The sequence below is a fragment of the Shewanella sp. BC20 genome, from assembly GCF_003129585.1.
Lineage (GTDB): Bacteria > Pseudomonadota > Gammaproteobacteria > Enterobacterales > Shewanellaceae > Shewanella > Shewanella seohaensis.
The window spans coordinates 57,672-115,342 of the sequence record NZ_NHRI01000002.1 but is presented as its reverse complement, the minus strand read 5'-3'; the positions used below and the strand labels follow the sequence as shown (position 1 = coordinate 115,342).

52 protein-coding genes and 1 other RNA gene (2 of these 53 cut by a window edge) are annotated in these 57,671 nt (G+C 46.3%); 21 read left to right on the top strand and 32 right to left on the bottom strand.

Going from position 1 to position 57,671, the window contains the following annotated elements:
• The 4 genes from CBX96_RS02980 to CBX96_RS02965 form a co-directional block, all read left to right on the top strand.
• A protein-coding gene (locus CBX96_RS02980) for a phosphate-starvation-inducible protein PsiE (RefSeq protein WP_011623180.1) crosses the window boundary here: on the top strand, positions 1-265 show its 3' portion. The gene continues 140 nt to the left of window position 1, outside the view; 265 of the gene's 405 nt are visible here — the last part of the coding sequence; the start codon falls outside the window, past its left edge; it ends in the stop codon at positions 263-265.
• 151 nt (positions 266-416) lie between these two features.
• Positions 417-719, top strand: a complete 303-nt coding sequence (locus CBX96_RS02975) for a PilZ domain-containing protein (protein ID WP_109285647.1) — start codon at positions 417-419, stop codon at positions 717-719.
• Positions 720-796: 77 nt separating this feature from the next.
• Complete coding sequence (locus CBX96_RS02970; RefSeq protein ID WP_086902600.1) at positions 797-1,465, top strand: AAA family ATPase; 669 nt, start codon at positions 797-799, stop codon at positions 1,463-1,465.
• The gene (locus CBX96_RS02965; RefSeq protein ID WP_109285646.1) at positions 1,452-1,793 is read left to right on the top strand and encodes a replication protein RepA; all 342 of its coding nucleotides are present in this window, start codon (positions 1,452-1,454) and stop codon (positions 1,791-1,793) included. Before CBX96_RS02970 ends, CBX96_RS02965 begins: the two co-directional genes overlap by 14 nt.
• Before the next feature lie 269 nt (positions 1,794-2,062).
• Here CBX96_RS02965 and CBX96_RS02960 read toward each other — a convergent pair whose 3' ends face one another.
• Entirely contained in the window at positions 2,063-2,314 is a 252-nt protein-coding gene (locus CBX96_RS02960) for a YecH family metal-binding protein (protein WP_109285645.1), read from the bottom strand.
• 128 nt (positions 2,315-2,442) lie between these two features.
• Between CBX96_RS02960 and CBX96_RS02955 the strand changes: the two genes are divergently transcribed.
• The 4 genes from CBX96_RS02955 (at position 2,443) to CBX96_RS02940 (ending at position 6,977) form a co-directional block, all read left to right on the top strand.
• The gene (locus tag CBX96_RS02955) at positions 2,443-4,125 is read left to right on the top strand and encodes a sensor histidine kinase (RefSeq protein ID WP_109285644.1); all 1,683 of its coding nucleotides are present in this window, start codon (positions 2,443-2,445) and stop codon (positions 4,123-4,125) included.
• A complete protein-coding gene (gene btsR / locus CBX96_RS02950) occupies positions 4,122-4,832 on the top strand; it encodes a two-component system response regulator BtsR (RefSeq protein WP_089067525.1) in 711 nt (236 codons plus the stop codon). The genes CBX96_RS02955 and btsR overlap by 4 nt, the downstream gene beginning before the upstream one ends.
• Before the next feature lie 195 nt (positions 4,833-5,027).
• Positions 5,028-6,476: a carbon starvation protein A gene (locus CBX96_RS02945; RefSeq protein ID WP_089067524.1), complete on the top strand. Its 1,449-nt coding sequence runs from the start codon at positions 5,028-5,030 to the stop codon at positions 6,474-6,476.
• Between the two features lie 138 nt (positions 6,477-6,614).
• Positions 6,615-6,977: a VF530 family DNA-binding protein gene (locus CBX96_RS02940; protein WP_109285643.1), complete on the top strand. Its 363-nt coding sequence runs from the start codon at positions 6,615-6,617 to the stop codon at positions 6,975-6,977.
• A 410-nt stretch (positions 6,978-7,387) separates the two neighbouring features.
• On the opposite strand, the gene CBX96_RS02935 is transcribed toward CBX96_RS02940, so the two are convergent.
• On the bottom strand, positions 7,388-8,431 hold the full coding sequence (locus tag CBX96_RS02935) for a sorbosone dehydrogenase family protein (protein WP_109285817.1): 1,044 nt from the start codon (positions 8,429-8,431) through the stop codon (positions 7,388-7,390).
• Between the two features lie 430 nt (positions 8,432-8,861).
• On the opposite strand from CBX96_RS02935, the gene CBX96_RS02930 reads away from it, so the two are divergent.
• The gene (locus CBX96_RS02930; protein ID WP_109285642.1) at positions 8,862-9,323 is read left to right on the top strand and encodes a hypothetical protein; all 462 of its coding nucleotides are present in this window, start codon (positions 8,862-8,864) and stop codon (positions 9,321-9,323) included.
• 65 nt (positions 9,324-9,388) lie between these two features.
• On the opposite strand, the gene CBX96_RS02925 is transcribed toward CBX96_RS02930, so the two are convergent.
• The 7 genes from CBX96_RS02925 to rssA form a co-directional block, all read right to left on the bottom strand.
• Positions 9,389-10,258, bottom strand: coding sequence for a hypothetical protein (locus CBX96_RS02925; protein WP_258293973.1), 870 nt, complete (start codon positions 10,256-10,258; stop codon positions 9,389-9,391).
• 114 nt (positions 10,259-10,372) lie between these two features.
• Positions 10,373-10,984 (bottom strand): GTP cyclohydrolase II, encoded by a 612-nt coding sequence (ribA, locus tag CBX96_RS02920; RefSeq protein ID WP_109285640.1) that lies wholly within the window; start codon positions 10,982-10,984, stop codon positions 10,373-10,375.
• Between the two features lie 263 nt (positions 10,985-11,247).
• Positions 11,248-11,604: a YibL family ribosome-associated protein gene (locus CBX96_RS02915; protein ID WP_109285639.1), complete on the bottom strand. Its 357-nt coding sequence runs from the start codon at positions 11,602-11,604 to the stop codon at positions 11,248-11,250.
• Positions 11,605-11,729: 125 nt separating this feature from the next.
• The gene (gene nrdG, locus CBX96_RS02910) at positions 11,730-12,191 is read right to left on the bottom strand and encodes an anaerobic ribonucleoside-triphosphate reductase-activating protein (protein ID WP_086902593.1); all 462 of its coding nucleotides are present in this window, start codon (positions 12,189-12,191) and stop codon (positions 11,730-11,732) included.
• 105 nt (positions 12,192-12,296) lie between these two features.
• Positions 12,297-14,414, bottom strand: a complete 2,118-nt coding sequence (gene nrdD, locus CBX96_RS02905; RefSeq protein ID WP_109285638.1) for an anaerobic ribonucleoside-triphosphate reductase — start codon at positions 14,412-14,414, stop codon at positions 12,297-12,299.
• Between the two features lie 352 nt (positions 14,415-14,766).
• Positions 14,767-15,462: a hypothetical protein gene (locus CBX96_RS02900; protein WP_109285816.1), complete on the bottom strand. Its 696-nt coding sequence runs from the start codon at positions 15,460-15,462 to the stop codon at positions 14,767-14,769.
• Positions 15,463-15,571: 109 nt separating this feature from the next.
• Entirely contained in the window at positions 15,572-16,519 is a 948-nt protein-coding gene (gene rssA, locus CBX96_RS02895) for a patatin-like phospholipase RssA (protein ID WP_011623197.1), read from the bottom strand.
• A 327-nt stretch (positions 16,520-16,846) separates the two neighbouring features.
• Here rssA and CBX96_RS02890 point away from each other — a divergent pair, with 327 nt between their 5' ends.
• The 4 genes from CBX96_RS02890 to CBX96_RS02875 all read left to right on the top strand — a co-directional run bounded on the left by CBX96_RS02890 (position 16,847) and on the right by CBX96_RS02875 (position 19,882).
• The gene (locus CBX96_RS02890; protein ID WP_011623198.1) at positions 16,847-18,196 is read left to right on the top strand and encodes a DEAD/DEAH box helicase; all 1,350 of its coding nucleotides are present in this window, start codon (positions 16,847-16,849) and stop codon (positions 18,194-18,196) included.
• A gap of 98 nt (positions 18,197-18,294) precedes the next feature.
• Positions 18,295-18,732 carry a DUF3010 family protein gene (locus tag CBX96_RS02885; RefSeq protein WP_011623199.1) on the top strand — a complete coding sequence of 146 codons (438 nt, stop codon included), beginning with the start codon at positions 18,295-18,297 and terminating at the stop codon, positions 18,730-18,732.
• Positions 18,733-18,788: 56 nt separating this feature from the next.
• Positions 18,789-19,298 carry a M48 family metallopeptidase gene (locus tag CBX96_RS02880; RefSeq protein ID WP_011623200.1) on the top strand — a complete coding sequence of 170 codons (510 nt, stop codon included), beginning with the start codon at positions 18,789-18,791 and terminating at the stop codon, positions 19,296-19,298.
• 125 nt (positions 19,299-19,423) lie between these two features.
• Positions 19,424-19,882 (top strand): hypothetical protein, encoded by a 459-nt coding sequence (locus CBX96_RS02875; RefSeq protein WP_109285637.1) that lies wholly within the window; start codon positions 19,424-19,426, stop codon positions 19,880-19,882.
• 330 nt (positions 19,883-20,212) lie between these two features.
• Here CBX96_RS02875 and CBX96_RS02870 read toward each other — a convergent pair whose 3' ends face one another.
• From CBX96_RS02870 to CBX96_RS02855, 4 genes are all read right to left on the bottom strand, one after another.
• The gene (locus tag CBX96_RS02870; protein WP_011623202.1) at positions 20,213-21,508 is read right to left on the bottom strand and encodes a peptidoglycan DD-metalloendopeptidase family protein; all 1,296 of its coding nucleotides are present in this window, start codon (positions 21,506-21,508) and stop codon (positions 20,213-20,215) included.
• A 266-nt stretch (positions 21,509-21,774) separates the two neighbouring features.
• The gene (locus CBX96_RS02865) at positions 21,775-24,831 is read right to left on the bottom strand and encodes an AAA family ATPase (protein ID WP_109285636.1); all 3,057 of its coding nucleotides are present in this window, start codon (positions 24,829-24,831) and stop codon (positions 21,775-21,777) included.
• Positions 24,828-26,030: an exonuclease SbcCD subunit D gene (locus tag CBX96_RS02860; RefSeq protein WP_109285635.1), complete on the bottom strand. Its 1,203-nt coding sequence runs from the start codon at positions 26,028-26,030 to the stop codon at positions 24,828-24,830. Before CBX96_RS02860 ends, CBX96_RS02865 begins: the two co-directional genes overlap by 4 nt.
• Before the next feature lie 281 nt (positions 26,031-26,311).
• On the bottom strand, positions 26,312-27,082 hold the full coding sequence (locus tag CBX96_RS02855) for a TSUP family transporter (RefSeq protein ID WP_023267800.1): 771 nt from the start codon (positions 27,080-27,082) through the stop codon (positions 26,312-26,314).
• A 141-nt stretch (positions 27,083-27,223) separates the two neighbouring features.
• On the opposite strand from CBX96_RS02855, the gene CBX96_RS02850 reads away from it, so the two are divergent.
• The gene (locus tag CBX96_RS02850; RefSeq protein WP_109285815.1) at positions 27,224-28,132 is read left to right on the top strand and encodes a LysR substrate-binding domain-containing protein; all 909 of its coding nucleotides are present in this window, start codon (positions 27,224-27,226) and stop codon (positions 28,130-28,132) included.
• 53 nt (positions 28,133-28,185) lie between these two features.
• On the opposite strand, the gene CBX96_RS02845 is transcribed toward CBX96_RS02850, so the two are convergent.
• The 5 genes from CBX96_RS02845 to CBX96_RS02825 all read right to left on the bottom strand — a co-directional run bounded on the left by CBX96_RS02845 (position 28,186) and on the right by CBX96_RS02825 (position 31,794).
• The gene (locus CBX96_RS02845; RefSeq protein WP_011623207.1) at positions 28,186-28,572 is read right to left on the bottom strand and encodes a ribonuclease E inhibitor RraB; all 387 of its coding nucleotides are present in this window, start codon (positions 28,570-28,572) and stop codon (positions 28,186-28,188) included.
• Between the two features lie 22 nt (positions 28,573-28,594).
• Positions 28,595-28,825, bottom strand: coding sequence for an RNA-binding S4 domain-containing protein (locus tag CBX96_RS02840; RefSeq protein ID WP_011623208.1), 231 nt, complete (start codon positions 28,823-28,825; stop codon positions 28,595-28,597).
• Positions 28,826-28,895: 70 nt separating this feature from the next.
• Positions 28,896-29,432, bottom strand: coding sequence for a GNAT family N-acetyltransferase (locus tag CBX96_RS02835; RefSeq protein WP_109285634.1), 537 nt, complete (start codon positions 29,430-29,432; stop codon positions 28,896-28,898).
• Between the two features lie 74 nt (positions 29,433-29,506).
• Positions 29,507-29,785 (bottom strand): peptidylprolyl isomerase, encoded by a 279-nt coding sequence (locus CBX96_RS02830; RefSeq protein ID WP_011623210.1) that lies wholly within the window; start codon positions 29,783-29,785, stop codon positions 29,507-29,509.
• A 179-nt stretch (positions 29,786-29,964) separates the two neighbouring features.
• Positions 29,965-31,794 (bottom strand): DUF885 family protein, encoded by a 1,830-nt coding sequence (locus tag CBX96_RS02825; protein WP_086902582.1) that lies wholly within the window; start codon positions 31,792-31,794, stop codon positions 29,965-29,967.
• Positions 31,795-31,874: 80 nt separating this feature from the next.
• On the opposite strand from CBX96_RS02825, the gene CBX96_RS02820 reads away from it, so the two are divergent.
• The gene (locus tag CBX96_RS02820) at positions 31,875-32,384 is read left to right on the top strand and encodes a diguanylate cyclase domain-containing protein (RefSeq protein WP_086902581.1); all 510 of its coding nucleotides are present in this window, start codon (positions 31,875-31,877) and stop codon (positions 32,382-32,384) included.
• Between the two features lie 51 nt (positions 32,385-32,435).
• Here CBX96_RS02820 and CBX96_RS02815 read toward each other — a convergent pair whose 3' ends face one another.
• From CBX96_RS02815 to CBX96_RS02770, 10 genes are all read right to left on the bottom strand, one after another.
• A complete protein-coding gene (locus tag CBX96_RS02815) occupies positions 32,436-33,683 on the bottom strand; it encodes a tetratricopeptide repeat protein (protein ID WP_086902580.1) in 1,248 nt (415 codons plus the stop codon).
• 2 nt (positions 33,684-33,685) lie between these two features.
• Positions 33,686-34,309, bottom strand: coding sequence for an energy transducer TonB (locus CBX96_RS02810; RefSeq protein WP_109285633.1), 624 nt, complete (start codon positions 34,307-34,309; stop codon positions 33,686-33,688).
• 1 nt (position 34,310) lies between these two features.
• Positions 34,311-34,715 carry a biopolymer transporter ExbD gene (locus CBX96_RS02805; protein ID WP_011623215.1) on the bottom strand — a complete coding sequence of 135 codons (405 nt, stop codon included), beginning with the start codon at positions 34,713-34,715 and terminating at the stop codon, positions 34,311-34,313.
• A gap of 13 nt (positions 34,716-34,728) precedes the next feature.
• The gene (locus CBX96_RS02800) at positions 34,729-35,256 is read right to left on the bottom strand and encodes a MotA/TolQ/ExbB proton channel family protein (protein ID WP_011626575.1); all 528 of its coding nucleotides are present in this window, start codon (positions 35,254-35,256) and stop codon (positions 34,729-34,731) included.
• Complete coding sequence (locus tag CBX96_RS02795; RefSeq protein ID WP_109285632.1) at positions 35,256-36,611, bottom strand: MotA/TolQ/ExbB proton channel family protein; 1,356 nt, start codon at positions 36,609-36,611, stop codon at positions 35,256-35,258. The genes CBX96_RS02800 and CBX96_RS02795 overlap by 1 nt, the downstream gene beginning before the upstream one ends.
• Positions 36,611-37,393, bottom strand: coding sequence for a DUF3450 domain-containing protein (locus CBX96_RS02790; protein WP_011717519.1), 783 nt, complete (start codon positions 37,391-37,393; stop codon positions 36,611-36,613). Before CBX96_RS02790 ends, CBX96_RS02795 begins: the two co-directional genes overlap by 1 nt.
• Before the next feature lie 808 nt (positions 37,394-38,201).
• Complete coding sequence (locus tag CBX96_RS02785) at positions 38,202-41,183, bottom strand: TonB-dependent siderophore receptor (RefSeq protein ID WP_109285631.1); 2,982 nt, start codon at positions 41,181-41,183, stop codon at positions 38,202-38,204.
• A 399-nt stretch (positions 41,184-41,582) separates the two neighbouring features.
• The gene (locus CBX96_RS02780; RefSeq protein ID WP_109285630.1) at positions 41,583-44,345 is read right to left on the bottom strand and encodes a TonB-dependent receptor; all 2,763 of its coding nucleotides are present in this window, start codon (positions 44,343-44,345) and stop codon (positions 41,583-41,585) included.
• Between the two features lie 339 nt (positions 44,346-44,684).
• Positions 44,685-45,893, bottom strand: a complete 1,209-nt coding sequence (locus tag CBX96_RS02775) for a porin (RefSeq protein WP_109285629.1) — start codon at positions 45,891-45,893, stop codon at positions 44,685-44,687.
• A gap of 220 nt (positions 45,894-46,113) precedes the next feature.
• Positions 46,114-48,546: a DNA polymerase II gene (locus CBX96_RS02770; protein ID WP_109285814.1), complete on the bottom strand. Its 2,433-nt coding sequence runs from the start codon at positions 48,544-48,546 to the stop codon at positions 46,114-46,116.
• Between the two features lie 140 nt (positions 48,547-48,686).
• On the opposite strand from CBX96_RS02770, the gene dinG reads away from it, so the two are divergent.
• Genes dinG through CBX96_RS02740 form a run of 6 tightly spaced genes read left to right on the top strand, consistent with a single transcriptional unit; the run spans position 48,687 to position 54,132 of the window.
• Complete coding sequence (gene dinG / locus CBX96_RS02765) at positions 48,687-50,759, top strand: ATP-dependent DNA helicase DinG (protein ID WP_109285628.1); 2,073 nt, start codon at positions 48,687-48,689, stop codon at positions 50,757-50,759.
• A gap of 9 nt (positions 50,760-50,768) precedes the next feature.
• Positions 50,769-51,542: a TSUP family transporter gene (locus CBX96_RS02760; protein WP_086902575.1), complete on the top strand. Its 774-nt coding sequence runs from the start codon at positions 50,769-50,771 to the stop codon at positions 51,540-51,542.
• The gene (locus CBX96_RS02755) at positions 51,533-52,201 is read left to right on the top strand and encodes a primosomal replication protein (RefSeq protein WP_176370290.1); all 669 of its coding nucleotides are present in this window, start codon (positions 51,533-51,535) and stop codon (positions 52,199-52,201) included. The genes CBX96_RS02760 and CBX96_RS02755 overlap by 10 nt, the downstream gene beginning before the upstream one ends.
• A 9-nt stretch (positions 52,202-52,210) precedes the next feature.
• Positions 52,211-52,903 carry a DUF2057 domain-containing protein gene (locus CBX96_RS02750; RefSeq protein ID WP_089067509.1) on the top strand — a complete coding sequence of 231 codons (693 nt, stop codon included), beginning with the start codon at positions 52,211-52,213 and terminating at the stop codon, positions 52,901-52,903.
• A 5-nt stretch (positions 52,904-52,908) separates the two neighbouring features.
• Positions 52,909-53,811, top strand: a complete 903-nt coding sequence (locus CBX96_RS02745; protein WP_109285627.1) for a histone deacetylase — start codon at positions 52,909-52,911, stop codon at positions 53,809-53,811.
• A 33-nt stretch (positions 53,812-53,844) separates the two neighbouring features.
• Positions 53,845-54,132: a late competence development ComFB family protein gene (locus tag CBX96_RS02740; RefSeq protein ID WP_011623229.1), complete on the top strand. Its 288-nt coding sequence runs from the start codon at positions 53,845-53,847 to the stop codon at positions 54,130-54,132.
• Positions 54,133-54,272: 140 nt separating this feature from the next.
• Here CBX96_RS02740 and ffs read toward each other — a convergent pair.
• The 4 genes from ffs to CBX96_RS02720 all read right to left on the bottom strand — a co-directional run.
• An RNA gene (gene ffs / locus CBX96_RS02735) (signal recognition particle sRNA small type) lies at positions 54,273-54,370 on the bottom strand.
• A 225-nt stretch (positions 54,371-54,595) separates the two neighbouring features.
• Complete coding sequence (locus CBX96_RS02730) at positions 54,596-54,961, bottom strand: ComEA family DNA-binding protein (RefSeq protein WP_109285626.1); 366 nt, start codon at positions 54,959-54,961, stop codon at positions 54,596-54,598.
• 237 nt (positions 54,962-55,198) lie between these two features.
• A complete protein-coding gene (gene megL, locus CBX96_RS02725) occupies positions 55,199-56,392 on the bottom strand; it encodes a methionine gamma-lyase (protein WP_109285625.1) in 1,194 nt (397 codons plus the stop codon).
• Positions 56,393-56,710: 318 nt separating this feature from the next.
• A protein-coding gene (locus CBX96_RS02720; protein WP_109285624.1) for a TIGR01620 family protein crosses the window boundary here: on the bottom strand, positions 56,711-57,671 show its 3' portion. 242 nt of this gene lie beyond the right edge of the window; only the last 961 of its 1,203 coding nucleotides appear in the window; its start codon lies beyond the right edge, outside the window — the gene reads right to left on this strand; the stop codon is at positions 56,711-56,713.

The following is a 57,671-nucleotide window of genomic DNA, read 5'->3' as shown; positions in this document are numbered from 1 at the left end:
CGATCTGCTGTTATTGTTTATTTACCTTGAAGTGCTCGCCATGGTGGCCAACTACGCCGAATCGGGCAAATTACCCGTGCGTATGCCGCTGTACATTGCGATTGTCGCCCTAGCGCGGTATTTAATTTTAGATATGAAGAGCATGGATGACTGGCGAATTGCCGCCATTTCACTCTCAACTTTGATCTTAGCGGCTACGGTTATCGTTATCCGCTGGGGCCAATTAAAAATGCCTTACCCTAAAAATCAAGAATACGATAATTAACTCTCCCGCGCGCCATTGCCAGCCAAACGCAATGGCGCGATGTTTCTGCCAGTAAAATCCCCGTCAAAGACCTCGCTTTCACATTGGTATTCTGCCAAAAAGCAATTATGCTAGTTTTACTGAGATCAATTATTTACGGGGCAATTGAGTTATGGGTGACCATCCAACAGGATTTGATGAAAAACGTGGGTCGCTTCGCGTTGATATGGAAGCCGAGCGTGTACTTTTACATTGGACTGATAATGACGGTATAGAGCATACCGACCAAGGTGTATGCATCGATTTAGCCCGCCGAGGCATACTGTTTGATTACAAAAAACCCTTCATATTGGGTGATTTAGTTACCGTGACCTTTAATCCAGACACAGATCATGAGAATAGTGTTAAAGGTCAGGTCTGCCGCTGCTCTAAACGTCATGATCAAAGTTATCATGTCGCCATGCAATTGCTTTAATTTCAATCCAGCTACGCAGGGTCGATTGAGCTGTTCTACACTGAATTAGTTGAACTATTCGTACAGGGGACATAGCTATGATATTGCTGGTGGGTGGTGAAAAAGGTGGCAGTGGCAAGAGTTGCCTCGCGCAAAATCTGGCGGTTTATATAAAACAGAAATTTGACGCCAATGTGCTGATGGTCGACTGTGACCCACAACGTACCACATCCGATTGGATCCAAGCCCGAAACAACGACCCTAGCCTCCCTGCCATTAACTGTATTCAACTCTACGGTAAAATTCGTAACGATTTGCTCAGTCTCAATGAGCGTTTTGACTATGTGATTGTCGACTGTGGTGGCCAAGATAACCTTGCGATGCGCGCCGCGATGTCGGTGGCCACTTACGTAGTGATCCCCTTAAGGCCTAAGCGTCGCGATCTAAAAACCTTGCCCCATATGGAAGACATGCTCAGCACCTGTAAGATGGTTAACCCCAAAATGGTGGCCACCATAGTACTCACCCAATGTCCCGCACTGCCCACACAGGTCAAACGTATCCTTGAGGCGAAAGAAGTGGTCCAATCCTTTGGGCTACGCGTGCTCAACTCGGTCACGTTCTGCCGCAATATTTACGATGACAGTGAGGAAAAAGGATCGTCCGTGATGGAAATTGAGCCCGATGGAAAAGCGGCCGACGAAATCCGCGCAATTGTGGATGAGCTGTTCACCTTACCTCCAGAAAATAGTTATGAGCTTAACTGATCTTAAACGTAAGAAACCCAAACAAGTCATCAAGTCGGTTTCTGTTGATGATTTTATTGAAGATGCCAATAACTATGCTCTTGGTAAGGCGAGTCTTCTTAGTATCCCCACTGCCGAGCCAAAGGGATTAGATAAAAAGTCCGCCAAGATTTACCGTCACGCGACTTTTACCTTAACCGAAACCAGTATTTCCCAGCTCGATGGCCTAGCAAAAGAAACCAAGATCGCCAAATCGCGTCTGCTGCGTATTTTGATTGATGAATTCAGCCGAAAGACCGCCGATGAACAGCTTAAAGTAGTCAATAAAGGTAAGAAAGATGAAGGCTAACCCTGCTCTTTATCCATTGATATTAATCATTTATCCATAACCGATTAAATTATTCCACAATAGCAACTGCCACGATGCAACCTTCTCCTTCTATAAAATTGCGCTTTCGGGAGATTTCATTGGCCGCAACCTAATGCGGCCAATGGCGCTAAACTGGACTGGCGCTATATAGACTAAGGTCAGTTCGCCGAGGCTCATATGAAGCCTGACTGCAATTAGGCTAGGCTTAGATTAGCAAGGCTTCAATTAACAAGAGTACTTCAATCATCTTAGTGGTGTGAATGATTACACTGCCGCCCCGCGACCAGTGTGAGCCCTTGCACAGACTCCAGCATTTTCCCCTTGCGGATCAATAAACTGATTAGCTCTTCTGCCTTTAGATTATCGGCGCTGCAGGTATGATAACGCGCATTGTCACCAAAGGTTTGTGCCATCAAGGCGATAAACTCAAGCTTTAAAAGCGGTTTTTCTTGCGCTACCATCAGCGCCATAACGTCATGACCGTGAACAGAATCGGACATAGTCTCTCCAAAAGATGTAAAAAAGATTAAGCTTTATATCCGAACTGTTGAATTTTAACCCTGATCTTGCGCACATACTGCCGATTTCTATGCCTGTGCCGATTGCATTGACGATAAAGTGAGCCACTATGTCCTTGATCTTGCTCCTGACTCAACAGATGTCACTCTACTTAGTGATAGTGTATTTGGTCAGTAAAACACCACTCTTTAAACTGTTCGCCGAAACCGCACCTCGCCTACCGCACAAGGTATTTATTTACCTCATTTTTTCAAGCTTTTGCATCATGGCAACCTATTTTGGCGAGCAAACCTCGGGTGCCATTGCCAATACTCGCGCGATGGGCGCAGTATTAGGTGGCTTACTCGGCGGTCCTGTCACGGGATTTTTCGTCGGTATCACGGGTGGTTTGCACCGCTACAGCATGGGTGGTTTTACCGATTTAGCCTGCGCCATCTCCACGACCCTCGAAGGTCTGTCGGCGGGCATGATCAGTTTTTACCTGCGCCGCGCGGGCAAGAGCGAGCTTATCTACAATCCATTGTTAGTTTGCCTAGTCACCTTTTACGCAGAAATGATGCAGATGAGCATTATTCTACTGATCGCCCGTCCATTTGATGATGCCTGGGAATTAGTTCGACAGATTGCGCCGCCGATGCTCTTGGTTAACTCCATCGGTGCGGCGCTGTTTATGAGCATGATCCGTGACCAAAAAACTATGTTCGATAAACTATCCTCCAGCTTCTCGACCAAGGCGCTAAAGATTGCCGAGCGCAGCGTTGGTCTACTTTCAAAAGGCTTTAACGAAGAAAGTAGCGGTAAGGTCGCGCAAATTGTGATCCAAGAGACCAACGTCGGTGCTGTGGCCATTACCGACCGCGAAAAACTCTTGGCTTTTATTGGCATAGGCGCCGACCATCATATTCCCGGCACACCGATTTCCTCAAAAATCACCCTTGAGGCCATAAATCAAAACAAGGTGATGTTCGCCGATGGGGTGGAGATGCCCTATTCCTGCTCGATTTCAAGCCAGTGTAAACTCGGATCGAGCCTTGTGATCCCACTTCGCAGCGACACCGAAGTCATTGGCACCATCAAGTTATACGAGCCCAAAAATAAACTGTTCTTAAACATTAACCGCACCTTAGGGGAAGGGATCGCTCGGTTATTGTCGAACCAGATCCTCTATGGCCGTTTTGAGCAGCAGCAAAATCTACTGACCCAAGCCGAACTCAAATTGCTGCAAGCTCAAGTGAATCCCCATTTTTTATTCAACGCACTCAATACCATCAGTGCGATTATTAAGCGCGATCCCGATATGTCGAAGCAACTGTTACAGCAGTTGTCGCAGTTTTTGCGGATTAATTTAAAACGTACCACGGGTTTAGTGACACTCGGGGATGAGCTCGATCACATCGCCTCCTATCTCACCATTGAGAAAGCCAGATTTATTGATAAATTACAGGTCAATATCGCTATCCCTGAGTCACTCTATCACTGCAAAGTGCCTGCATTTACCCTGCAGCCCATCATTGAGAATGCCGTCAAACACGGCACCTCCCATATGATTGAACAAGGGCAAATCAAGGTGACAGGCCGGATGGATGAACAGGTATTGGTCTTAGAAGTCACTGATAACGCTGGGCTTTACCAACCCATTATTGGTTCTGAAGGGCTAGGCATGAATTTAGTCCATAAACGGATCCAAAACCTCTTTGGCGAGCAGTATGGCATTCAGGTGGAATGCGAGCCGGATGAGTACACTAAAGTCACCATCCGCTTACCCATAGAACAGACGGAAACTAACACGTGATCACTTGTTTAATTGTCGACGATGAATTGTTTGCCCGCGAGGAACTGGCCGATCTGCTCGGCCAAGAAGCCGATATTGACATTATCGGCCAATGCTCCAATGCGATTGAAGCGCTGCAAACCATTGCCAAAGAAAAACCTCAATTGATTTTTCTCGACATCCAAATGCCGCGGATTTCCGGCATGGAGTTGATTGCCATGCTCGACCCCGACACTTTGCCGAAAATCGTGTTTGTGACAGCATTCGATGAATTTGCAGTAAAAGCCTTTGATAATCATGCCTTTGATTATCTACTCAAACCCATAGATGCCGAGCGTCTAAGCCAAACCTTGAAACGAGTGCGTAAGGATCTTACGCCACAAGCCGTGAATCTGATCGCGCCATCGACTCTGGAACATTTGCCCTGTTACAGCGGCAGTAAGTTAAAAGTCATCCCCATTCAAGATGTCGAATATGTCTTTAGCGATTTAAGCGGTATCCATGTCGCCTGCACCAAAGGCAAGGTCCACACCCAGCTCACGTTGAAGGTGTTAGAGGAAAAAACGCCACTGGTGCGTTGTCATCGCCAATATCTGATTTCGCCCAAAGCCATTGCCGAGATAGAACTGCTCGATACAGGCGCCGAAGTCACCACCCTGCTTGGCGACAAAGTGCCCGTATCCCGCCGCTATCTCAAAAGCCTTAAGCAATTGTTTGGCTTCCAATAGTCCGATAATTCACCGCTTATGCTCATATCCTAACCGCTCGGGGTGTTTAATACTTATGAATGACATACGTATGCAACCGCTCGCCCCATTCTATTACCGCTGAGTCAGCGTTATCGACCTCTCACCCAGTTAGCCCTGTTTTGTGTAAACAACTTGTTTACACTCTGCACAACTCAAAATGGGGAGATAACTAAAATGATGTGGTTCCTACTCTGCGTCGGTCTATTGATCGGCGGTTACTTTATCTACGGTACCTTTGTTGAAAAGGTATTTGGTATCAACGAAAAACGTCAAACACCGGCTTTTAGCCAAACCGACGGCGTAGACTATGTGCCTATGTCCAAAGGCAAAGTGTACTTAATCCAATTATTAAATATCGCGGGAGTGGGTCCAATCTTCGGCCCAATCCTAGGTGCGCTTTACGGTCCAGCGGCCATGCTGTGGATTGTGATCGGTTGTATTTTTGCCGGTGCGGTGCACGATTACTTCTCGGGGATGCTGTCTGTCCGTAACGGCGGCCAATCTGTGCCAAACCTTGCGGGTAAATACTTAGGTAAGAGCGCCAAACACTTTATGAACGTGTTTGCCATCATCCTGCTGTTACTTGTGGGTGTAGTGTTTATCTCTGCTCCAGCGGGTCTGTTAGGCAAGCTGACTGGTTGGGATGTCAGTATTTTCGTTGCGATTATCTTCGTTTACTACCTGATTGCCACTGTGGTACCTGTCGATAAAATTATCGGCCGTCTGTATCCCTTCTTTGGCGCGCTGCTGTTCTTCATGTCCTTTGGTTTAGCCTTTGCGATCATATTATCGAGCGAACACACCCTGCTGCCCAATGTGCAAGCGGGTGACTTCTTCCAAAACTTAAACCCTAAAGACATGCCACTGTGGCCTGCACTGTTTATCACCATTGCTTGTGGTGCGATTTCAGGCTTCCACGCGACACAATCACCTCTGATGGCTCGTTGTGTTGAAAACGAAAAGAACGGCCGTTTCGTGTTCTTTGGCGCCATGATCGGTGAAGGTATCATCGCCCTACTCTGGTGTGCAATTGCACTGTCTTACTTCCACGGTGTTGAAGGTTTAAGCACTGGCATGGCGGGCAACCCTGCAAACGTAGTATACGAAGCCTCTACTGGTCTATTAGGTGCTGTCGGTGGCTTTATGGCAATCCTTGGGGTAATTATTCTGCCAATTACTTCAGGCGACACCGCTTTCCGCTCTGCCCGTTTGATCTTGGCTGAGTTCTTTAAAATGCCACAGGTAGCGTTACCAAAACGTTTAGCCCTAGCTATTCCATTATTTGTGATTGGTGGTTTACTGACTCAAGTCGACTTCGGGGTGATCTGGCGCTACTTCGGTGTGGCTAACCAAGCGACTGCCGTGTTGATGCTCTGGACAGCCTCAGCTTACCTACTGCGTCACAATAAACTGCACTGGATCACCACTATTCCAGCGATGTTTATGACTACTGTGGTTATTACCTTCCTGCTCAACTCGGCAACCTTAGGCGCGGGCTTACCTATGACCCTGTCGACCATTGCAGGTACCATTTCAACCTTAGTGATCACAGGCTTACTGATTGTGAAAACCAAAGGTAAAGGCGAAGTCGATAGCGACAGCGAATTACCCGATGAAGCTTAATTTCTAGCAAAACCACTAGAAATATCGCGACTCAAATTGAACGGGCACTCAATAGTGCCCGTTTTTTTATCCATCACCTTAAGCCTAGGCACATATTACTGGTATAATCCTGCCATTGTTCACGGCTGTTTATTCAAGATGACTCAAACAAATAACCCACTACACGGCATCACACTCGAAGCCATAGTCACCCAACTGGTGGAACACTATGGCTGGGAAGAGCTCGGCGCTCGTATCAAAATCCGTTGTTTTACCGAAGATCCGAGTATCAAATCGAGCCTGCGCTTTTTAAGAAAAACCGACTGGGCGCGTGAAAAGGTGGAATATTTGTATTTAAAAACTAATAAACTGCCGCTGCCAGCCGCAAAATCATCTAATGCCCCGGCGAAAACAGCGGTCAAAAAAACTGCAAAACAAGCGCAGAAATCAGCTCAGGCGAATGCTGCGGCATCGACAACGGATGGCCAGATCAATAGCCATATCTGGGGCAAGCGCGACTAATTTCGCGAGCACATTCAAAGCGTACTAGGGCGTGTTGACGTTTCAGGGTTATTTTTGCAGCAATTTGGCTGGAGTTTATGCAAGGCAGAGTCCGTGCGGTGTAGTTATTCTACATAAACGGACGATAACGCCGCAGAAAAGCCAGCCAAATGCTGCCCGAAGGGTTCGTCTGGCAAGCCCTTGCTCTTACTTTCTGTCATAAGAGCCGCTCGTCATTTGAGTAGAATAACTACACATCATTCCTCCTTTCGCGAGCACGAGCTTGCCAGAACGAACAAAATTTAATCTCGAAACGTCAACACGCCCTAATAAGAACAGACAACAATGCGCGGGATAATTCACTCGATTATCCCGCGCATTATTTTTAAGGGGGTTATCAGCAGGGTTAGCGTTTAGACTTTACCTTTAGGCTACTTTGTCTGCGGATAAGTCACACGGTAAATTGCTCCCGCATAATCATCCGACACCAGTAAACTGCCATCGGCCAATTCAGCAAAGGCCACAGGGCGACCAAAGGTTTGTTCATCCTGCATAAAGCCAGTTAAAAATGGGGTGTATTTGACCACCTTACCTTGCTCTATTGTCGCCACGGCCACTTTATAACCCGCTTTCTTAGTGCGATTCCACGAACCATGCTCGGCCACAAACAACTGCTGTTGATAATCGCTAGGGAACTGTTTACCAAGATAAAAATGAATACCCAGCGGCGCCACATGCGCGCCTAAGGAAAACGCCGGAGCAGTGTATTTGGCAGGATCTTTACCATTGCCAAACTCAGGGTCAAGAATCGTACCTGCATGCACATAAGGGAAGCCAAAATGTTCACCCAAGTAACTGACCTTATTGATTTCGCAGGGAGGAATATCATCGCCCATCATGTCGCGGCCATTATCGCTAAACCAAAGAGTTTGAGTGCCAGGCTGAAAATCAAATCCGACGGAATTACGAACGCCTTGGGCGATAGTCGTTAATTTTTTGGTCTCAAGATTCAGCGAGAAAATACGCCCATAGCGTTCATTCTCCGCGCACACATTACAAGGTACGCCCACTGGAATGATTAACTCACCTGTCGGTGAAACCCCTAACACTTTCCAGCCATGGTGGGTTTCACTTGGAAATCCATCGAAGACCACCTCAAATTTGGCTGAGTTTAAGTTATTGTCGATATCCTTGAATCGAATGATGCGCTCGACTTCAGAGACATACAAATCGCCATCTTTGATGACCACCCCCGAAGGTAGCTTAAGTCCTGAGGCAACCAGGATTTTCTCATCAGCCACGCCGTCTTGGTTGCGGTCGATTAGGGCATAAACATTCCCCGCCTTCATTGAGCCCGCATAGACGATGCCTTTATCGGATACGGCAATTTCGCGTGCATTTTCAACGTCATCAGCGAATAAACTTACGTTAAAACCTTCGGCAACCGTCAGTTTATCTAAGATATTCTTGGCCATTGCCGGAGCAGAAATGCCACTCAAGACACTGAGGGATAGGAGAGAAACCGCCTTAAAAGTGGCTGTATTGAATAGTGCGGCGCGTTTTTTACGATCCATTGACTCGCATCCTAGTAGGGTAAAATTATTGTCGTACAATTAACTTAGCTTCGTTTAATTTAGCTACGTTACCTTACCTTAGATATACCGTATTACCAAATCCTCTGATTTAGCTGGTCAATCCGACTATGCGCCCCCTTAAGCGATAACTCACTGTCAGTTTGCCCGGTTCTTAATCCCACATATCGCGCACTTTGCAAAATAAGGATGAAAATCTGCTTGAGTTTTTTATCCATCTGCCGATAACTCGATAAAGCACACTCGGGGCTCACATTTGTTACTCTATTGAACATAGCTGAGCGACCACATTGAAGTATTAAAGGAATCTATCGTGAACATTAATGGATTAAATACTGCGGCAAGCAGCGGCGCCTTTAAGTCCTTATCTACGGCATATGTTTCTGTTCTACCCGTAGCCTCCTCAGCCGATACTGCGGCGAGCACAGGATCTGAGTCAGACACACAATCCAGCGTGAATATTTCAAATGCGGGTAGGCAAGCACTTGCCAACGATCTTAGCGCGACCTTAAGGAGCGCGTTCGCCGACAAACTGCAACAGTCACAAAGTAAGGAAACGGAAGAGAAGCCCACATCGATTATTGATGAGCAAATTAAGCGTATCAAAGAGCAAATCAAAGATTTGCAAGAAAAACTCACTAAACTGAAGGGCGATAATTCTGAAGCTGCGGCTCAACAACGCAAGCTATTACAGGATCAAATTATGCAACTTAGCGGTCAAATCACTACCTTGATGGAGCAAAAAGTGCGTGAAGCCAAAAAATCAGCTGGTTAATTACGTCATGAACCACAAATAACGACCAATCGATGTCGCGTCTAACACTTGATTTGAATAGTAAATTAAATGGGAAAACTAAATAATAAACGCCAGATATTTAATCCATCACCGGTACGATAACTGATCCCGATTCTATCTATGCCGAGGAGATCTCCGCCCAAGGGCTTAGAAAACGCTAGCGTGGCACCAATCTCATAGCTGCCGGAGACTATGGTTTCATTTTCAGCATCTTGACTAAAATCCAGCTCGTTGAAATACCAATAACCAACCGCAAAGACTCTCGGCTGCATCTGAATATTCAACCATTGCCAGCGCGGCGAAAGACCAATATCCACCCCAGTTTGCAGCACTGCAAATTGGTCGGTTAATTTCCCTACCCGCTCACTGTAACCAGCAAACCTGAGCCTCGACACCCAAACGCTGTCTTCGCCCGCAAGGCTGAAATCATACAAGCTACTCACGCCCGAAGCCAAAATTGCCACGTTCGCATCGGTATCGAAATTTGTCCCAAAGCCCACATCCAGATAGGCTTCCATTCGCGTATTTGCCGTTGCCTGCCAATGATGCTCGATACCTGGAGTCATCGTCATAGTGCCGACCGAGGAAGGCAATTCACCATCGGTAATATCTTTGGCTAAGTAGTCAAAAAAACCGAAGGATAAGGGTAATCGCAGCCAGGTTTGGCTGCTCTCATCCTTTAAGAAATCAAAGCTTAAAGGAATACTCACCACTGTGGCATTTTGATCGGCGGCACGATATACCCCCGTGCCAAGATAACTGCCAAAGGCATAAACGGAATTAGGATTATTTTGACCATCAATCGGCGATTCGGGGCTCATTTGAGCAAACGACTGAGATTGCTGTGCGATCTGCACTGGGGTGTGGCTTGCAATGGCAGCGGTCGACGCCAACAGTGGGAAGGCACACCCCATTGATAGCGCCGAACAGGAAAAGCATTTAACGAGTAACCGGCTAAAGATGGTCTTCAATTTATGCAAACAGATCCTGATTTGCTAAGCCTAATCGGTTATCGCTTGGGTTAAAGATTACTCTTCATCCGTAAAATGATACTCAGACATCATATGGCCAAGCTCGGTGGATTTGGTCTTTAAGTAAGCTTCATTGTAGCGATTTTTACCGACTTGCAGGGGAACACGCTCAACCACTTCGATGCCGATTTCTTTCATCGCTTTGACTTTGCGAGGGTTATTGGTCATTAAGCGTACATGCTTCACGCCAATTTGTTCAAGCATAGGTTGGATCATATCGTACTTACGCATGTCCGCTGGGAAACCTAATTGCTCATTCGCCTCAACCGTATTGGCGCCTTTATCCTGCAACTCATAGGCACGGATCTTATTCAGCAGACCAATACCACGCCCTTCTTGGCGCAAATATAAGATAAATCCACTGCCGGTTTCGGCAATGTTTTGCATCGCCGTTTGCAGCTGGAAGCCACAGTCACAGCGTAAGCTGAACAAGGCATCGCCCGTAAGACATTCAGAGTGAATACGACCTAATATGGGGGCATCGCTACTTAGGGTGCCAAATGTGAGGGCAACATGCTCTTTACCGGTTTCGGTATCTTCAAAACCGTGCATGGCAAAAACGCCCCAGGGAGTGGGTAATTTTGACGTCGCGACATATTTTATCGACATGACTTAACCTTAACGACTACTCTCATTCCATGAGACGGAAGGAACATCCATAAACAAAACGATGATTGGGCTCTTCGCCTACTGAGCGCCTATTCTAAAGCGTTTTCCGTATTCACGAAATACTTTAGTAATTTAATCAACTATAAATCGAAGCCTGCGGCGCTATCACGGGTATAGCTCAATCTGTCGAACAACCATTCAAGGCGCTGCAAAATAGGCATGTGCCTTATTTTGCAACTCAATGAATAACTTGCCAATAAAACTTAAAACTTTGCTGGCGCAAAACCTGTTACTTCGGTTAAGCCCATTTCGCGTCCTAATGCCGTCATAGGATGCACAACCACTAGGCCTTTAACTGTCTTTTTCAGTTGACCCATGTCGGCTTGCTCAGCTTTGGTGAGGGCGCGGTGGAATGGCAAGTGTTGAATATCTGTGCCTTGCTTTTGTAAAAGACGCGACTGCTGCGTTTTTACACTATTGATTTGCTTAGTGACCGCCGCAATATCGCGTTTAAATTGCGCCACAATAACGGCATCGCCACGTTGCTCTGCTGCCGCCAGTTTACGACGAAACTTATCTAGCTTATCGTTAAGCTGCTGCAGTTCTTGCTTTAAATTCATCATTTTACCTTAAATTACTTAAGTGAATCCCAGTCGATATGTGCACCATTTAGGGCCTGAATGTCCGGGTCACTGTGTCAAGGTGTGGGATTATAACAGCAAGTTAGCGATCCTCGTTACCGCTTTTATAAGAAACGGATCACCTGATTGCTGCTGCCACGATATGGCAAACTCGGATCGGCAAGGCTCTGCTCGAATTTACCATCCACCAGCACGTCCACATATTCCAATACCGCACGCTGCTTATCCGTTAGCGCATCCCAGGTATAACCCGTCCACAGCCAAATATCTTTACCCGGACATTCGGTTTTCACCCGCTTCACTAACGCGAGGATCCCCTCAAGGTTGGCGGGTAAGAGCGGATCGCCGCCAGAGAGTGACAAGCCGCGGCGCACAATGCGCTCATCCTGTAGATCGGCGATAAGCGTATCTTCCATCGCCTTATCAAACAAATGGCCTGAGCGCACATCCCAAGTACTTTGATTATAGCAACCTCGGCATTGGTGCTCACAACCTGACACAAATAGGGTTACCCGGGTGCCTGGACCGTTCACCACGTCAACGGGATAATATTGGTGATAGTTCATTACTGCGTCCGCGCTAAAGCCCAATATGATTACGGGCTAAACATCAAAGCACAGTCGCCACCAGTGCGACTGTGCCAGTGTAACAAAACAAACAAGGCAAAAGTGTTACAAGTGTTTGATCCTGCGTTTCACTTCTTCTTGCTTGCCATGGTTGAATGGTCTGGCATCTGGACTACCTAAGTAACCGCACACTCTGCGAGTGACGGACACTCGGCTTGGCTCGTGGTTACCGCATTTAGGGCAAGTAAAACCTTTACTGGTACAACTAAACTCACCTGTGAAACCACAGTCGTAGCATTCATCAATCGGCGTGTTAGTGCCGTAGTAAGGCACGCGGCTATAGCTGTAATCCCACACATTTTCGAGCGCTTCGATATTGTGCTGCATGTTGGGATACTCGCCGTAGCAAATAAATCCGCCATTGGCGATCGCAGGATATGGCTGCTCAAAATCAATTTTATCGTAGGGATTCACCCGCTTTTCCACATCCAAGTGGAAGCTATTGGTGTAATAGCCCTTATCGGTGACCCCTGCAACCACGCCGAATTGGCGCGCATCGAGCTTGCAGAAACGGCTGCAGAGGCTCTCACTCGGGGTGCTATAAAGGCTAAACCCATAACCGGTTTCGGCCTTCCATGCATCGGTAGCCGCTTTAAGGTGCGCGACAATCGCCACCGCTTTTTCTCTAAGCTTAGCATCATCAAACACATGGGTTTCAGTGCCATAGAGCGCATTGATGGTTTCATGTAAACCGATATAGCCTAATGAAATCGATGCCCGACCATTTTTAAAGATTTGGGCGATATCATCATCGGCGCGCAGGCGCACACCACAGGCGCCTTCCATATACAGAATCGGCGCAACTCTGGCTTTAACGCCATTTAAGCGTTCGATGCGAGTATCTAATGCACGGCGGGCAAGTTGTAAACGCTCATCTAAAATACGATAAAACTCAGCCTCATCGCCATTGGCCTCGAGGGCCACTCGGGGCAAGTTTAAGCTCACCACCCCAAGGTTATTGCGCCCTTCATGGACCAGCTCGCCATTTTCTTTGTAGGAGCCTAAAAAGCTGCGACAGCCCATTGGGGTTTTAAATGATCCCGTGACTCTTTCCACTTGCTCGTAGTTCAAAATATCAGGATACATGCGCATGCTGGCGCATTTTAGGGCCATTTGTTTGACATCGTAGTTGCAATCACCGGCCTTGTGGTTAATGCCATCACGAATCGCAAACACCAGTTTAGGGAACACGGCAGTCTTACGATTTTTACCTAGGCCCGTCATACGCACTTTCAACATGGATTGCTGAATTAAACGCGACTCCCACGAAGTGCCAAGACCAAAACCAAAGGTGACAAAGGGCGTTTGTCCATTGGCGGTATGCAAGGTATTCACTTCATATTCAAGGGATTGGAAAGCATCATGACATTCTTTTTCTGTCAGCGCCGTCGCATAGGCCTTGGCATCTTTTATCTGCCAATTGAGTGCCACTTGATAATGTTTGTCATAGCTCTTCGCCACAAAAGGTGCGAGCACTTCATCGATACGGTTAATCGTAGTGCCACCATAAATATGGCTCGCCACTTGGGCAATAATCTGCGCCGTAACAGCAGTAGCGGTGGAGATGGATTTTGGGGTCTCAATTTCGGCGTTGCCCATTTTAAAACCGTGGGTCAACATGCCCGCCAAATCAATCAACATGCAGTTAAACATCGGGAAAAACGGCGAATAATCGAGATCGTGGTAATGGATTTCACCAAGTTCATGGGCGGCCACCACATCCTTAGGCAGAATATGGCTCTTGGCGTAATGTTTAGCGACGATACCCGCGAGTAGATCCCGCTGGGTTGGGATCACTTTAGAGTCTTTATTGGCGTTTTCATTTAACAGCGCCGCATTGCTCTGCTCCACTAAACCACGGATTTCAAGATTGAGTTTACTGGTCGCATCGCGGCAAATATCTCTGTCATGGCGATACTCGATATAGACCCGCGCCAGAGACTTGTAAGGCCCTTCCATCAGTAGGTTTTCAACCGCATCCTGTAAATGGTGGATCTCGACTTCTGCCAGATTGGCCACTCGCTCCCTCACACAAGCTGCAACCGTCGCGGCATAGTCAGCATCCTCTATCCCAACCGAGTTTGCAGCCGCTATCACTGCATCTCTTATCCTTGTTTCATCAAAAGGTGTGCGGCAACCATCCCGCTTGATCACGACTGGCATTGTTCAGTTCCTCTCCATTCCGATTAAAATTAACACTACATATAGTGTTTAGATAATCAATAAACACAATATCTAGGTAATTAAGCGGCATTAACACCTAAAATTCCATGATCCAGATCATGATTTATCGGATGGATAAAAAGAACAAAGAAGAACTGTAGCCAAACCCAATGATCTCAGTTTTAAGCCTTGACCTTGGCCATAAAGCAGGATAGCGGACGCTAAAAATGCCCGCTAATCACGACAAAGTACCTTGGCCCGAAAGCCAAAGTCCTTGTAATAAAAGTCCTTGGAATAAAAGCAGTCCGTAGCTCGGCGTTTGCCCTTGGCTAAGGTTTACACTCAAACAGAGTTAGCGCTTGGCTAAGGCAAGATAACTACTCAGTTGCCCCGATGCCGACTGCTGCATCCCCATGGAGGAAGCCACTTGCATAGTCGACTTAAGCCCCTGCCATAACTGTTTTTGGCTGTCGCTCAGTGTGGGGTTGCTATTTAGATAATCGGTTAACTGGCCAAATACCTTAGTGGCTTTTTGTGCCAGCACTGGGGATTGCGCATCATCCATATTCGACAATACGTTTTTAGCATCGACTAAGGTGTCGATCATAGGACTGTTTGGTGACTTTTCCGCCAAAGACTTTAGCTCATCGTCGATAAAGTCCTGCAGGGATTGCTTGCTCGGCTTTTGACTCGGCAAATTAATGCCATTTTGTGACAGGCGCTCAACCTGTGCATCGGACAAAATGCCGTCCTTTTGCAGTCGAGACACTAGGGCTGGGATATCTGACACACTAAACTGGCCATCGGCAAAAAAGTCCTTCGACATCGCTTGGATTTTTTGTGCCCTAAGCGCGCGGGGTGACAAAGCAATGTCATCGCTCGGTTTCGCTTCAGTCTTAGGTGTATCCTTGACGGATGACTTAGCCTCCGTGCTGGACTCAGTCTTACTTGTGTCTGTCTTACTCGTGTCCGTCTTCTTGCTGTTCAGGCCATAGGCATCGGCAACACTGCTACGGTTCAGATTTAAGGCATTTAAAAGAGGATTCATCGTCAATAATTCGGCATCTAACACTGTGTGATGAAGCTAAAGCAAAAAATAAGCCAATCAAACAATCACTTGCCTAAATCAATATGTAACGATGAACCATCCCTGTCGATTAACCTTTCCAAATTGCCGCTTCAATCAAGTGCGCCGCCTTAGCGACAGCCGCTTCTCCTGCGGCAATAGCCTCGTCGGCGCGGTGAAACTCCATAGTGCCGATATTAGCGACTTCAGGCACGACCAAAATATCGGGAGGATCACCCATCAAACGCGCCCGCTTATGGCGTTGCTCTAAAATCCCCATCGACTGTGACATTACCGCAATCATGCCAGGGTTAGATTTAGTGCCGAGGGAAAACTTGTCGGTTAAGCTGCTGACATATTCCCGCCCCCTAGCAAACAAATCCATAAAGCCAGTTTCTTGGCGAGCGGGCATTTCATTTTCTTCCTTTGGCGCCTTATGGCTGGTCATGTTGACGGGCAATACTTGCAGCCGCCCAGAATGAAACCCATGCAAATCAACGGCAATCACTATATCGACGCCCATAGCTCGGCTCACAGACACGGGCACAGGATTAACAACGGCGCCATCGACGAGCCAACGCTCCCCTTGTCGTACGGGGGCTAATATCCCTGGCATTGAGCACGAGGCGCGCACGGCTTGGCGTAAATCACCATGGCGAAACCAGATTTCTTGCCCTGAATATAAGTCCGTCGCAATCGCCGCAAAGGGTCGGTCCAAATCCTCAATATTGATATCGCCGATACGCGATTGCAGTACATCGAAGACTTTCTCACCACCAATCAATCCCCCTTTACGCCAGCGAATGTCCATCAGTCCGAGGACATCCCAACTCGAAAAGCTGCGTACCCACTCTTCAAGCTCGGCTAAATGATTATGAGCATAGGCTGCGCCCACTAAGGCTCCTACTGAGCAACCGGCCACCTTATCGGGTTTTATCCCCATATTGGCGAGCCCATTAAGTACGCCAATATGTGCCCAGCCCTTGGCGGCTCCGCTTCCTAAGGCAATACCTATTGTCGGTTTTGTCCCTTTGCTCATACTATGTTTCCCTTAACAACTCTATGATTTGAATAAGCTAAATTCCGCCCAGAACAGTGTCAATCATTAATGGTTTATTATTCCGCCTGCCTAAGCAAAGGCCTGTATCCAACACTCTTCAATCGAGCATCATACACATCCATTGCGAGAAGGTGCGCACTAAGTTGTTCAGCAAGCAAATTGTTTGGAGTAAATGGATGCTCGAAATGAAGTCTGCCATATCAGCCGTAATTTAGCGGATCCAGTAAGATAATGACCAATCAAGATAGCTGAGCATAGTGATTTAAGGCTATAATCTGCCCTCACTCAGATTTAGGGGATATACCTTTGCAGTTTACTGATTTTTCTCTGGACCAGCGTCTGTTACAAAGCTTAAAGCATATGGGGATTGCAACCCCAACCGCCATCCAGGAACAAGCACTGCCTATCGCATTGGCAGGTAAAGATTTAATGGCATCATCAAAGACTGGGTCAGGTAAGACCTTAGCGTTTTTGTTGCCAGCATTGCAAAGGGTTATCTCCACCCGCGCTTTAAGTAAGCGCGATCCTAGAGTACTGATTTTATTACCTACCCGTGAATTAGCCCATCAGGTGTATAGTCAGTTACGTTTACTAGTGGCGAACACCCAATACAAAGCCATTAGCGTATTAGGCGGTGAAAACTTTAACGATCAAGCCAAAGCGCTGGCAAAAGAGCCACATTTTATCGTGGCAACGCCTGGGCGTATCGCCGATCATTTAGAGCAAAAAAACCTCTTCCTCAATGGATTAGAACTGCTTGTCCTTGATGAAGCCGACCGTATGCTGGATCTGGGTTTTGCGCCGCAATTAAAAGCCATCAACGCTGCAGCCGATCATAAGCGCCGTCAAACCTTAATGTTTTCGGCCACCTTAGATCACAGTGAAATCAATGAGATTGCGGCAGCATTACTTAAAAATCCGTCGCATGTTGCGATTGGCGCAGCCCACACTGAGCATCAGGACATAACCCAGCGTATTTATCTGTGCGATCACTTAGATCACAAAGAAGCCCTGCTCACACGCCTGCTTAGCGATGAAACTCACAAGCAAGTGATTATTTTTACCGCCACCCGCGCCGACACCGAACGCTTAGCGAGCAAACTCTCGGCGCAGGGTTTTGCCACAGCCGCCTTAAGTGGTGAGCTTAAACAAGCGGCACGTAATCAAATCATGGATCAATTTGCCCGTGGTCAGCAGCAGATTCTGGTGACCACAGATGTGGCATCCCGTGGCTTAGACTTACTCAATGTCTCCCTCGTCATTAACTTCGACATGCCAAAATTTGCCGAAGAATATGTCCATCGCATAGGTCGTACCGGACGCGCAGGCGCCAAAGGTGATGCAATCTCCCTCGTTGGTCCTAAGGATTGGGATAACTTTAAGAAAGTACAACTCTTCCTGAGAAAGACCTTTGAGATCAGCGTGATTAAGGGGCTCGAAGCTAAATTTAGTGGTTTAAAAGACAAGCCTAAAGCCGCCGCAGCTAAAGCGGTAACCAAGGCAGGAACAAAAACCAAAGCGAACGCCAAGTCAAAAACCGTTAAAGCAGCTCCCTCAAGGGATAAACGCTTTATCACTGGGGTTGATGTGGGTGATGCGCCAATGCGTAAAAAACCTGCGGCGCCATTGCTGCAGGATCATGACGACGAGCGTTAATGATTTACTCACGAGAGTCCATAGTGCAGACTCTCGATATTACGGGCGGGAATATGCTCCTGCCATATGTAAGAAATGTTGATATTTAAAGGTGTAACATGCGAATTTGTGGTGTTGAATTAAAAGGCGGCGAAGCCATTATCAGTCTGCTGAGCTACGAAGGTGAAACCTTCAACGTACCAAGCTGCCGTAAAGTGTCTTTTAGCGTCGCTCAATCAGCCTCAGCGGAAACGATCCGTGAATTTCACTTCGCTTTCCATAAGTTAATGGAAGATTATAAGGTCGATGAAATCGTCGTTATCGAGCGCGAGCAAAAAGGCAAACTGGCTGGCTCTGCCACCAGCTTTAAACTCGAAGCCGCAATTCAACTCGGCGATCTGCCGGTGACCTTGTTGTCGCCTGTTGCGATAAAGGAACAAAACAAGCGTAATCCACCTCAAGTTGATTTTGACAGCTTAGATCTCAAACGCGTCCAACAACCCGCCTTTGAGGCGGCCTACGCTCAGCAAAATCGCCGTATCTTCGGTAAAGCTTAAGCGTGTGAGCTTAGCGCAACTGTAGCGCTAAGCTCGTTTCCCCACAGCTAGAAACAATGCAAACCTTAAAATATTTAAGCGGTTATAGTCCGGATATCCAACGCCAAGTTCAGCAACTACTCGAAGGTGGAAAGCTTGCGGATGTTTTGCTGCGTCGTCATCCCACTGTTCACGAGATCCGCAGCGACAAAGCTCTCTATGACTATACCCAAGGGATAAAAAATCAGTTTTTACGCCAATCCTCTCCCCTGTCAAAAGTGATCTTCGATGACAAAATTAGTATGAGTCATCATGCACTTGGCTTACATTCTTACGTCTCCAGAGTGCAAGGGAATAAAATCAAGGCTAAGAACGAAATCCGTATCTCTTCACGGTTAAAGCGCGTCCCCGAACCCTTGCTTCGAATGGTGGTTGTACACGAACTCGCTCACCTAAAAGAGAAGGATCATAATAAAGCTTTCTATAAGTTGTGTACTTATATGGAGCCCGATTACCATCAATTCGAATTCGATCTGCGTTTATTGCTAACCTGTATCGACGCTAACCAATCGCCCTACTCAAACTAAATAAACTTTTTCAAGTAAGCTCGCATTTTTCTCGTCTATTTCTCACACTCAGTTGACTGATAATAATTTTCATTTAGAATGAATCTGTCTTATTCGTTAGCACACAAAAGCAGTGTAAAAGTCGTATGAAAAAGCAAAAAATTGGTAAAAAACTGGAAAAGTGGTGTAAAAAACAGGCCAAGAAACTGCAAAAACAGCAGGCAAAATCTAATAGCCTTGTTGAATTGCAAAACCTTTATTCGGCAAATACCCCAATAATGCATGCGACTCGCGCTCAACAGAAAAAACAGCAGCGTAAACACTTAAGCCAATTATTGTCCGAATATGTGGCGAAACAGCAAATCCAAACTCTCGATAAGACCGCCCGCAAGAAACAACTTAAATTAGCTAAAGCCCATTTTAGTGCCGCGAATGATGCTAAATTTTTATCATCCGCCGTTATTAAGCATATCCGTCCATTAGCCACTGAACGCAGTTTTGCACTTCGTCCTTATAAAAAATCCCCCTGCGGAGGCTGCCCAGCTTTAAAAGGTCGTCTATGCAAATGTGCCTTAAAGGCAATGCAAAAACGTCAGGCCAGTTAATTCATTTGAGTTGACCGCCGTAACCTAATCAAATTAGATAAAGACAAAGCATAGTAACGCGAAGTAACTCGCTTATATCGGCACTCGGCGCATCTATAAGGCGATATCTGCTTGTACTCTTTATGTTGTTGCCAGCTTCACTCTATTCAACGCTTATTAAAGCAGTAACACTCATTGCTTATTCGGCCAAACATCAACCCGATTAAACTTGTATTTTGATGAATACAGCGTTTTCCAGCCGTTATCACTACACGCAGCGCAAATAAAAACGCCGATGAGATCAGATTCATCGGCGTTTTTATTTTCGGTTCGCTCGGATTAATGAATGGATTAGCCTAAATTCATTAACGCTTGGCGGCTCTTCACTATATTGGTGAAGGTACGTAATTCTTGATTCGCTAATTGGCTCGCCATCGGGATATCGGCTCTCATTGGGTCCACAGGTCTGCCGTTAACATGGAATTCATAATGCAAATGTGGACCGGTAGAACGTCCAGTATTGCCTGATAAAGCAATCACTTGGCCACGAGTCACTCTCTGACCTTTACGCACTAATGCCTTAGAAAGATGTAAATAACGTGTACGGTACTTACCACCGTGTTCAATCACAATATATTTACCCGCGAATTGGTGATCGGTGACTAAGCTTACGACACCATCGCCTGGAGCAATAACTTTAGTGCCAATAGGTACTGAAAAGTCGGTACCGTTATGGGGAGAAATGCGGCCAGTAATAGGATGTTTACGCGTCGGGTTAAAACGAGAACTCATTCGTGGCTGTTTAGCCAATGGAATACGTTGGAAGGCTCGCACTAAGCTTTGGCCTTTAGCATCGTAATAACTGCCATCGGTATGTTGGAATGCACTAATTTCTGAGCGACCCGTTTTAATGCTTACGCCTAATATTTGGCTGCTTCCGGTTGCTTCGCCCTCAACATATTGATCATTTACCAAAACAGAAAATTTATCACCTGCACGTAGATCTCGTGCGAAATTCACTTTCTCTTTGAGTAAATCTTCAATCCGCTGAATATCGGCCGCTGCTAAACCCATTTTTTGCGCCGAAACGTAGAATGAGCCTTTAATATCGCCAGTGAGAATACGGTTTTGCCACACACCTTCAACGTTAATTTCTTCAACGTTAAAGCTGCCATCTTCATAACGAGTAAATACCACTTGGCGCGCGGCATTAAAATACAGTTCTAACTTTTGCAGTTGGCCTTCATTATCCAGCCAAAATTGAATACGGTTACCGGGTAATAAGGTATCTAGCGCCAGAATGTTTAAATCGGCTTCTAATACCTTATACATGGTTTGCTGATCGACACCCGCCTTAGAAAATAAAGCGCTTAAAGTATCACCAGAGGCGATGACGCGTTCAAAATGCGGGGTATTATCGACAATCGGAGCGGTTTCTACAGGCTCTGATATCTGTGGCAATATAGTCTCAATATCGAGCGCGACGGGAATACGTTGAGCAGTAGGCACCACATGATTAGCATTCGGCATTAACATCGCCGCACCGATTAATAGACCTCCAACAAGGAGAATATTTTTCTGGGCTGAAGATAAGTTCTGCAAACGAATTTGCGGAAAATTAGCCAAATTGGGTTTACCTGTCTGCAACGCTTTCACCTTTTGTTATCGTTATTGCGTTATATTTTTGAATCAGTCCCACAGGGGGAAGCCCGAATTTTCCCAACTTATCCCAAAAAACCGATTATGACAAACGCTATTTTGCACTTTTCTAGCACTATTTACTAAAAACATGCGTCAGTTAGCACTTTAAACCGATTGTGTGTTCTGTATATAGATGTTAAGCAGCTTAAAATCGCGTTAGCCATGTCAATAAAAACAAAGTGTTAAGAAAATACTCATCCACTTAGATCACACTAAGGCAAAATCACCTTGATTTCGCTCCCATGGGAGGTTTTCAAGATATCAATTCGGGTGCCTATCTGCTCTTTCATTTCCGAAACATGGGAAATCACCCCAATCATCCTGCCCGCCGATTGCAAATCCATGAGGGTACGGATGGCAAGCTCGAGGGAGTCCTGATCTAAACTGCCAAAGCCCTCGTCGATAAATAAGGTATCGAGTTTTATCCCCCCTGCGTAAGCTTGAACCACATCGGATAAGCCCAATGCCATCGACAAGGCAGCCATAAAACTCTCACCACCACTTAAGGTCGCAACGGGACGCACTTTAGAGGTGTAGGCATCCTCGACTTCAAGCTCCAGCCCTGAGGCCTTATTGCCCTTCGCCCTGTCCTCTTTACGCAATAATCGGTAGCGCCCTTTACTCATTAAATGCAGCCTCTGCGTTGCCGCAAGCAACACATCGTCGAGCAATACGCTGAGCACAAAGCGTTGCAGGGAAATTTTGTTGCCCGTATTACCATTGGCAACATCGGCCAAGGTGCCAACCACAGCGTATTCATCCTCGAGGGATTTGGCCTTTTGATCGACAATCGCCAGCTGAGTTTGGGTATTGTTAAGCAAGGTGAGCCGAGTATGGAGTTGACTCCATACCCCTTCCGCCGCTTTAAGCTGCGCGAGTCGCTCAGTCAGCAAGGCCTCCAAGGCGTCAAGGTCGGGTGATGTCGACTCGCTCAACTTGGTTGTAAGCTGAGTCAGTTGCGACTGATTTAAGGCGCACTGTCTGTGATAGGTTTCTATGCCCTCGGCCAGCGTCTGCATTTGCTCATCGGTTAACAAGGCTTCGCGCAATGCATCCCTATCAATAAAGCCTGCGTTATCCAGTGCCGTCAGTAGTGTCTGCTGTGCTTGCGCCTGCAGATCTGCCGTAGCATGACAACGCTCTATCGCCGCCGATAATGCCGTTTGCGCCGCCACACTCTGCTGCGTTGCCTGCTGCTGCGCGGTTCTGAGAACATCAATCTGACGTTTTATCTGTTCGAGTTGCTGCTGGTTATGTGCAATCGCTTGATTCAATACATCCAGTGTTCGGTATTCTTCTGGGATCCTCAGCGCTTTTTCCGCAAATTGACCCGATAGCCGTTCGACTTTGCCTTCTTGCTCACGGTAACGCTCACGCTCAAGTTCAAGTTGCTGCGCCAAAGTCGACTCTTGCTGCTGCAAGGTTTTGATCTGTTGCTGTAACTGCTGCAGCGCTTGCGCCGCAGCATCGGCTTGCTTCGCTTGCTGCATGAGCCTTTCTAAGGTTTGGCTATGGGATTCGAGTGACAAATCAACCTTATCGCCAAGGACTGTTGCCAGCTCATTCGCCTGATGTTGCTGTGTTTCTAATTGCTTTTGCAGCCCGCGATATTCTGCCCGCGCTTTATTGAGATTATCGAGCGCCAAGGCCTCGGCATCCTGCGCCGCCTGCAATTGTAGATCCGTTGGTAAATCCTCATGACTCACCGCAGGATGCGGATGGGCCGAACTGCCACAAACCGGGCATGGCTCATGGGGTTTTAACTCTCTAGCTAAAATGGCTGCCTGACCTTGAAACCATTTCAGTTGCAAAGACTTGTAAGCCGTTGAAGCTGCTTGATATTGGGTATTAAGCGCTTTTCCTTGTAAGCCGACCTGCTCAAGAACCCCTTGAGTATGCGCAACTTTGGCACAGATCTGCTGCCACTGCTTGAACTGCTCGAGCATATGACGGTGCTGCTGCAGCGCCTGCGCAGTGGCAAGTTGCTGCTCACTTTGCGATTGCAAGGCTGGCAGTTGATTCTCACAATGACCGCGCTGTTCAACTAAGGTGGCAAGTGCAGTTTTACTCTCCTGCCCCTGCAATTTGGTGTGTTGCAGTATCTCTTTTGCCTGCGCTAAAGCTTGTTCCAGGCTGGCAAACTCTGCCAGCTGCGGCACTAACGCACTGAGATGACTATTTTGCTGCTCAACCTCACGCAGCTTATGTTCAAGGGGGATAATTTCCTGCGCCGCAGTTTCAGCATGAGAGAGTGCGAGCTTAGCGGCATCGAGCGTCAACTGTGCGCTATCGCGCTGAGCGGCTGCAACACTCGCTTCTTGCTCCCGCGACAAGGCATTATCTAATAAGGGTTTTACCCGCAGTGCTTGCTTGGGCACCTCAAGCCGTGTCGTTTGGGTTGCAATTTGCGCTTGCTGCTCATTAAGGCTAAGCGCCTCAGCCTGCAATTCCTGTAAGCGAGTAAATTCAGCAAAGAGTTGCTGCGCGCTATCACGCTGTTTTAATGCCGCCAAATGCGCCGCAACGCTCCGCTCCTTTGCCGCCGTCGCCGCCGCGAATTCGGGTTCAATGCGGCTAAACTCAGCGGCAAGCTCATCATCGGATGTGAGTGCTGCCGTTTGCAAAATACCGTCGCGGCGGGCGCGCTGCTCTTTCACTAAGGCACGAATATCCGCCGCCTTAGCCTTTAGAGTATCTTCGATGCGCTTATAGATATGGGTTTGGAATAATTGGCTAAAAATCTGCTCACGTGCCTTAGAGTCGGCCATCAGCAATTCGCGAAATTTCCCCTGCGGAAGCACCATCACTTGGCGGAACTGCTCTACATCTAGGCCGGTTAATGCCTCGATTTCGGCCGTGGCGTCTGACACTTTACTGGCGACGATAAGGGTTTCACTGCCATCCGGGGCAATCTTATACAGCTGCGCCTCACTCTTTTGTACCGTTGAGCCATCACCGCTTTTCTTTAATCTTTCCTGCTCGGGGACGCGGCGAATACGATAACCCGTACTACCTAATTGAAAATGAAAGGTTACCTCAGTCAGTACGCTATCATCAGCCATATCGCAGCGCATCTGGCTGCCTTCACGCTCGTTACCCGTGGTTTTTCCGTAAAGCGCAAAACAAATTCCGTCGAGCAGCGTGGTTTTGCCCGCGCCTGTTGGCCCGTTGATCAGGAATAAGGGGTTATTCCCCAGTTCGGTAAAATCAATGGTTTGACTCGAAGCAAAAGGACCAAAGGCCGACATAGACAGCGAGAGTGGCTTCATGCGGATTGCTCCCCTTTTGCTGCAACGCGAGTAGATTCACCGCTATCGCCTTCATCCCTGTGAAGCTTAGTTAAAATCTCATCCATAACCGCTTGCTGCGCATCACTCAATTCCTCGCCAGAAACCTGACTGAAAAAATCACGGAACATCGCCATTTCGCCTTTTTTGATATGGTCACGATTGAGTGCGACGGCCTGTTCGCCCGCCATTAATCCAGTACGTTCTAGATGCAGCACATTGGGATAGACACTGCGCAATTTGCCCATGGCATCTAAAATGGCGTGTTTATCAAGGAGTCTGACCATCAGATAATCCTCACGCTTGGCATCGGTCTTCCCAAGATCTAATAAATGCGCCAATTCTCCTTCGATAATCCGCACATCGCGCAGCGCAGTTAAGGGCAAGAGTTGGATCTGCGCCGGAGTGTGCGCTGTGACATCCACTAAAGTGACAGACTTATGTTGATGCTGTTCGCTAAAGGAGTATTTCAAAATCGAGCCAGAATAACGTACATGTTCACTGCCTTTATATTGCGGTCCGTGTAAGTGGCCGAGGGCGACATAGTCAAACTCACTAAAAAGCCGTGGGGAAATTTTATCGGCGCCACCAATACTCAATGGCCGCTCGGACTCGGACTCACTGCCACCATCTAAAAAGCAATGACTAACAACGACCTTAGGTAACCCTTGGCTGTCGTGGCTGCGGACTTGTTCTAGCAGTAGCGCCATCGCCTCTTCATGGCTGGACACGCTGAGCCCCTTAGCATCCGCCTCAAATACTTGGCGCACGGTTGCAGGTTCTGCGTAAGGCAGCGGATAAAAGTAAGCATCGCCACTTGGGCTGCTTAAGCGGATCGGCGTTAAATCAGCCTGAAGCGGCCCAATAATGTGCAAGCCACTTGCCGCCATTTGTTTAGCCGCAAAGCCTAAGCGTTCGTGCCCGTCGTGGTTACCGGCAATCATCAGCACTTGTAATCCTAACTCTGTGATGAGGCGATTAAGCACCTCATCGAGCAAAGCCACGGCGCTGGCAGGAGGAATCGATCTATCGTAAATATCCCCGGCAATAATCACCGCATCGACAGTGTGCTGCTCTGCCAATGTCACTATTTGATCAAGCACATAGGCTTGGTCTTCTAAGAGTGATTGATTATGTAACTGGCGACCAATGTGCCAGTCCGAGGTATGGATAAATCTCATCGTTGCTAAACCTTAATGGATACTAAGCCGATTTTATCGCGTGGGCGCTTACCATTTAACGAGTGAAGTCTCAGGCGAAAACGCTTGGCAATAACACAGCCAATAGCCCCTAAAAACGCTTTAAAAATGCTAGGTTATCCTAAACATGACTGCGGAGTATAGCGAATACCAAGGGAGTGAAGAGATTTGCAGCAATAAGGCCGAAAACTGTGCTCATGGACTATGCAGCACAAATAGACAATCGACCTTACTAGGGAGAGTTAAATATGAGAGAGGCTATATCAAAACAGGTGATATTGGCTGGCTAGTAGCTTCACACTCATGGCCAAGGACATAGTCACCACTAATGGCTTAATGATCTTAGTGCCCTTGGTCACGACTAAGCGCGAACCTAAGGTAGCGCCGATTGCCTGCCCAGCAAGCATGACTAAGCCGAGCACCCAAATCACTTTGCCGCCTAAGGTAAAGAAGATAAGCGAAGCAATATTGGTCGAGAAGTTTAACACCTTGGCGTGTGCCGTCGCCTTTGCCAGACCAAAACCGGCCAAGGTCACAAAGGCCAGCGCGAAGAAACTCCCTGTGCCTGGGCCAAAAAAGCCATCATACAAACCCACACCGAGCGCGGCGGTAAAGGCAAAGGCGGTAGGCGTTAACACTTGGTGGCGGTCATCTTCCGAAATCTTTTTCGAAAACAAGAAATAACAACCAATCGCGAGGATTAAAAAAGGTAGGACTAACTCCAGTACTTTGGCATCGACCAACTGCACCAGAATAGTGCCTAAGGCGGCGCCCGCAAAGGCACAGATAAGGGACAGTTTAACGGCCTTCAAATCAACTAATCCCTTACGCACAAAGTACAAACTCGCAAAGAAGCTGCCACCGCAGGCCTGTAATTTATTAGTCCCGAGTGCCACCGCTGGCGGTAAACCCGCCCACATTAACGCTGGGATAGTCAGCAATCCTCCGCCGCCGGCGATAGAGTCGATAAACCCCGCCACCATAGCCACGCCAAAGAGTAATGCCGCAATTTGTAGAGTCAGTTCAAATTCCATGATTGTTATTATTGAGTAATAGGAGCTAAGGCTTCGCATTAGACTGCGTTTGCCTTATAAACGCAAAGGAGTTATTGTCGCGCTAGCGTGAGCAAAGCTCACACTAAATACCCTTATCATTTACTCGATTCGGATACGCCTATGTTTACTTCCTTGCCGCCCCTCAATGCATTACGGGCTTTCGAGTCTGCCGCCCGCTTGCAAAGCATGACACTTGCGAGCAAAGAGCTGCATGTCACCCACGGCGCCATCAGTAAACAAATCCGTGTATTAGAAGAATTCTTAGGTTTTGCCCTTTTCGTACGCCTGCATAAAAAAGTCGCACTCACGGACGAAGCCAAGCGCTACTTGCCCCATGTGCAAGCGGCTCTGCAAACCTTATCAAGCGCCACCGCCGATTTACGTAGCCAAGGCTCGCGGCCACAAACTTTAGCTATCAATGTGTTACCCAGTTTAACCATCAACTGGTTAATCCCCCGGATGGAGCAATTTAAATCTCGGCATCCGCATTTGTATGTGGATCTCTCGATTGGTGACTTTGCCGTCGATTTCAGCCAAGGCCGTTACGACATCGCCATCCGCAGCAGCACTCAACTCCCCAGAGGTGTTAATTACATCAAATTGATGGATGAAGACTTGTGCTTAGTGTGCGCGCCGTCACTCGCGCCTAAACTCAAAAGCATCGAAGACATCAATCAGGTTACGCTGCTGAAACACACCACTCGGCCAGAGCTTTGGGAATATTGGGCGGATAAAGTGGGACTGGTACTCACGCAGGCACAAACCTTTGGCGTCGAGCATTTTTATATGTTGAGTCAAGCCGCAGCCAGTGGCATGGGCGCAGCACTGATCCCACGTTTTTTTATCGAAGATCAATTGGCCAATGGCAGCTTAGTGATCCCGTTTCAAGCGCCTTTTACCAGCCCATACGCCTATTACTTACTCACACCCAAATCCCCTAGCTTACCGCTAAAAGTGCAAGCCTTTATCGATTGGATGCTCGAGTTATTTGCCCCATATCGGCAATCGTCAGATATCGACAAAGCTTAGATAGTAAAAACCACCTGAGCGGTGGTTTTTTAACGGCTTATCCGGCGATAGGCTTAGTGATGGCAATGTTCATCATGAACATGGTCGTCATCCATAAACTCATCATCACCTTCTTGATGTTGCATCACGCCCCATCCATCCGTCATGCCGCCAAACTCGGCCGCAAAATCATTGAGAATGGTCTCTTGCTCAACCAAGTCATCGTAGTCTGGCACCATGTTGATGCATACGATGATTTCCCACTTACCAAGCTCATCGTTAAGGTTTAGTTCAACTTCGCCTTCTAAATCGGAGTTAGCTAACTCTTCGAGTGCAGTTTCAGCATCGCGCTGATCATCGAAAACTAAAAAGAAATCAACATCGAGGGCTTTAGTGAGGTCAATTCCGGCTTCGGCCATCGCAGCCAGCATTTTGCCATTATCGTCGTCTGGAAATTGCATATCCTACTCCACAGTATCTGGCTTATTCAGCCGCAATGATTTGAACCGATTCACCATTAAAGCTGACGATGTCACCCGCAACGACTTTTTTACGTTTGCGCGTTTCCACTTCGCCATTGACGGTAACTAAACCTTCATCAATAACATGCTTGGCTTCGCCGCCGGCATTCGACATACCTTGTACCTTTAACACTTTGTACAATTCAATAAAATCTTCGCCAGGATACAAAGCTAACTGATTAATTTGCGCCACTTAAACACGCCTCAAAAAATAAACCTGCGGCATTATAGCAGCATGTCCCATGGGATGCAGATAATTTAACTTATCTTTGCCTTTCATCGGCCAGCAGCCCATAGGCGGATTCATCTAGCCACTCATCGCCTATCTTAAAATGCTGCCGAAATACGCCCTCGAGTTGAAAGCCACATTTCTCCATCACCCGGGCTGAACCGATATTATCTTTAGCGCAGTACCCAACCAATTTATGGACTGACAGACTTAAACAGGCCCAATCGACAACCGCCTGTAAACTCTCAGTGGCATAACCTTTACCTTGCCCTGCGTGCGCCAGCAAATAACCGACCTCGGCACGTTGCTCCTCCACACTTTGGCAATGAAAGCCGGTTAACCCGATAAACTCACCGGTATCCAGAGTTTCGATCGTCAGCGTAAGCCAATCGCCAGAGGCATAGTCCCAGATGGCGGAGCGCTGCTCAAACTTTTGCCGGATCACTTCGGCAGATTCAGGAATACGCACATAGCGATTGATGTCAGGATCTTGGTGTAATGCCAAGAAATGTGGCCAATCCTGCTCTTGTAAACTGCGAAGTCTTAATCTGTCGGTATAGAGTTCAAGCATAGCGGCTCCCCAATCGATGGACGAACTAAAAAAAATGGCAGCCAAACGCTGCCATTGTCTCGGCAAAAAGACGATTAACCGCGGCTGGTGACTTCGAGTAAGTGGTAACCAAACTGGGTTTTAACTGGACCTTGAACCACGTTTAATGGTGCACTAAATACTACTTCATCAAACTCACGCACCATCATGCCTGGGCCGAATGAACCTAATTCCCCACCTTGTGCACCCGATGGGCATGAAGAATGGGCGCGGGCGATTTGCGCAAAATCGGCACCGTCGAGGATCTGTTGTTTAAGTGCTTGGCACTGCTCTTCGCTGCTCACTAACAAATGTCTTGCTGTAGCCTGAACCATGATAAAACTCCCTGAATAATCCTGAGACATTTGCCCCAAATATCATATGGTTCCCGTTTTTATGACTGAAAACGGGATGTGAATGTTGAGTATAAAAACATTCTGTTTAATTAAAAAGTCTTAAACCGCGCCGTCATTAATTTTGTTATCGATAACGGCGCAGCAGAATTGACTCAGTGTTAAGCCTTAGTCGCAGCAATCCAACGATCGATCTTCTGCTCCATCACCGCCATAGGTAATGAGCCAGAGGTGAGGATCTGATCATGGAAAGCCTTAAGGTCAAACTTATCACCCAGGGCTTTTTCCGCGCGTTCACGCAGGGCGAGGATTTTTAGCTGGCCCACTTTGTAGGAGAGCGCTTGACCCGGAATCGCCATGTAACGTTCAACCTCGGCAATAATATCCGACTCGGCCATGGGCGAATTGTCCTTCATGTATTGAATCGCTTGTTCGCGGCTCCAACCTTTGGCATGTAATCCCGTATCTACCACCAAACGCATCGCACGCAGCATTTCGTCTGAAAGCTTACCAAAGTACTGATAAGGGTCGCTAAAGAGCCCCATTTCGATGCCTAAGTATTCCGCATACAGCGCCCAGCCCTCTTCGAAGGCGGTATAGCCACTGAAACGTTGGAACTCAGGAACGCCTGTTAGCTCTTGCTTAATGGCGATTTGGAAATGGTGACCAGGCGCGGCCTCATGTAATGACAACGTCGTCATACCCCATTTCGGCTGTGCTTTTAGGTTATAGGTGTTGATATAAAACACCCCTGGACGGCTCCCATCCACAGCTGGTGATTCATAGGACGCGCCAGCAGCAGATTGCTCTCTAAAGCTTTCAACCGGTTTAACCACATAGTCGGCCTTTGGCATAACATTAAAATACTGTGGCAATACTTGGTTAATCTTATCTTTCAACACCATATAACCATCGATTAAGCCTTGGCGATCGCTATAGAAGTATTGTGGCTCAGACGATAAAGAGGCAAAAAAGGCTTTTAAGTCACCTTTAAAACCCACTTGCTCACGGACTTTGTCCATCTCAGAAAGAATGCGTGCGACCTCATTCAGACCAATTTGGTGAATTTCATCCACTGGCATGGTTGTGGTGGTATGAGAATTGGCTAAATGCTGATACCAAGCTTTACCATTTGGTAGACCAGACCAACCGTCCGTCGCGCGGGACTTAGGTAAGTAAGTCTGCTTGAAGTAATCACGCAGCCCCGTTAATGCAGGCACTAAACGCTCATTAATCATCGCTTGATAACTTGCTGTTAGCTCGGCTTTATCTTGATCCGAAAACCCTTCAGGGAAGTGATTAATCGGTGAATAGAAAATGCTTTGGCTGGCATCCGTAGTAAGCATGGCATCAAGCTGTGGAATAATCCGCTCAACTAACACGCGAGGTAACACCACCTTACTGGCAATACCTTCATTCATACGATTCTCGGCCAATTGGATCCAATCAATAAAGCCGTTAACACGCTGCTCCCAGTTGCGATAATCCTGCACTGTATTAAAAGGCTGTGCACTCTCACCACTACCCAATTGCACCATAGTGATCACGGTACTGTAGAACTGGCTGATCGGCATAAAGCGTGATGGGAAGGTTTCATCCACTAGGGCCATTTCGCGGTCATAAACAAACAGCGCGTAACTGAGTTGTAAATCGGCTGGCAATTGCTCAAGGTCAATCGCCCTCACTTGCGCTAAATAACGGGTATTTAGATCATGACGCGCCTTAAGATATTCCTCGGTTAAGTCGCCGCCGAACTGCGCGTTGTAGTCATTAACACCCACAAAAGTGGCGTAAATCGGCTCTAACTTTAAGTAATCTTTAAAATAGGCATCGACTAAGGCGACGTATTTAGACTCAGCGGTTTGAGTTTCAGTTTGCGCCGCAGCGGCTTGGGTTGAGCCTTCTTGTACCGCTGCCGTTGTTTCCGGCTTTGAGCAGCCTTGTAAAGCAAACACTAACGCTATCGTTCCCGCCAATAAACTTAATTTCATCTTTTATATTTCTCCTTTTGGGTCCGTGATAGCCAAACTCTTCCTATACTTAGTTCAAAGTCTGCTTACGGGATTCATCTATGATCTACTCATTTCGTAACTCAGGTTTTAGGGATCCTGAAACAGGGGTCTATAACCAAACCTATTTCATGGAGGTATTCAACCGAGAGTGGCACAGGCACATACGTGAGCAGCAAAGCTTGGCGTTATTGTATCTGTGCCCTCACATTCATGAAACCGTCAAACAACCCCATTTACTCGAATTCTTTACTAAACAGGTACAAGAAGCACTGCTACGGGCGACAGATTTGATTGCAAGGTTAGATCACAACCATTTTGCGTTAGGACTTTTCAATATTGATGAGGAAGGTACTGAGGTGGTGTTAAAGCGTATCGAACAACATATTCAAGAATTTAATCAAGAATTTGGTAAAAATCACAAACTGAAAATCGATTATAAACTTGCCGCTTGCCTGTGCTTACCTACCCAAGAAAAGCGTATCGAATCCTTATTTAATAATGTCTCAAAGCTATCACTTGAGCTTGAACGGAATCAGCAACAATCCCAAGTGCTTATCAAGCTGCAATAAAGAAAAAGCCCCTTACGGGGCTTTTTAGATCTGCATTGCGAATACAGTGAATTACAGTTCAACGTTGTGCATACGCGCTTTTTCTTTGATATAAGCGATATAGCTGTTTGCACTCTTCTCAGTCTTCTTATCCTTCGCGGCTAATACAGCGCGGTTATAAGCTGACTTGTACTGTTTCAAACTTAAATGGGCTAACGCCAATTCGAAGTTTGCTTCACCTGGATGTTCGATACCTAAAGAGATGGCTTTCTCAAGCACTGGAATCGCTTCAGAGTATTTCTCATTCAAGCTCAGTAAACGACCTTGTTTCAGGTACAGCTTGCCATCGTTATTGATAGCAGCCGCTTTTCCATAAAACTCAGCAGCTTCTTTGAACTCTTTCGCGTTTTGGTAGAAACCAGCCAAAATCTCGTAAGATTTAGCATCTTCAGTGATGAGGCCCGACTTCATGTTCTTTTGGAATACTTTAGCTGCTTGATATGGCGCACCTTTCTGTGCCATCAGCTGAGCTAAACGAGTGATGTTAGCTCCAGTATCCAAGAAACCATTACGGTAAGCCAAATCATAAGTCGCTAGCGACTTATCATAGTCTTCTACCATCAGATAAAACTGTGCTAACTGAACCCATAATCTGCCATCATCCGGGAATAACGGCACCATGACTTCTAACACACCAACGGCTTTTTTATACTTCTTCTGGTTGAAGTAAGACGTCAGTTTCATCTGATACAGACCTTTATCAGGAGCTTCGGCGAGTGAAAGACCTTTATCAGCCACTTCAATCACTTTGTCCCACTGTTTCAGTTCTGTGTAAGCAATACCGATACGACGATACATTTGAGAGTCAGCCTTACAAGTGAAGTCCATCCACTTGTAATAGTAAGGAATCGCTTCCTTAAACTTCTTCTCTTGTAGCAATAAGTCGGCATAGAGGCGCAGTGTCGCCGCGTGATCTGTTCCACCTAAAATATCCGCCTCAACGGCTTGTTTTAGGTACTTGATCGCAGTATCCATCTTGCCTTTTTCGGCATAGAAGTTACCGAGCATACGCGCAACATACGCTTTATCGAAATCGTTCTTTGGGTTGGCTTCCAACAATACGGCAATCGCTTCATCAAGCTGGCCATTGGTGTAAGCTTCAAAGGATTTCTGAACCTTCTTCGCAGCACTTTCACCTACCGCTTTAGATTGGCGCTTATCGATTTCACATTTCTCAGCCGCAACTGCTGAAGAAACAGATAAGGCACCACCACAAAGGGACAGTAATAACGCAACTGCGATTTTATTAGCATTACGCATTGTTATTTGCCTCCTTTATCTAAAGTGAAGTCTAGTTGTACTGTCATGCCTGGTTGTTTTAGTGGCTTGCCGTCAACAATCTTTGGCTTGTACTTCCACTTCTTCAGTGCACGAATTGCTTCTTTGTCGAATAAACGTTTAGGTTCAGCTTGGATAACTTCAACGTCATCTACACCACCTAATTCGTTAATCGTAAAGCGTAACTGCACCCAACCTTCTTTTCCGTCACGCGCCGCTGCAATTGGATATTGTGGTTCGATACGGACGATAGGTGTTGCATCACCGTCACGTGTCATCATGTTACCCAATTTGAAACCACCGGCACTATGACCACCCGCTTCAACACCACCCATATTGAACGCCATAGACGTATCAATATTTGATGAAGTGTCTGGTGGCGTAGTATCAGGCTTTTGTGGTTGCTCTGGTGGTGGTGGCGGCTTAGGCACTACCCTTGGCTTATTCTGTGCTTTTGCATCCTGTCTATCCATGGTGATTTCAATTACAGGGGTCTCGGCCGATGTTTCAGCGCGTTGCGCCCCACCACCGACCAAGAACGCCATAAAAGCGAACAGACCAAAAGTCACAGCAGCACCAATAATGATTGATACTAGTGCTCTTAGCATATTAATCGTTCCCCGCAGATACCGAAATCTTATCTATACCAGCCGCTTTGACTTGGTCTAGAACTTTAACAACTAAGCCGTGTTGCGTATCTTTGTCGGCCTGGATCAGCACTGCTGCTTCAGGCGCTTCAGCTAGCATACGCTCAACGTTTGCAGTTACACGCTCGATATCAACCTGACGGTTTTCCATCATGATCACGCCAGTTTTGCTGACGCCGATAAAGATGTTAGCCGAAGGCTTAGAAGTCGCTTGTGAAGCTTTTGGTTTGTTATAGTCCAAACCAGATGGTTTCACGAATGACGTTGTTACAATGAAGAAGATCAGCATGATGAACACGATGTCGAGCATCGGTGTCATATCAATTTGCGCTTCCTCGTCTACACTGGAATGCTTTTTACGTGCCATGTTCAATCTCTCTCTAGTGGTGCGGCATGCTGTCTTTTAGCTTTTCTAAGCTGATTTTCATTTTGGCATCAAGGCGAGTACTGAAGAATACTCCCGATAATGCTGCAACCATCCCCGCCATAGTGGGCATTGTTGCCATTGAAATACCAGCCGCCATTAAACGAGCATTACTCGTCCCCTGAACTGCCATCACATCGAACACTGAAATCATACCGGTAACAGTACCTAACAAACCTATCATAGGACAAATCGCTACTAAGGTTTTAATGACCAGCATACGTGCATTCAAATCTTGCTTCGCTTGGGACAGCCAAGCTTCACGGATACGGTGTGCATACCAAGAGGTAGTTTCCTCTCTAGCATCCCATGCAGCTATGATTGCTTTATGTTGCTTTGGTGATATCCAATTAAGATACCAGTAACGCTCAAGCATCAATACCCACATTAAGAACAGCACAAACGCTACTAACCAGAGGACGTCGCCTCCGGAGGCCATGAAGCCCCTGACGGAATCCCATATGTCCATCAGGTGAATCATCATTAGTCAGCCCTCTTCTCAGCGTGCGCTGCGATGATACCAGCACTTTGCTCTTCAAGAACTTGCACGATTGATTTGCTACGAGCAACAACAACTGCGTGCATTAACATCAGAGGCAGAGCCGCAACCAGACCTTGAACTGTAGTGATCAGCGCCATAGAAATACCGCCAGCCATCAGTTTTGGATCGCCAGTACCGAACAATTGGATACTTTGGAAGGTTGCAATCATACCTGTTACTGTACCTAACAGACCCATCATAGGTGCGATAGCGGCCAGAACTTTGATGATTGAAATGCGAGACTCTAACGCTGGCGTTTCTTTCAGAATCGCTTCGTCAAGTTTCAGCTCTAATGTTTCAACGTCAACGTCTTTGTTCTCTTGATACACTTTCAGGATGCGACCTAATGCGTTGTTACCTGGTTTATCAATGTTCTTACGTTGGCTGTTAACACGAGCGCCGATGATAGTCATAGTCACTAAACGTTCGATAGAGATCAACAGACCTAATGCTAACAGAGCGATAATGATGTAACCGATAGTACCACCCGCTTCTAAACGATCTTCAAAGCTTGCTTTGTTAGTGAAGATGTTTAACAGAACGCCACGAGCAGGGTCGATGTAGAATGGCGCAGTACCTGAAGTAGTTTGCTCCCACTTACCTACTGCACTAACTTGGTAGCCTTCTGGCTGTTGTGATAACTCTTGAATTAAACCTAATTCTGGATTGTAAACAACATACTTACCATCAGCAGTTAAGTTGTAAGTACCGATACGGTGAATCGTGGTGTTTTTAACGCTACCGTCGATACCCGTTACAGAACCTTCGAATTTAACAACCTTACCAGATTGCGCCATTTCGAATAATTGTTCTTGCCAGAATTGTTCTAACTCTTCGATTTTTGGTAATTGCTTACGCGCACCTAAATCAGCGATGAACTTATCGCGATTTGGGTATTGAGCACTTACGTTTGAACTGGCTAACTTACCAGCGAAATCGCCCGCTTCACCTTTAACCACACCGAACATCTCACCCAAGTCACCTTGAGCAGTTTTCAGGTCTTCTTCTAACTGAGCAATTTTACGCTCGTTGTCTAAGAAAGCTTGGTTTAAGTCTTTACCGCGTTGCTTCTCAGCCGCTAAAGCATCTTTTTCACGCTTTAACAGTGCCGCTTTATCGCCACGCTCAGCTTGGAACTCTTGTTCACGTTTGCTGTTAACTTTGCCTTCAGCAGCGCGATCAACTTTAACTTGCTGCAATAATTGATCGATGGTCTTAGGCGCATCAGCAGCGCTAACCATACCAGCAGTTAAAGAAAAACTTGCAGCTAATACAGCTGTAGTAATTAACTTCTTCATTATTGTGCAGTCTCCGCAGCAGGAATTGGTAACGCGAATAGATCTAGAGCGCCTTGTTTACGGGCAATGCGGATACCTTTTGTCAGTTCACGCAAATAGCTGTCATCTAACTTATCCCAACCCTTAGATTCTGGGTTGTACATCCAGCCAGTCTTTTGATCTAAGCTCTGAGCATAAAGAGCTACGCGACCTAAGTTAAAGAAGTCTACTAACACTTCTTTACCGTCTAAGGTCAATTTACCTTGGTTAACTGCAACAGCACTACCGTATTCACGCTCGATGCTGTACGCATCCAGAATCAAACGGTATTTTTCTGCTAAAGTCACTTCAGCAGTGTTTAACAGTGTTTTTAACTCTTTAACGCGGTTAGCGCGAACTTCAGAGTTAAATGGCAGATCTAATTGAACGAACTGTTCTAAAGACTCAACCATTTTAAACATTAAAGGCACAACGCCCTGACGCAGTTTATCTACGCCGTTAATGTCAGTTTGAATCGCGTCCATCGTTTTTTGTTGGTCAGCAACTAAGCTGGCAACGTAATCGTTATAGGACTTCAGTGACTCACGCTCATCAGCAACAGAACCATACTCAAAAAGCATGTCTTGTGCTTGATCGAAATACTTATCAACATTCTTTTGCGACGCAGCAGCATCAGCATGGATCATACTATCCGCTTTTTGCACGTCGGTAAGAGGATCTGCAACTACTAAGTTGCTGCTCGCTAATGCCAGCACGCCAACAAGTGCAGTAGCGATTTTTGTTCTATTGCTTACCTTGGACATAGTTCCCAACCAATTTGAAGTGAATAAAAAAGTTAACTTAACAGCAACATCACTTTAAGTAAGATCTACTTTAGTAAATGCTTACCGTAAGTCTATCTTTCTCTTGTGATTCTTAGTTTTTTCTTCCCTTTCCTATGCCTTTACAGGCATAGACCCGCTGGCATCATTTCACAAAATGTTGACCTGTGTCAACATTCGGGACACGTAAAAACTAGTGTAAAGAAGTCTTAGTTATGAATTTTTTTACGAAAGGTGTTTTTTTAAACAAAATAGAGTTCACAAGCTTAGATAAGCAATTTTAAAAGCAAAGGCTGATGCGATTAGCCTATGAAATTAAATGATAAAGTGGTTATAGACATAACGATATTGTGGCAACCTTATTGACAACACAACAGCATAAATGCTTATGGGAGATTAACCTTACATATCAATTTAATGCACTTACGACAATCATGAAAACCATAAAAGTATTGCAAACTCGTAGGCAGCGATAACTTCGAATAAACGGTGTGTGGTTGGAATACTCTATTCTGTTAAGCTAGACATTTCGTACATGCCATATACTCCCCTCACCGAACTTACGCAGTAAAAAGGCGCATTAACTGTAGTACTAAGTTATGTTGACTATCTCCCCATAAATTTTGTTAGTAGACAGCAGTAACTAATCTAAGAGCGTCATATCCGAGTTAAAGTCACAAGCATAATCCACAAAAAAGGTAATTTTGCATAAAAATAAAAAATACCGACCGCAAGAGCCACAGTCGGTATTGAGTATGAAAAGTTTTAAATATCTAGCTTTGAACTAGGTTTAGAACTTGAGTCGAACACCAGCATAATAACGACGACCAATTGGGTCATAGCTACTAGCCGCAGTTTCAACACCTGTGCTACTACCTGGCAAGCCGCTGATAATTGGTGGTGGGTCTTGGTCAAACAAGTTATTGATACCTACATAAAACTCAGCCATATCAAATGGTTGATAAGCGATGTTTAAATCATGATAAGTAACGGAACCAACACCTACAGACTCAGGCGCTAAATCATAGCCAGACAAGAAACCGTCTTCTAAGAAAGCTTCACCGATGTATGTGGTATTCCAAGCAATGTTGAAATCGCCAATAGCATAACCTAAAGATAAGTAGAACTTATCTTGTGGTGAATTGATTTCACCATTAAAGTTATCGCGCTCTGCGCCTGGTAATGGAATTTCATAGCCGCTTATTACATGAGTATAAGCTAAGCGACCATTCAATTGCCCTGCTAACCCGTAATCTTCGAAGTCTTTAGAATAGGTAATAACATAGTCAATACCTGAAGTTACGAAACCACCACTGTTAGTTACAGCTGAGTCAATATACTCAAGAGATCCAGCGCTGTTCGGGCCTTCAGCTGCTTGACGACGAGTTACGAAACTACATAAAGACGCATCACCACCGTAACATTGGTCCAGAATGTATTGACGTCCAGTACTAACGATTGCGTCTTCAATTTCAATATCAAAGTAATCAATGTTGAAGTCGAAGTCTTCAAGTACAGGAACACCATCAGGTGATACAGTCACACCGAATGTCCATGATTTACCTTTCTCAGCATCCAAGTCTGGGTTTCCACGGTTATAACCACTCACACCTTGAATATCGGACTGATTTAATGTAAATGCACCATTGGCTGCAATGTTTGCCATTACACCTGCATCCAAGCGGCAAGCTTCGGCTTGAGCGCCTGTTGTTGTAGCAGTTACACCTAAGCAAGGATCAGTTAAACCCGAAGGGAAAGTTTGACTTGGTGGGGAAAACAGTTCACCAATGTTTGGTGCTCTTGTTGATAATGCACGAATCGCACGGAAACGAACTTCATCAATAGGTGCCCAATCTAATGCAACGTTCCAGCTTTCAGTATTGCCAACGGTTGAATAGTCAGAAAAACGTACAGCGCCACGAAGATTCAACTGTTTCGCCAAAAATGCATCGGCCAAAATTGGAACATTCACTTCGGTGAAATATTCCATAACATCAAATTCACCTTCAGTGCTCGGGATAGCGTTACCAGCGTTTAAACCAGCTTGTTGTAAAGCATCAAACTCACTTCGAGCGTATTCTTCACGATATTCTGCACCAGCAGCTAACCCAACAAATCCCGCAGGTAGTTCAAAAAGATCACCTGAAACACTCAAACCCGCAACTTGTTGTGTTGCCAACGTATTTAGAGAACTTGGTGCATTAACGTATTTCGCCGCTTCTGGAGATACAGTACCCGCGCCAAAGATATTGATAGGAGCACATCCCTGTTCACGTGCAGATGCATCACGACAGATCAAGTTTCCAAATTCATCTTTAACAACTTCAAGTGCGGACTTGAAGTTCAAAACGTTAACTTGCCCAGTCCCGTTCTGACCTTCTTTGCTCTGACCATAAGAGAAATAACTCTCTAAGAACCAACCATCAGCGATTTCACCGTCAATACCAGCCATGATCCTGAAGGTATCACGGTCAGCACGACTACCACGGTTAGCAATATCAGACATGCGACGAGTAAATGATATATCTCTTATACCGTCACCGTTTGTATCTGTAGCTAAATTATATAGCTCATCAGGAATCAACTCATTTCGAACCAGTGTACGTTCGTACTCGCCTGGATTTGTCGCACTTTCAATGAATTGCTCAAATTCAACTGGAAGCTGTCCGCCCGAACCAGGATAAATATCCACAGAGGATAAAGCGAATGGCTCTAGCTGGCTTTGAGTTTGAGTTGAAGCATAAGTCCCTTCAAGCGTTGCATTCCAACCCTCAGCAAACTCATATTTTCCTGTTGCTGCAAATAAATAACGCTCAGTAGGAACTGCAATTGTACGAATGGCGTTACGGTTATAACCATCCGCCTCGCGTGTATCAGTGCCGTTGGTAGAGAAACCAGAAATAAAATCGCCATTCTTATCATAAGTATATGATTTTCCGCCAGCGATGAAGCGACCTTGTGGTGCATAACTTGAGTAGTAAGGGCTATACGGCGTGAACATATCTTCGGGAAGACCAGTGATAGCTGCACCTAATGATATTTGGTCAACTGCTGAACGTGCACGGTCTCTTGAATACACTGCGCCTTGGTTCGTATAAGAACCATGCACCATGAAGTTACCCTTTCCATTCGCAGAAGTTGTACCCATGGTGAATTGAATTTGATCATCATCGTTATCACCTTCCGAGCTCTGACCGCTCTGAACGTCAAATTCAATGCCTTCAAATTCTTTTTTATAAATAATGTTAACAACACCGGCTACTGCATCAGAACCATAAACGGCAGATGCACCACCAGTCATAATTTCAACGCGCTCAATGAATTGCGTAGGAATTGTGTTTAAGTCTACAGCGGTATCACCTGGAACACCAGAAACATAACGTCTTCCGTTGACCAATACTAACGTGCGCTCAGTACCCAAATTGCGCAAATCAACCGTTGCAACACCTGAACCAGAAGTCAAAAAGTTTGAGTTAGTACGGCTAAGAGCGGGTGCACCAAATGCAGGGTTTTTTAACAATAACTCTTGGATGTTAGCAACGCTTGAAGTGTCAATCTCACTCGCACCGATTACTTGTACTGGTGAAAAGCCTTGTAAGTCAGTTGAGCGTAAACGTGAACCAGTAACTTCAATCTTCTCAATGCTTTTCTCTACCTTTGCATCTTTTGCTTCTTCCTCTGCCATTACAGTAAAAGAACTTAATGCTGCCAAAGCCGTACCGCTAACTAGCGCTAAACGCACTGAATTAGCTAATAGGTTGTTTCTTAACATTGTCTATCTCCCTGGACGTACCATGTCTTCTTATTGTTCAGCCTCTTTTATCAAACGAGGCATCTTCTCATAACAAACACACATAGCGGACAACAAATACCACCACGAGCAAGGTAATAGAATCACAATTAAAACAGTTAATCAACATTGGCCCCAAAATTGTTTACAAAAACAAACAACTCAAAACATATACATTCATTCATAACAAAGAATTTCTTCGGTTAGAAATAGCATAATGCTGAGGTGAAATTCATTGATAGAAGCAACCGAAAACTTGTTAACATAATGATATAAAAGAGTAAATGTTTAATATCGACAAAATAATGCAGCAAAGAATAAAAAAGGATTCTGAATTACGTCAGAATCCTTTTTGTAACACATAAAACTTTCGAGTTAAGTTTAGAACTTCATACTTGCACGAACAAAGAAGTAACGGCCTAACACATCATAAGTGTAAGGGTCAGTGTTCGAATCATTGTTACCAGTGTAGTAAGGAGGCTCTTTATCAAAGAGGTTGTTAATACCACCTGATAAACGAATATTATTCGTTAAATCATATGAACCTGATAGGTCATGATAAACAACACTACCTACTGATGGAGCATAGCAGCTAGATTCTTTACCGATACACGCGAATGAATCCATACCATCGATATAACGTGCCTCGTAAGTGAAGCTCCAGTCATCGGCAGTCGCAGTAAGGTTGATATTACTCTTAAGTTTGGCATAAGCACCAACACCACCAGTGACATAACCACGGTAATCGACAGGATTACCATCAGGATCAAACTCTTCATAGTTAGTTAAAATCGACGTATCCCAACCTACTTTCCAATCAAGTCCTAAGGCATCAAATGCATAGGCAACGTTGATATCGTAACCAGAAGTGTTGGTTGCACCAATGTTTTGTAATCCGTTATCGAACTTAATTCGACCACTGTTATCGATTTGGATGTGTGAAGATTGGCACAGTGTTGTGTTTGTATTGATAAGGTTGCCCGTTGCATCCATACATTTGTTTGCAATGTAGTTGTTATCAACAGAAGTAATAGTGTTTGAAATCTCAATATCGTAGTAGTCAACTGTCATAGACAAGCCTTCTACGAAGCTTGGTGAGTACACTAAACCTACAGTTGTAATGTCGGCCTCTTCAGGTGTGAGTAACGCATTACCACCCACAGTTACTTCTGCTTGATCTTGCTCGGTTGCAGGGTGAACAATTTGTTCAAATGATGGAGATTTACCACCATACAACTCATCAACTGTTGGTGCGCGGAATGCAGTAGATAAGCCGCCTCGTAACATTAAATCATCGTAAACACGCCAAGTTAAGCCCAGCTTCCATGTGGTATCATCACCAAATGTACTGTAGTCGAAGTAACGCATTGCTGCGCTTAGATCTAATTGCTGAACTAAAGGTATGTTACTCAGCAATGGAATGGCTAACTCTGCATAAACTTCATTGACGCTGAAATCTCCACTTGTTGGCTCAACACGAGGATCATTTGCGAGTCCTTGTGCAGTCAGTGAGTCAGGAGTGAACTTTGCAGCCTCTTTACGATTTTCATATCCAGCGGCAAATCCCATCATACCAGCAGGTAATTCGACAATATCGCCCGACAGAGTTGCAGCAACGATATCCAGTTCACTGCCACCACTATTCACTTCGGTGTAGATAAATGGAGCAATGCTTTCACCCTGCCATGAAGACTGAAGGAACGGATCAAACGTACCTTCCAGTACCGCTGCGTTAATTGAGCCTAAGTTGTGTAAGTTTGCTAGTGTATCAACCGAGTCATTTCGGCCCTTGTTGTATGAAGCATCCCAACTCCAACCGTTTTCGAACTCACCTTCAACACCAACAACAATACGAATTGTATCTACAACTTGATCAAAATCACGAGTACCAGATTCAACCATACGGCGACCATAAGCTAACTCTTCACCTGGTTGAACCCAAGGAAGTAAGTCATCGGTCATCCAGCCACCGGCTGAAATAGGGTTATAGACCCAAGCATCATTATTCCAAATTGGTTGAGGTGCCATTTGTTGATTTGACCAACGCTTGGAATACATTGCTTCAGTAAAGAAACGAGTATTTTCGGTTAACTCATACGTACCTGCTAAAGTCAGGTTTAAGCGCTCCATAGGAGTGAAAAGGTAACTATCTTTGGCATAGTTATATGCATCATTAGCAGTAACATAATCATGATAAGTACCACCTCGGCCGCTTAAATCAGCTTCAGACATACCATCAAAATATTTAAATTTGGGCTTTCCTTTACCGTCATCAACATATTCACCATAGTGCCCTTTGTCACCAATAGCGTATGCACCATCAGGACCCGTTCCAACGATTCCAAAGTTGTTATCCCCCCAAACATGACCGCCTTGAGCGTAACCACTCCCTCCACAATATAAACTGACATTACCATTTGCATCTGGTTTAGTTTCAGTTATCGGGCAGTCAGAAAAACCGCGGTCAGCTTGGCTAGCTTCACCGCGCTTAGTATATTGAGCACTAACAACGATATTACCTTTATCGAAGGTGTTACCCAAAGTCATATCAATTGATGACTCATCAGCATCGCCTTCAGCAGAAATCCCTGTTTGAACATTGACTTCAAAACCTTCAAAGTCTCTCTTAAGAATAACGTTTACCACACCAGCGATAGCATCAGTACCATAGATAGCAGAAGCACCATCTTTAAGGACTTCAACGCGTTGGATCATCGAAACAGGAATAGTGTTAAGATCGACACTTGAAGCAGCACCTGTTCCAGATGCTATCATACGGCGACCATTAACAAGAACTAACGTACGATTTTCACCTAAGCCTCTTAAGTTAATACGAGTATTACCGCCCGAACCGTTGTTGATACCAGCGTTGGTCATTGCGCCACCCGCTGATGTCATTTTTTGTAAAACTTCATCCACTGAAATTGCGCCAGATGAAATGATTGCCGAGGCATCAATTACGCTCACAGGGCTAGCAGTTTCCATATCGGCACGTTTAATACGTGAACCAGTTACTGCAATACGTTCAACTTTTGCCCCATCTTCCTCTGCGGCAAAAGTGAAAGGTGCATTTAATACCGTAGCAGTTATCCCACCAATTAGTGCAAAACGCACTGATTTGGCCAGTAAGTTATTCTTATGCATTGTCTATCTCCCGATACATATTGTTTCTTATTATTTATGTGCTGGTCTTATTAGCAGCTTCATACAGGAGCACTTCGAACAATTACGGAGTACTCAGCGGACTCAATAGAACCATATGGTTAACATTAAATCAACACAAAACAAACCAAAAAGAAACACAAAGCTCAATAATTAAACAATCGAGATTTGCCTTAACAATACTCTTGTAGAATGCATAAGCTATTGGAGAACTCACAGTCTGAGATAAACTTGAATAATTAAAACAAAAAACGCCAGTCATTGCTGACTGGCGTTTTTGTTAACTTTTCGTTATCTAGTTTCTAGATAAACAGCTGAGGCTTAAAGCGTATAGCGGATACCAATGGCGATGCCGTCATCTTCTGATAATGACATTCTGGCTTCTTGTGCTTTGTCGGTGCTGGTGAAGTCGCTGTAGTCTTTACGTGCTTCAACATACAGAACCGTGTTTGGATCCCAAACAAAGTGTAAACCTACAACTACAAACTGACGTTTGAACACATCGTTCGGATCGGCGTTAAAGTTTGGTTGAATAACATAGTCTTTACCGGCATCCAGAATGTTATAAGAAACAAATGGACGTAAACCGTTATCAAACTTGTAAGAAACTAAAGTTTCAACACCGTAGGCATCTTTAATCAAACGGCCGATGTTGTCGGTATCATGGTTCTCTTCTTTATGAACGTTGGCGGCAGCATATAAGCCATTCTTGTCGAAATCGCCCCAGGTCGCGCCCACACCGTAGATTAAATCAACAGCGGTTTTTTGCTCACCAGTGCCATAGGCCACATCAAACTCACCACGGTTCATACCCGCCATTAAGCTGAGTTTATCGGTGGCTTTGTAAGTCAAAGACGCACCATAGGTGTAATCGTAGGTAACTTGCTGCGCTTCTTTCTTACCAGCGTTCCATTCCGCTTCACAGGCACTCTCAGTAATGTTTTCGATATCACAGGTATAGAAACTGCTGTTTTTTAATTGCGCCTGAACCGCGAAGCTCACATCACCAAAACTGTTACGATATTGAACAACTTTATCACCACGACCAACGCCGTTTACCGCGCCGTCGTCTTTGTTGAAGGTGTAAACACCTGCAGAGTTACCATCCCACACAAAACCGTAGTTTGTGTTGTATACCACGTCATACCAAGCACCCCATTGTTTACCAATAGTAATAGTGCCGTATTCATCGTGGCTGATGCCTGCGTAGCCTAGACGATTGTAGAAGAACTCGTCCTGCACCGATTCGAAACGGTTGTTATAGACAATGTCGCTGCTGCCAACAGGGTTCACGCCCCATTCCAACTTGGCAAATGCGTTCCAACCATTGGTTAACTCACGGCTGAAACCAAAATTAATTCGAGAAGCACCATTAACAACTTCAGTTTCACCTTGGGTATTGATTACGCGCACATCAATAAAGCCACCGATTTCTACCGCATTTTTATCGTCTTTGTAGATTTCGATTGCTGATACTGTTGGCGCGAGAAAGAGTGCTGCTAGCGCAGTTGCTACTAACGTTTTGTTCATTTGGTGCTTAACCTTTTCGTTTATGTTTTATCAACGTCATTCCGTTGTTATATTTCCTTACAATTTCCCGGTGAGAGTAGCAAATTTTCATTCCACTCTCCAAGCGAAACCTAAAGATTATGTAGAGAAACATCACAAAAACAGCGTGTTTAACCTCTATAAAACAGGTTAAAACACTACAAAGACCCGCAAATAAAACACAAAACACACAACGGCAACACTATATTAACAGCAACTGTTTAGAGGCAATGTTCGTGTAATTTAATTTCATTATTGAAAAGACAGGCTCTGCGATAGAGCCAATTTGCTTATCTATGTAGTATTGATAATCAATTGTAGACGATCTATGCGAAACCGGTTCAGGACCGTTTACAGTAATCACATAATCAATCTGTGCCCCTCGCTTGCCAAAGGATGTCTTTCCTGTTAATTCACAAAGTTGGCGCGCGACTTTCACATGGGGAGACGACTTGGCCGTGTATTCATCTAAATTACGGCGCATGCGTTTGCTAAATACCAGCTCATCATCGCGTTTACCAGCCAGCAGCTCAGCAATCACATCCGTCAAATAGCCACTAATATCCCTTTGGTTAAACATGCGTTCATAGAGTTCAGCCTGCACCTTACGCGCCAAGGGGCTCCAATCACTGCGAACCTGCTCCATCCCCTTAAAAGTGATTTCCAGCGCGCCATTTCGATTGCGCCAAGCACCGACATAACGCTTCTTACTGCCCTCCTCCGAGCCCCGCAGGGTCGGCATAAAAAACTGCTCGTAGTGGCGCTCAAACTGTAGTTCGAGAAAACTTTCTAGCTGAAACTCCTGCGCAATTTTATTTTGCCATTGCTGATTCATTCGCGCGGCAATCTGCTTACCTAAGGCATTAATATCACTGAGATCTGGCTCTGGGCCTAAATAAACGAAGGTGGAGTCGGTATCTCCATAAATGACTTGGTAGCCCATGTCCTCAATCCACGCGCGAGTTTGCTTCATGATTTGATGACCGCGCATGGTGATGGAGCTTGCCAGTTTCGCATCATGGAACACGCAGCCTTGGGAACCCAAAACCCCATAAAGCGAATTCATAATGATTTTAATCGCTTGCGATAAAGGCGCATTCGCCTCTCGCTTGGCTTTTTCGCGTTGTTCGGAGAGATTTTGGATAAGTTTTGGCAGGATAGGTTGATGTCGGTTAAACCGCGCGCCCAAAAAACCGGCAACGGTTTCAGGCTCATCTAATGCCGATCCCTCCTCGTCATCCAAACCTTCAATCAATCCCTTAGGATCAATTAAAAAAGTCCGGATAATCGATGGGTAAAGGCTTTTAAAGTCAAACACTAAAATATGTTGATAAAAACCCGGGACTGAATCCATTACATAACCACCAGGGCTTTCTATCCCTTGGCTAGCTGGCTCTGCGGGTGCGACGAAGCCTGCCCTATGTAAATGCGGTAGATACAAATGGTTGAATGCGGCGACCGAGGCACCTACGCGCCCCAGTTCTAACCCCGTTAACTCGGCGCGAGCGAGGGCAAAATCCCACAATCGAGTATGTTCAAAGATATCCCACACTAAGCGACTATCGGTCAGATTATAATGTGCAAGCCCTTGTTTATTTTCGGCAAATAGCGCATCAATCTCTTGCGCTCGATTTTCTACATCATGAATCGCTTTGCCTTCACCTAGTAGCGCTTGGGCGACAAACTCCAAGGAGAAGCGCTCGAATTGATAAAAGGCCGCCTTTAACCAATCGATACCATCGAGCACCACTCGCCCCGGTAAACTTAAGGTTTCTGGCCGAAATTTATTCTCGACCTTCCACTCGAGGAGCGCGCCACCTCGACCGATACGCAGCGGGATCCGGTGCAGTAACGCACGCCGATATAACAAGGCCAAATCAAAGGTCACCACAGACCAACCAATGATCACGTCGGGATCAAACTCAGTAAACCAAGCGATGAGACGATGGATAAGCGCCGCTTCATCGCTCACCCATTCGATGTAGATTGCAGCATCTGGCTGCGGCTCACCCACCATAATGACTTTTTCATAGGGCTGAGATTGCGCATCGCGTCCATAAAGGGCCACGGAATAGAGTAATCCTTCAAAACTGCATTCAAAATCGAGGGAAATTGAACGCAATTTTATTTCTGGCTGCGGCGCAACGGCTTTCGCGCGTACAGCGCTAAAAATGGGCAATTGTTCATCTATGTCAGCGTTGCTGACAAAATGCCCTAAAAATGCCACATCGAGCGCCACAAAACGCTCGATTAAAAAACGCTGCTCGGGACGAATATCCGCCTCAAATAAGGGAATGCCAGCATCCGTCGCTATCCGCAGTAAGTGACGATACACACTGCTCGACTGGGCATAAATCGCCGCCACGGATTGTCTTTTAAAGCTTTTAAGTGCAAGCGGTACAAAGCGCAGCGCCTGCCCCGGTGTTTGTAACTGCAATGCCGCCATATCGCTTTGATGACAAAAACAAATGTACTCAGAGCCAGGTAACTCCACCAGCACAGGGCCTGAAGCGGTGGCGAGATAATACTGCAGCACAAGCGTTGCACCGCGCGTAATAGCATGGCGCGTGAGGACGCGTCCCTGTACACTCACAGGCGCAGCCGTTTCAGGCGGCAGACTCTCGGGGGAATTCAACTGCGGTTTCACTCTAGGGCTCTCGCTGCTTATTGATTCTCGGGACACAGAATAAAATTGCCATAAAATGGCAGAAAAGTTTCTTAGGCTATGCAATCACTGTTATTATGTACAGCATTAATTCGATAAAGTAGTGCCGCATGTTACCTGACAACGTAAAAAACCAGATCCGCGCTATCTATAAAGATATTGCCGCCGCTTTGCCTAATTTTAGGCCACGCCGCGAGCAAAATTTTATGGTGGCAGAAATCTCTAAGACTCTTGCTGGCGACTATGACAAAGATAGACGCATCATTGTGGTCGAAGCGGGTACGGGGATTGGTAAATCATTGTCTTATATTTTGGGCACGATTCCGCTTGCACTTGCGAGTAAGAAAAAGGTCTGTATCGCGACGGCAACCGTGGCGCTTCAGGAGCAGTTGCTGCACAAAGACTTACCGTTTTTTCTCGAACAATCAGGGCTAAACTTTCGCTTTGGTCTGGTAAAAGGGCGCCAGCGTTATGTCTGTTTGTCCAAGCTTGCAATGTTAATCGGCGATGATAACAGTACCCAAATGGCCATGTGGCAAACAAAGCCTGATAACAGCCAAATTGCCATGTTGCAGGAGCTGCTCAGCGACTTTAATGAAGGCCGTTGGAACGGTGAAATCGATACGTTATCGACACCGATACCGGACCATCTCTGGCAACAAATCGCCTGCGATAAACACAGTTGTCATCGGCAACTCGCCAACCATCGTAATTGCCCGTTTCACAAGGCCCGCGAGGATGTGGATACCTGGGATGTACTGATCGCCAACCACAGTTTGCTGTTTGCCGACTTAGAGCTGGGCGGCGGGGTGATTTTGCCCGATCCCGAAGACGTATTTTACGTCATTGACGAAGCTCACCACTTACCTATCGTCGCCCGGGACTTTTCTAGCGCTCAGGCAACGCTTAGAGGCGCCGCCGACTGGCTCGAAAAAGTCGGTAAGACCAGCGCCAAGTTACAAAATCAGATAAAGAGCAACAATATTATCGCCCCTGCGCAGGCGATGCAGGATCATATCGGAGACTTAATCGCTCAGCTCAATCAAGTCGCCCACTTCTGTGATACCCAGACCAAGCAGTTTGCTAATCCTGAGAGCCGCTATCGGTTCGAACACGGCAAATTGCCCGATGCACTGAAAATCCCCGCCGAGAATCTCGCGGCCACCTCCAATCTTGCCCTAAAGCAATTTAACAAGATGCAGTTATTGTTGGCCGAGGCGATAAAAGATGGCGACATTCCTAAGCACCAAGCGGAAGCGCTACAGGCCGAAATGGGCTTTATGTTGCAGCGACTCGAAAACCTGCAAAAGCTCTGGAAAATGATGGCAAAGGAAGATTCGACTAAAGGCGCGCCCCTCGCCCGCTGGATTGAATTACTCACGGGCAAACAGGTCGATTACTTGTTTAGCGCCTCGCCGATTGAAGTCGGTTTTATGCTCGAATCTATGCTGTGGCAAAAGGCGGCTGGCGTCGTACTGTGCAGCGCAACCCTGAGGGCGCTGAATAACTTCGACCATTTCGCCCATCAAGTGGGATTGTCGGTAAAGGACGGCAGTCGTTATCTCGCCCTGCAATCCCCTTTCGATTATCCGAATAACGCCACGCTCTACTTACCTAAGATGAAAACCGAGCCGACGGACGATGCCTATACCGCAGAGCTTGCCGAACAGATTCTAGAGCTGATTGAAGGCGAAATGGCCACCTTAGTGTTGTTTGCATCTTACTGGCAAATGGAGAAAGTCGCTGAATTGATTGAGGGCAAACTCACGCAGGAAATCCTTATTCAAGGAAATGCCCCGCGCCAGCAATTGCTTGAGACCCACAAAGCCAAGTGCGACAAAGGTGAGCCGAGTATTTTGTTTGGCACGGGCAGTTTTTCTGAAGGTCTAGACTTACCCGGAGATTACCTCACCAACCTCATCGTCACTAAGCTGCCCTTTGCGGTGCCGACATCGCCCGTTGAGCAAGCCCATGCCGAGTATGTGAAAATAAAGGGCGGAAATCCGTTTCTGCAACTCACCATTCCAGATGCATCGCGAAAGCTTATCCAAAGTTGTGGTAGATTACTGCGCAAAGAGCAGGATTATGGCCGAGTCACTATCCTTGATAGACGATTAGTGACCAAACGTTACGGCAAATCCTTGCTAGACGCACTGCCCCCCTTTAGACGAGTCATTGAGTAGGATTAAGATTTGGAGTTGTTACTCGAGCCCAGTAACTGGGCCCTGTTGGCTGTCATTGGCTTAATTGCAGGTTTTATCGATGCCGTAGTCGGTGGTGGAGGCCTGCTCTCCATTCCTGCCCTGCTCACCCTCGGGATCCCGCCCCACACCGCCTTAGGTACCAATAAATTTGCCGCCAGTTTTGGCTCCTCCATGGCGGCTTGGACCTATTATCGCCAACATCTGCTCAAACCTAGTTTTTGGTATATGGCGTTTATCGCCACCTTTATTGGTGCGGTGCTCGGCAGTGTATTGGTGTACCTGTTAAATGCCCTGTGGCTTGAAAAAGCCTTACCACTGCTCATTATTGGCATCGCGATATACAGTTTGCTGAGCCCAAATGCCATCTCGGATACCGATTGTCAGGCACCAACAAAAGCTCAATCTAAACTCAAACAAAGTCTACAAGGGCTATTGCTGGGTGGCTATGATGGTTTTGCCGGCCCTGGCATTGGCGCTTTTTGGACTGTAAGTTCAGGCGCTTTGTACAAATTACCGCTGTTGCATAGCTGCGCACTTGCCAGAGCCATGACTTTTACCAGTAACTTAACGGCGCTGGCGATCTTTGGCTTTCTAGGGCAAGTCCATTGGCAAATCGGCCTGTGGATGGGGTTATCTATGATGCTCGGCTCCTTTATCGGCGCCCGCTGTGCGATAAAATTTGGTATGCCTTTTATTCGGCCTTTGTTTATATTAATTGTCCTGTCAATTGCCGCTAATCTGGCATGGAGCGCATGGTTTTGAACACTTCGCAGCTAATCAGCACGTTGAAAAATCAGCTCACAACACTCGAGCAAGAGGTACTGCAACACGACAGTCATCTGGCGCCGAGCCAGCGTAAACTTCTGCAGGATATTGAGCGATTTAATCAATCGCTGTTTATTCAAAATGGCGCCCAGCTGATGCCCTGCATTGAACAAATTCGTAATAGTATCGGTCAGTTAGAGAAGCAAATCGCTCTAAAACTTGCGCCGCAAACCATCGCCTTAAGCTGTGAACGTATTCAAGACCGTTTTACCGCGGTTAAACGGGCGCTACTGACGACCTCAATCGATATAAAGTCTAAAAATCAACAACGTGCCAGTAAACGTGCGCGTTTTGCCCAACAACAGACCCAATCGCACCAAGCCAGTGGGTTTGCTTGGATTGCCAGCAATGTGTTACAAAATAGCCACGAAATCTATGCCGAATTGAATAAGCATCTGAATTGGGCTAAGAAATTTGAACAAAAAATTGCAGAAATGGAATCAAAACTTGAAAACTGTCATAGTGCTGACAAAATCCGTTTGCAAAATGACATCCTTTTGATGCATCGTCGTTTGGGTAAATGCAGGCAAGCCATCAGTTATATCGAAGATCGCATTCAAGCATTCGAACGTCCGCATCAGAGTCATAATCGTTAAGGAGCAACAATGAAATCACTTTTGCCAATCAGCAGCCTGCTAGTGCTACTCGGCTCTGCCTCAGCCTTTGCCGCAGATCTGAATATCCCTATGTCCTTCGAATACCTTGCCCTCGATGGCAAAAAAGTCGAGTCCAGCGTATTCAACCATAAAAGCAGCTTAGAGTTGGCGCCCGGCACTCACAAAATCGCCATCCGTTACCATGAAATGGTTGAAGACGATTTCAGTGACAGCCAAACCTTCGTTAAGTCATCCCCTTTTATCGTGACCTTAGAAGTGGACGGCGATCATCAATATTATTTGCAAGCCGCTGAGGGCAAAGTCGTTAAAAAGCCTAAAACCTTCGCTCAAAATCCTCAGGTCGTATTAACCCGCTCTGACAAAGGTCAGGTGAATTACAAAGTGACAAACACCGACATTGAAGAAGAGAGCTTTGTCTCCCGTCTCTTTAGCGGTAACCAAGCGGTAGATGTGTCAGGTACTGCCGCCGCTGCAACGGGCGCAGCAGGCACAGCGGCGGTGGTTGCCACGCCAGCCCCCACTTCGGCGCAGGCAGCTGTGAACGCCACCTCATTAACCGCTCCGGTTGATACTTCTAAAGCAGCGGGCGCGAATCCACAACAGATGCTGCAATACTGGTGGTTACAAGCCGATGAGAAAACACGTAAAGAGTTTATGAGCTGGGCTATTTCACAACTCTAATCAAGATGATCCCATTGGTTTATCACGCCAGCTACTCCAAGCTGGCGTTACCCTCCCACCACCGCTTTCCCACGACCAAATACGCACGTCTTTATCAGTATCTGCTCGATAATCAACTGGCTGTTCCGGCTCAATTCCATACTCCCTCGCCGATGACGGCAGAAGATGTAATGCAGGTGCATCAGCAAGATTATGTCGAACAATTTATCCAAGGCAGCTTAGCCAGTACGGCCTTAAGACGCATCGGCTTTCCATGGAGTGAAGCCTTAGTCGAGCGCACTTTGCACTCGGTATCGGGGACGAGTTTGACCGCACATTTAGCCTTGCAAACGGGTATCGCCCTTCACTTAACGGGCGGTTATCACCATGCACACTATGACTTTGGCAGCGGTTACTGTATTTTCAACGACTTGATTATCGCCGCCCGTAAACTGATGGTCGAGCAGCAGTTACATAAGGTGCTGATTTTTGACTGTGACGTGCATCAAGGTGATGGCACAGCCACCCTCAGCCACAAGCATCAAGGCATTATCAGTTGCTCCATCCACTGCAAAGAGAATTTTCCCAGTCGTAAACAGCAGTCACACTATGATATTGAACTGACGAAAGGTGCAGATGACAGCGCTTATCAGGAAACCGTCGAACAGACTCTCGAACTGCTGATTCGACTCCATCAGCCGGATTTAATCCTGTATGACGCCGGCGTCGATATTCATCAAGATGATGACTTAGGGCACCTAAAGATCAGCAAGCAGGGATTGTATCAACGTGATCTAACCGTGTTATCTATGGCAAAAGCAGCAAATATTCCTGTTGCAGCGGTAATTGGCGGCGGCTACAGCCGAGACGAACTACAATTAAGCCAAAGACATAGCCAACTTTTTATTGCAGCCAACCATTTGTGGTAGCAAACTCAATAAAAATCATCATGGAGCACAGCGATGCAACTCGAAATCCGTAACTATTACGAAGTTCTCTTAATGGAAATGTTATCCGATGAAGGCCTGATGGATGAATTACCGGAGGATTATTTAGCCGATCTCTGCTGTGTGACACTCAATCAACTGCCCGTGCGCTATATTCGTCACCTAGTCGACACCTATTTCTTCGAAGATTACAACGAGTTGCAAGAGCTTAAACGAGAAATCCAAGCCGCATTAGAGAAATCACGCGCCTTTCTTAAACAGAATCTACAAAAAAGAATGCAGCAGGAAGAAGCCGACAGCTAAGTCATACGAAAGTGGCATAGCTACATCGATTTGCAACAAGCTTTTACGAGTAAATTCAGTAGAGTTGCTAAATGCTAAGTTGGCTAGTTGCTGAGTTAAAGATAAAGAAGATTGGAATAGGATGGGGAGATTTGGAGGTTCCCCTAGAGCCGACACCCCGGCACACGAGTCGCTTGCTGCGGTTGCTCCCTTCCGGGCCTGGCCGAGTTCACAAGTTATCATTGCGGGGGGACCCTAGGGTCACCATAACTTCGAGTGTATCACTTGGTGGATGATCACTGAACGACGCGGATTATCCCCCATGGCTCCTATGGGATCAAGTGCTAATCCGTCCGTTTGGCAAATATCCGGTTTAACTGGACAATCTATAGGCAAACTAGCCAAGTGAAAATGATAAAAGCCTGCTAATGCTGGCTTTTTCTTATAAGGGCTCCAGCACCAAGAGTCTGGAGACGCCTTATTCCTAAAGCTTTATCATATGGCGATTTTGCTCAATCAGCTTAGCACCAATGCCAGAGACATTGGCCAACTCATCAATGGCCTTAAATTTACCATTCTGCATTCGATAGTCTATGATGGCCTGCGCCTTGGCCGCCCCAATGCCCTTGAGCATTTGTAACTGCTCAGACGAGGCGGTATTGATATTCACCTGAGCCGAATCAGGCATGGCTTGCTTAGCATCCATTGCCATACTTTTAGCATCGGTCTTAGCTTGAGTTTGTACTTTACTGGCTTCTTTAACGGGATCGGCCGCCATCGCAGGTAGTGCAAACAGGGCTGAAAAGACAATGGCGCTCATCATTGCGGGTAAACGGTGTGTTACTTTCATAATGCTTCCTCTCTCCTTGAAATTCGGCCTTTCGTCCTACTTCCGTGGCCGTCAATCAAACATAGACGAAGCTTTTATGAATTTCCAAACGGCTCAATACAAATATTGTGAATCGCTAACATAACCCGTTCTTTGCAGATAGTATTGTTGGTGATGTAGCTGGTGATATAGCAAATTGCGTCGTGCCATAAAAAAAAGGATGCCAAAGGACATCCTTTTACTAAACCTCGTAGAGCCTTATGCCAGCATGGCCAAGGCTTGGTTTAAATCCTCGATGATATCGTCACAATCCTCTAAACCGATTGAGATCCGCAGTAAATTATCACTTATCCCCGCGGCCTGGCGCGCCTCTGGCGTGTAGGGCGAATGGGTCATGGAAGCAGGGTGCTGAATAAGGGATTCCGCATCCCCCAAACTTACGGCGATTGAAAACAGCTTAAGGTAACCCACAAAAGCCATGGCTTGTTCAAAAGAGGCGGCTAACTCAAAGGCAATCACGCCACCAGCCCGCGCCATCTGTCCCCCGATAAATCGATGCCCTGAATGGGATTTAAGCCCGGGATAATACACCCGAGTCACCGCAGGATGTTGCTCCAAAAACTCGGCAACACGCTGGGCACTGTCACAATGGCGCTGCAAACGTACATCTAAGGTTTTCAGCCCGCGCAAAATCAGCCAAGCATCGTGGGGAGACATGACGGCACCGATATCTTTTAGGATTTCATATTTCACTCTGTGCAGCTGCTCTTCACTGCCACACACGACGCCGGCAATCACATCGCCATGCCCATTCAAATACTTAGTCGCACTGTGTACCACTAAATCGATGCCGAATGCTAAGGGTTGCTGCAGCAGCGGCGTCATAAAAGTATTATCGACAATGCTGACAAGCTGATGCCGTTTCGCAATATCGGCGATACCTTTAAGATCAAACACCTGTAGATGAGGATTAACCGGAGTTTCGCAAAAAATCACCCGAGTGTTGGGTTTGATGGCCCGCTCAATGGCCGCTAAATCGGTAAAATCGACTAAGGTGACTTCGATACCGAAGCGGGCAAATTGGCTGGTCATAAGGGCAAAGGTGCAGCCATAAACCGCATTGGAAGCCACTAAATGATCGCCCATCTGCAAGTTAGCCAGCAGCGCCGCCGATACGGCCCCCATGCCAGAAGCCGTTGCTGCCGCCGCTTCTGCCCCTTCTAAAATCGCCATTTTACGTTCCAGCTCGGCAACTGTCGGGTTACCTAGGCGAGTATAAATATAACCGGGTTCGTTGCCAGCGAATCGCTCACCGCCTTGCTGCGCCGACTCAAAGACAAAGGTCGCCGTTTGATAAAGTGGCGTCACCAAAGTACCAAAGGCTTCGCGCTCATGTCCGGCATGAATGGCTTGGGTTGCGGCTTTCCACTGCTTGCTTGATTCATCTTGCATTGCTCACTCCTTGTTGTCGCAGAGCCTCATTCGCTTGTTGTGTCATTGTTCGTTTTAATGAGGCCATGCTTAGGGTCTTGATAAGTCCTATTGATAAGTTAATGAAACATTAGCCCTATCGAATAAGCACTAACATACCCCGCCGAGCGGGTGAAACCAGTGCCATGGTGAAAATAGCATCAGAGACGCTGTAACTAAGTTGTTACATTCAGAGGTTTAGGGCAGGAAATCAGAGATAAAAAATGCGCTAATGACAGGGTCATTAACGCATTAGCATTTAGCCTAAAGTGCAGTCGCAGTGTTATACATTCGGCTAGGTTATTTCTCTTTGGGTGTTGAGCCTGTTTTAAGTTCAGCAGCCTCTAATTGGCTCTTAAGCGCATCACGTCCGTCTTTAGTCAATAACTTACCGGCAAACTGTTTAAGCTCAATCAACAACTCTTGATGAACTTTCGATAATTTAGGGCGCTGCTCCTCCCTAAACTGAATAGGTCTACATAGCGCCATGGCTTGATACCCTAAGCGCGCTGTGAGCAGCCCGCCACCTAAGCCTTGGGCGAGCCGTGCAGATAATTTCCCCGTCATCTCAACCGACAGCAGTTGGGTCCCCAAATCGGTCACTAGCTCGCTGGTACCGGCATAGATGATGTTAATGATGATGCTGCGAATGAGTTTAATCCGACTCCAATAGCCTAACTCTATCCCATAACAGGAGGCGACATCCCGCAGCATGCGTTGGTTACGCCAAAGAATAATGGCCATATCCAATGCCGCCAGTGGACTCGCAGCAAGCAACACGGCTGACTCGGCCGCGTATCGACGGACGATTTTTTTCGCCAGTTCATCCCGCTCAGTAAGCACTAAGTCCTCAAATAACAGCACTTTTTCGGCGTCGTTATGTTCATCTTTGAGCGACTGACGCAACCGCTGTAGCCCCTGACTATCGGGATAATGGCGCACTATATTATTGATAAAACCATCGGCCTCACCCATTTGCATACTGAGAGCAAGCCTTGCACCCGACTCTTGCGTATCGGCAACCTGCTTGAGGCGTTTTAATTTACGGTATTCGCCCAAGGCTACGACCATAGCCCAGCTGCCGACTAAACCGAGTACTGCGCCATAAAAGCTAAATAACCAAGGGCTTGATAACCAAGCGTCCCGCAAACCTAATCCCGTTTGCACTAAAACCAGTAGCAATAACCCAAAGACGGATAAACGCGCCAGCCAAGACCAACGGCGAGATTGATGCAGTTTTGGCCGAATGGATGATACATCC

Bases quoted from the DNA above. Each gene is read 5' to 3' on its own strand.
- CBX96_RS02975 (WP_109285647.1), top strand. From the start codon at position 417: ATGGGTGACCATCCAACAGGATTTGATGAAAAACGTGGGTCGCTTCGC.
- CBX96_RS02970 (WP_086902600.1), top strand. From the start codon at position 797: ATGATATTGCTGGTGGGTGGTGAAAAAGGTGGCAGTGGCAAGAGTTGC.
- CBX96_RS02965 (WP_109285646.1), top strand. From the start codon at position 1,452: ATGAGCTTAACTGATCTTAAACGTAAGAAACCCAAACAAGTCATCAAG.
- CBX96_RS02960 (WP_109285645.1), bottom strand. From the start codon at position 2,314: ATGTCCGATTCTGTTCACGGTCATGACGTTATGGCGCTGATGGTAGCG.
- CBX96_RS02955 (WP_109285644.1), top strand. From the start codon at position 2,443: ATGTCCTTGATCTTGCTCCTGACTCAACAGATGTCACTCTACTTAGTG.
- CBX96_RS02945 (WP_089067524.1), top strand. From the start codon at position 5,028: ATGATGTGGTTCCTACTCTGCGTCGGTCTATTGATCGGCGGTTACTTT.
- CBX96_RS02940 (WP_109285643.1), top strand. From the start codon at position 6,615: ATGACTCAAACAAATAACCCACTACACGGCATCACACTCGAAGCCATA.
- CBX96_RS02935 (WP_109285817.1), bottom strand. From the start codon at position 8,431: ATGGCCAAGAATATCTTAGATAAACTGACGGTTGCCGAAGGTTTTAAC.
- CBX96_RS02925 (WP_258293973.1), bottom strand. From the start codon at position 10,258: ATGGGGTGTGCCTTCCCACTGTTGGCGTCGACCGCTGCCATTGCAAGC.
- ribA (WP_109285640.1), bottom strand. From the start codon at position 10,984: ATGTCGATAAAATATGTCGCGACGTCAAAATTACCCACTCCCTGGGGC.
- CBX96_RS02915 (WP_109285639.1), bottom strand. From the start codon at position 11,604: ATGAATTTAAAGCAAGAACTGCAGCAGCTTAACGATAAGCTAGATAAG.
- nrdG (WP_086902593.1), bottom strand. From the start codon at position 12,191: ATGAACTATCACCAATATTATCCCGTTGACGTGGTGAACGGTCCAGGC.
- nrdD (WP_109285638.1), bottom strand. From the start codon at position 14,414: ATGCCAGTCGTGATCAAGCGGGATGGTTGCCGCACACCTTTTGATGAA.
- CBX96_RS02900 (WP_109285816.1), bottom strand. From the start codon at position 15,462: ATGAATCCTCTTTTAAATGCCTTAAATCTGAACCGTAGCAGTGTTGCC.
- rssA (WP_011623197.1), bottom strand. From the start codon at position 16,519: ATGAGCAAAGGGACAAAACCGACAATAGGTATTGCCTTAGGAAGCGGA.
- CBX96_RS02885 (WP_011623199.1), top strand. From the start codon at position 18,295: ATGCGAATTTGTGGTGTTGAATTAAAAGGCGGCGAAGCCATTATCAGT.
- CBX96_RS02880 (WP_011623200.1), top strand. From the start codon at position 18,789: ATGCAAACCTTAAAATATTTAAGCGGTTATAGTCCGGATATCCAACGC.
- CBX96_RS02875 (WP_109285637.1), top strand. From the start codon at position 19,424: ATGAAAAAGCAAAAAATTGGTAAAAAACTGGAAAAGTGGTGTAAAAAA.
- CBX96_RS02865 (WP_109285636.1), bottom strand. From the start codon at position 24,831: ATGAAGCCACTCTCGCTGTCTATGTCGGCCTTTGGTCCTTTTGCTTCG.
- CBX96_RS02860 (WP_109285635.1), bottom strand. From the start codon at position 26,030: ATGAGATTTATCCATACCTCGGACTGGCACATTGGTCGCCAGTTACAT.
- CBX96_RS02855 (WP_023267800.1), bottom strand. From the start codon at position 27,082: ATGGAATTTGAACTGACTCTACAAATTGCGGCATTACTCTTTGGCGTG.
- CBX96_RS02850 (WP_109285815.1), top strand. From the start codon at position 27,224: ATGTTTACTTCCTTGCCGCCCCTCAATGCATTACGGGCTTTCGAGTCT.
- CBX96_RS02845 (WP_011623207.1), bottom strand. From the start codon at position 28,572: ATGCAATTTCCAGACGACGATAATGGCAAAATGCTGGCTGCGATGGCC.
- CBX96_RS02835 (WP_109285634.1), bottom strand. From the start codon at position 29,432: ATGCTTGAACTCTATACCGACAGATTAAGACTTCGCAGTTTACAAGAG.
- CBX96_RS02830 (WP_011623210.1), bottom strand. From the start codon at position 29,785: ATGGTTCAGGCTACAGCAAGACATTTGTTAGTGAGCAGCGAAGAGCAG.
- CBX96_RS02825 (WP_086902582.1), bottom strand. From the start codon at position 31,794: ATGAAATTAAGTTTATTGGCGGGAACGATAGCGTTAGTGTTTGCTTTA.
- CBX96_RS02820 (WP_086902581.1), top strand. From the start codon at position 31,875: ATGATCTACTCATTTCGTAACTCAGGTTTTAGGGATCCTGAAACAGGG.
- CBX96_RS02815 (WP_086902580.1), bottom strand. From the start codon at position 33,683: ATGCGTAATGCTAATAAAATCGCAGTTGCGTTATTACTGTCCCTTTGT.
- CBX96_RS02810 (WP_109285633.1), bottom strand. From the start codon at position 34,309: ATGCTAAGAGCACTAGTATCAATCATTATTGGTGCTGCTGTGACTTTT.
- CBX96_RS02805 (WP_011623215.1), bottom strand. From the start codon at position 34,715: ATGGCACGTAAAAAGCATTCCAGTGTAGACGAGGAAGCGCAAATTGAT.
- CBX96_RS02800 (WP_011626575.1), bottom strand. From the start codon at position 35,256: ATGATGATTCACCTGATGGACATATGGGATTCCGTCAGGGGCTTCATG.
- CBX96_RS02795 (WP_109285632.1), bottom strand. From the start codon at position 36,611: ATGAAGAAGTTAATTACTACAGCTGTATTAGCTGCAAGTTTTTCTTTA.
- CBX96_RS02790 (WP_011717519.1), bottom strand. From the start codon at position 37,393: ATGTCCAAGGTAAGCAATAGAACAAAAATCGCTACTGCACTTGTTGGC.
- CBX96_RS02785 (WP_109285631.1), bottom strand. From the start codon at position 41,183: ATGTTAAGAAACAACCTATTAGCTAATTCAGTGCGTTTAGCGCTAGTT.
- CBX96_RS02780 (WP_109285630.1), bottom strand. From the start codon at position 44,345: ATGCATAAGAATAACTTACTGGCCAAATCAGTGCGTTTTGCACTAATT.
- CBX96_RS02775 (WP_109285629.1), bottom strand. From the start codon at position 45,893: ATGAACAAAACGTTAGTAGCAACTGCGCTAGCAGCACTCTTTCTCGCG.
- dinG (WP_109285628.1), top strand. From the start codon at position 48,687: ATGTTACCTGACAACGTAAAAAACCAGATCCGCGCTATCTATAAAGAT.
- CBX96_RS02755 (WP_176370290.1), top strand. From the start codon at position 51,533: ATGGTTTTGAACACTTCGCAGCTAATCAGCACGTTGAAAAATCAGCTC.
- CBX96_RS02750 (WP_089067509.1), top strand. From the start codon at position 52,211: ATGAAATCACTTTTGCCAATCAGCAGCCTGCTAGTGCTACTCGGCTCT.
- CBX96_RS02745 (WP_109285627.1), top strand. From the start codon at position 52,909: ATGATCCCATTGGTTTATCACGCCAGCTACTCCAAGCTGGCGTTACCC.
- CBX96_RS02740 (WP_011623229.1), top strand. From the start codon at position 53,845: ATGCAACTCGAAATCCGTAACTATTACGAAGTTCTCTTAATGGAAATG.
- CBX96_RS02730 (WP_109285626.1), bottom strand. From the start codon at position 54,961: ATGAAAGTAACACACCGTTTACCCGCAATGATGAGCGCCATTGTCTTT.
- megL (WP_109285625.1), bottom strand. From the start codon at position 56,392: ATGCAAGATGAATCAAGCAAGCAGTGGAAAGCCGCAACCCAAGCCATT.